Source organism: Prochlorococcus marinus str. MIT 9312 (assembly GCF_000012645.1).
Lineage (GTDB): Bacteria > Cyanobacteriota > Cyanobacteriia > PCC-6307 > Cyanobiaceae > Prochlorococcus_A > Prochlorococcus_A marinus_L.
Map to the genome: position 1 here is coordinate 678,074 of NC_007577.1, position 56,555 is coordinate 734,628.

The 56,555-nt window shown below is 30.9% G+C and carries 64 protein-coding genes (1 of these 64 cut by a window edge); 40 read left to right on the forward strand and 24 right to left on the reverse strand.

From position 1 onward, the window contains the following. Positions 1–31: 31 nt before the first annotated feature. The 4 genes from pstC to PMT9312_RS09725 all read left to right on the forward strand — a co-directional run bounded on the left by pstC (position 32) and on the right by PMT9312_RS09725 (position 3,208). On the forward strand, positions 32–979 hold the full coding sequence (gene pstC / locus PMT9312_RS03740; RefSeq protein WP_011376282.1) for a phosphate ABC transporter permease subunit PstC: 948 nt from the start codon (positions 32–34) through the stop codon (positions 977–979). A 6-nt stretch (positions 980–985) separates the two neighbouring features. Further along, entirely contained in the window at positions 986–1,879 is an 894-nt protein-coding gene (gene pstA, locus PMT9312_RS03745) for a phosphate ABC transporter permease PstA (RefSeq protein WP_011376283.1), read from the forward strand. Beyond that, complete coding sequence (pstB, locus tag PMT9312_RS03750) at positions 1,880–2,689, forward strand: phosphate ABC transporter ATP-binding protein PstB (RefSeq protein WP_011376284.1); 810 nt, start codon at positions 1,880–1,882, stop codon at positions 2,687–2,689. A 372-nt stretch (positions 2,690–3,061) separates the two neighbouring features. Next, complete coding sequence (locus PMT9312_RS09725) at positions 3,062–3,208, forward strand: hypothetical protein (RefSeq protein ID WP_002808068.1); 147 nt, start codon at positions 3,062–3,064, stop codon at positions 3,206–3,208. A gap of 182 nt (positions 3,209–3,390) precedes the next feature. Here the strand turns inward: PMT9312_RS09725 and PMT9312_RS03755 are convergent, their stop codons facing one another. From PMT9312_RS03755 to PMT9312_RS03795, 9 genes are all read right to left on the reverse strand, one after another. Continuing rightward, entirely contained in the window at positions 3,391–3,693 is a 303-nt protein-coding gene (locus PMT9312_RS03755) for a hypothetical protein (protein WP_011376285.1), read from the reverse strand. 210 nt (positions 3,694–3,903) lie between these two features. Continuing rightward, positions 3,904–4,554, reverse strand: a complete 651-nt coding sequence (gene pdeM / locus PMT9312_RS03760) for a ligase-associated DNA damage response endonuclease PdeM (protein ID WP_011376286.1) — start codon at positions 4,552–4,554, stop codon at positions 3,904–3,906. Beyond that, positions 4,555–7,041 (reverse strand): ligase-associated DNA damage response DEXH box helicase, encoded by a 2,487-nt coding sequence (locus PMT9312_RS03765; protein ID WP_011376287.1) that lies wholly within the window; start codon positions 7,039–7,041, stop codon positions 4,555–4,557. After that, positions 7,038–8,678, reverse strand: a complete 1,641-nt coding sequence (locus PMT9312_RS03770) for an ATP-dependent DNA ligase (RefSeq protein ID WP_011376288.1) — start codon at positions 8,676–8,678, stop codon at positions 7,038–7,040. The genes PMT9312_RS03765 and PMT9312_RS03770 overlap by 4 nt, the downstream gene beginning before the upstream one ends. A 2-nt stretch (positions 8,679–8,680) precedes the next feature. Then, positions 8,681–9,667: a ligase-associated DNA damage response exonuclease gene (locus tag PMT9312_RS03775; RefSeq protein WP_011376289.1), complete on the reverse strand. Its 987-nt coding sequence runs from the start codon at positions 9,665–9,667 to the stop codon at positions 8,681–8,683. 35 nt (positions 9,668–9,702) lie between these two features. After that, positions 9,703–10,116, reverse strand: a complete 414-nt coding sequence (locus PMT9312_RS03780; protein WP_011376290.1) for a hypothetical protein — start codon at positions 10,114–10,116, stop codon at positions 9,703–9,705. An 84-nt stretch (positions 10,117–10,200) separates the two neighbouring features. Continuing rightward, a complete protein-coding gene (locus tag PMT9312_RS03785) occupies positions 10,201–10,488 on the reverse strand; it encodes a translation initiation factor IF-2 N-terminal domain-containing protein (RefSeq protein WP_011376291.1) in 288 nt (95 codons plus the stop codon). Between the two features lie 98 nt (positions 10,489–10,586). Then, entirely contained in the window at positions 10,587–11,906 is a 1,320-nt protein-coding gene (locus PMT9312_RS03790; RefSeq protein WP_011376292.1) for a DUF2130 domain-containing protein, read from the reverse strand. A gap of 132 nt (positions 11,907–12,038) precedes the next feature. Next, positions 12,039–12,407 carry a hypothetical protein gene (locus tag PMT9312_RS03795; protein WP_011376293.1) on the reverse strand — a complete coding sequence of 123 codons (369 nt, stop codon included), beginning with the start codon at positions 12,405–12,407 and terminating at the stop codon, positions 12,039–12,041. 220 nt (positions 12,408–12,627) lie between these two features. On the opposite strand from PMT9312_RS03795, the gene PMT9312_RS03800 reads away from it, so the two are divergent. Then, complete coding sequence (locus PMT9312_RS03800) at positions 12,628–12,831, forward strand: hypothetical protein (RefSeq protein WP_011376294.1); 204 nt, start codon at positions 12,628–12,630, stop codon at positions 12,829–12,831. A gap of 360 nt (positions 12,832–13,191) precedes the next feature. After that, positions 13,192–13,389, forward strand: a complete 198-nt coding sequence (locus tag PMT9312_RS03805; RefSeq protein ID WP_011376295.1) for a hypothetical protein — start codon at positions 13,192–13,194, stop codon at positions 13,387–13,389. Between the two features lie 23 nt (positions 13,390–13,412). Here PMT9312_RS03805 and PMT9312_RS03810 read toward each other — a convergent pair whose 3' ends face one another. Further along, positions 13,413–13,607, reverse strand: a complete 195-nt coding sequence (locus PMT9312_RS03810) for a hypothetical protein (protein ID WP_011376296.1) — start codon at positions 13,605–13,607, stop codon at positions 13,413–13,415. Between the two features lie 141 nt (positions 13,608–13,748). On the opposite strand from PMT9312_RS03810, the gene PMT9312_RS03815 reads away from it, so the two are divergent. Continuing rightward, a complete protein-coding gene (locus PMT9312_RS03815) occupies positions 13,749–13,931 on the forward strand; it encodes a hypothetical protein (protein ID WP_036924563.1) in 183 nt (60 codons plus the stop codon). Positions 13,932–14,243: 312 nt separating this feature from the next. Here the strand turns inward: PMT9312_RS03815 and PMT9312_RS03820 are convergent, their stop codons facing one another. From PMT9312_RS03820 to PMT9312_RS03825, 3 genes are all read right to left on the reverse strand, one after another. Further along, on the reverse strand, positions 14,244–14,594 hold the full coding sequence (locus tag PMT9312_RS03820) for a hypothetical protein (RefSeq protein ID WP_011376298.1): 351 nt from the start codon (positions 14,592–14,594) through the stop codon (positions 14,244–14,246). Positions 14,595–14,636: 42 nt separating this feature from the next. Further along, on the reverse strand, positions 14,637–14,813 hold the full coding sequence (locus tag PMT9312_RS09730) for a hypothetical protein (protein ID WP_011376299.1): 177 nt from the start codon (positions 14,811–14,813) through the stop codon (positions 14,637–14,639). An 88-nt stretch (positions 14,814–14,901) separates the two neighbouring features. Then, complete coding sequence (locus PMT9312_RS03825) at positions 14,902–15,333, reverse strand: hypothetical protein (RefSeq protein WP_011376300.1); 432 nt, start codon at positions 15,331–15,333, stop codon at positions 14,902–14,904. A 129-nt stretch (positions 15,334–15,462) separates the two neighbouring features. Here PMT9312_RS03825 and PMT9312_RS03830 point away from each other — a divergent pair, with 129 nt between their 5' ends. Then, positions 15,463–15,732, forward strand: a complete 270-nt coding sequence (locus tag PMT9312_RS03830; protein ID WP_011376301.1) for a hypothetical protein — start codon at positions 15,463–15,465, stop codon at positions 15,730–15,732. Between the two features lie 253 nt (positions 15,733–15,985). Here PMT9312_RS03830 and PMT9312_RS03840 read toward each other — a convergent pair whose 3' ends face one another. Then, entirely contained in the window at positions 15,986–16,264 is a 279-nt protein-coding gene (locus tag PMT9312_RS03840) for a DUF2103 domain-containing protein (protein ID WP_036924638.1), read from the reverse strand. Between the two features lie 116 nt (positions 16,265–16,380). Here PMT9312_RS03840 and petN point away from each other — a divergent pair, with 116 nt between their 5' ends. Continuing rightward, a complete protein-coding gene (gene petN / locus PMT9312_RS03845) occupies positions 16,381–16,482 on the forward strand; it encodes a cytochrome b6-f complex subunit PetN (protein WP_011376303.1) in 102 nt (33 codons plus the stop codon). Positions 16,483–16,628: 146 nt separating this feature from the next. Here petN and psb29 read toward each other — a convergent pair whose 3' ends face one another. After that, complete coding sequence (gene psb29 / locus PMT9312_RS03850) at positions 16,629–17,279, reverse strand: photosystem II biogenesis protein Psp29 (RefSeq protein WP_011376304.1); 651 nt, start codon at positions 17,277–17,279, stop codon at positions 16,629–16,631. A gap of 32 nt (positions 17,280–17,311) precedes the next feature. On the opposite strand from psb29, the gene clpP reads away from it, so the two are divergent. Continuing rightward, positions 17,312–17,902: an ATP-dependent Clp endopeptidase proteolytic subunit ClpP gene (gene clpP / locus PMT9312_RS03855; RefSeq protein WP_263891553.1), complete on the forward strand. Its 591-nt coding sequence runs from the start codon at positions 17,312–17,314 to the stop codon at positions 17,900–17,902. Here clpP and ftsH read toward each other — a convergent pair. Then, a complete protein-coding gene (ftsH, locus tag PMT9312_RS03860) occupies positions 17,899–19,812 on the reverse strand; it encodes an ATP-dependent zinc metalloprotease FtsH (RefSeq protein WP_011376306.1) in 1,914 nt (637 codons plus the stop codon). The two genes, clpP and ftsH, sit on opposite strands and share 4 nt — an antisense overlap. Positions 19,813–19,919: 107 nt before the next feature. On the opposite strand from ftsH, the gene PMT9312_RS03865 reads away from it, so the two are divergent. Continuing rightward, positions 19,920–20,129 (forward strand): NAD(P)H dehydrogenase assembly family protein, encoded by a 210-nt coding sequence (locus tag PMT9312_RS03865; RefSeq protein WP_011376307.1) that lies wholly within the window; start codon positions 19,920–19,922, stop codon positions 20,127–20,129. Between the two features lies 1 nt (position 20,130). Here PMT9312_RS03865 and PMT9312_RS03870 read toward each other — a convergent pair whose 3' ends face one another. Both PMT9312_RS03870 and PMT9312_RS03875 read right to left on the reverse strand, forming a co-directional pair. Continuing rightward, a complete protein-coding gene (locus PMT9312_RS03870) occupies positions 20,131–21,348 on the reverse strand; it encodes a M16 family metallopeptidase (protein WP_011376308.1) in 1,218 nt (405 codons plus the stop codon). After that, entirely contained in the window at positions 21,342–22,607 is a 1,266-nt protein-coding gene (locus tag PMT9312_RS03875; RefSeq protein ID WP_011376309.1) for a M16 family metallopeptidase, read from the reverse strand. Before PMT9312_RS03875 ends, PMT9312_RS03870 begins: the two co-directional genes overlap by 7 nt. 41 nt (positions 22,608–22,648) lie before the next feature. Here PMT9312_RS03875 and PMT9312_RS03880 point away from each other — a divergent pair, with 41 nt between their 5' ends. From PMT9312_RS03880 to PMT9312_RS03925, 11 genes are all read left to right on the forward strand, one after another. Then, positions 22,649–23,374: a phycocyanobilin:ferredoxin oxidoreductase gene (locus PMT9312_RS03880; protein WP_011376310.1), complete on the forward strand. Its 726-nt coding sequence runs from the start codon at positions 22,649–22,651 to the stop codon at positions 23,372–23,374. Further along, positions 23,374–24,288: an HlyD family efflux transporter periplasmic adaptor subunit gene (locus PMT9312_RS03885; protein WP_011376311.1), complete on the forward strand. Its 915-nt coding sequence runs from the start codon at positions 23,374–23,376 to the stop codon at positions 24,286–24,288. Before PMT9312_RS03880 ends, PMT9312_RS03885 begins: the two co-directional genes overlap by 1 nt. Further along, entirely contained in the window at positions 24,288–25,460 is a 1,173-nt protein-coding gene (gene devC, locus PMT9312_RS03890) for an ABC transporter permease DevC (RefSeq protein WP_011376312.1), read from the forward strand. The genes PMT9312_RS03885 and devC overlap by 1 nt, the downstream gene beginning before the upstream one ends. 6 nt (positions 25,461–25,466) lie before the next feature. Further along, positions 25,467–26,195: a DevA family ABC transporter ATP-binding protein gene (locus tag PMT9312_RS03895; RefSeq protein ID WP_011376313.1), complete on the forward strand. Its 729-nt coding sequence runs from the start codon at positions 25,467–25,469 to the stop codon at positions 26,193–26,195. A gap of 18 nt (positions 26,196–26,213) precedes the next feature. Beyond that, entirely contained in the window at positions 26,214–26,363 is a 150-nt protein-coding gene (locus PMT9312_RS09575; RefSeq protein WP_011376314.1) for a hypothetical protein, read from the forward strand. Between the two features lie 63 nt (positions 26,364–26,426). Further along, positions 26,427–27,338, forward strand: coding sequence for a glycosyltransferase family 2 protein (locus PMT9312_RS03900; RefSeq protein WP_011376315.1), 912 nt, complete (start codon positions 26,427–26,429; stop codon positions 27,336–27,338). Between the two features lie 127 nt (positions 27,339–27,465). Continuing rightward, positions 27,466–28,167, forward strand: a complete 702-nt coding sequence (gene rpsB, locus PMT9312_RS03905) for a 30S ribosomal protein S2 (protein ID WP_011376316.1) — start codon at positions 27,466–27,468, stop codon at positions 28,165–28,167. Between the two features lie 44 nt (positions 28,168–28,211). After that, positions 28,212–28,868 carry a translation elongation factor Ts gene (gene tsf / locus PMT9312_RS03910; protein WP_011376317.1) on the forward strand — a complete coding sequence of 219 codons (657 nt, stop codon included), beginning with the start codon at positions 28,212–28,214 and terminating at the stop codon, positions 28,866–28,868. A 4-nt stretch (positions 28,869–28,872) separates the two neighbouring features. Further along, on the forward strand, positions 28,873–29,949 hold the full coding sequence (locus PMT9312_RS03915; protein WP_011376318.1) for a hypothetical protein: 1,077 nt from the start codon (positions 28,873–28,875) through the stop codon (positions 29,947–29,949). A 22-nt stretch (positions 29,950–29,971) separates the two neighbouring features. Continuing rightward, complete coding sequence (gene recG / locus PMT9312_RS03920) at positions 29,972–32,428, forward strand: ATP-dependent DNA helicase RecG (protein ID WP_011376319.1); 2,457 nt, start codon at positions 29,972–29,974, stop codon at positions 32,426–32,428. Positions 32,429–32,485: 57 nt separating this feature from the next. Then, complete coding sequence (locus PMT9312_RS03925) at positions 32,486–33,169, forward strand: M15 family metallopeptidase (protein ID WP_011376320.1); 684 nt, start codon at positions 32,486–32,488, stop codon at positions 33,167–33,169. A gap of 3 nt (positions 33,170–33,172) precedes the next feature. Here PMT9312_RS03925 and PMT9312_RS03930 read toward each other — a convergent pair whose 3' ends face one another. Further along, on the reverse strand, positions 33,173–34,960 hold the full coding sequence (locus PMT9312_RS03930) for an NADPH-dependent assimilatory sulfite reductase hemoprotein subunit (protein WP_011376321.1): 1,788 nt from the start codon (positions 34,958–34,960) through the stop codon (positions 33,173–33,175). An 87-nt stretch (positions 34,961–35,047) separates the two neighbouring features. On the opposite strand from PMT9312_RS03930, the gene glyS reads away from it, so the two are divergent. Next, entirely contained in the window at positions 35,048–37,210 is a 2,163-nt protein-coding gene (glyS, locus tag PMT9312_RS03935; protein WP_011376322.1) for a glycine--tRNA ligase subunit beta, read from the forward strand. On the opposite strand, the gene chlP is transcribed toward glyS, so the two are convergent. Beyond that, entirely contained in the window at positions 37,191–38,531 is a 1,341-nt protein-coding gene (gene chlP, locus PMT9312_RS03940; RefSeq protein WP_011376323.1) for a geranylgeranyl reductase, read from the reverse strand. The two genes, glyS and chlP, sit on opposite strands and share 20 nt — an antisense overlap. Before the next feature lie 114 nt (positions 38,532–38,645). Between chlP and PMT9312_RS03945 the strand changes: the two genes are divergently transcribed. The 5 genes from PMT9312_RS03945 to ccsB all read left to right on the forward strand — a co-directional run bounded on the left by PMT9312_RS03945 (position 38,646) and on the right by ccsB (position 43,521). Then, positions 38,646–39,359, forward strand: coding sequence for a M15 family metallopeptidase (locus tag PMT9312_RS03945; protein ID WP_011376324.1), 714 nt, complete (start codon positions 38,646–38,648; stop codon positions 39,357–39,359). Between the two features lie 128 nt (positions 39,360–39,487). After that, positions 39,488–41,284, forward strand: coding sequence for a translational GTPase TypA (gene typA / locus PMT9312_RS03950; RefSeq protein WP_011376325.1), 1,797 nt, complete (start codon positions 39,488–39,490; stop codon positions 41,282–41,284). An 11-nt stretch (positions 41,285–41,295) separates the two neighbouring features. Further along, positions 41,296–41,664: a DUF309 domain-containing protein gene (locus tag PMT9312_RS03955; RefSeq protein WP_011376326.1), complete on the forward strand. Its 369-nt coding sequence runs from the start codon at positions 41,296–41,298 to the stop codon at positions 41,662–41,664. Positions 41,665–41,748: 84 nt separating this feature from the next. Beyond that, positions 41,749–42,477 (forward strand): LPS export ABC transporter ATP-binding protein, encoded by a 729-nt coding sequence (gene lptB / locus PMT9312_RS03960; RefSeq protein ID WP_193741854.1) that lies wholly within the window; start codon positions 41,749–41,751, stop codon positions 42,475–42,477. A gap of 114 nt (positions 42,478–42,591) precedes the next feature. Then, positions 42,592–43,521, forward strand: coding sequence for a c-type cytochrome biogenesis protein CcsB (gene ccsB / locus PMT9312_RS03965; RefSeq protein WP_011376328.1), 930 nt, complete (start codon positions 42,592–42,594; stop codon positions 43,519–43,521). A gap of 22 nt (positions 43,522–43,543) precedes the next feature. Here ccsB and rpe read toward each other — a convergent pair whose 3' ends face one another. Next, positions 43,544–44,302, reverse strand: coding sequence for a ribulose-phosphate 3-epimerase (rpe, locus tag PMT9312_RS03970; RefSeq protein ID WP_011376329.1), 759 nt, complete (start codon positions 44,300–44,302; stop codon positions 43,544–43,546). Positions 44,303–44,491: 189 nt separating this feature from the next. On the opposite strand from rpe, the gene glpX reads away from it, so the two are divergent. From glpX to PMT9312_RS04005, 7 genes are all read left to right on the forward strand, one after another. Beyond that, entirely contained in the window at positions 44,492–45,493 is a 1,002-nt protein-coding gene (glpX, locus tag PMT9312_RS03975) for a class II fructose-bisphosphatase (RefSeq protein ID WP_025926367.1), read from the forward strand. An 18-nt stretch (positions 45,494–45,511) separates the two neighbouring features. Then, the gene (locus PMT9312_RS03980) at positions 45,512–46,822 is read left to right on the forward strand and encodes a glutamyl-tRNA reductase (protein ID WP_011376331.1); all 1,311 of its coding nucleotides are present in this window, start codon (positions 45,512–45,514) and stop codon (positions 46,820–46,822) included. Between the two features lie 130 nt (positions 46,823–46,952). Then, on the forward strand, positions 46,953–48,248 hold the full coding sequence (locus tag PMT9312_RS03985) for a glucose-1-phosphate adenylyltransferase (protein ID WP_011376332.1): 1,296 nt from the start codon (positions 46,953–46,955) through the stop codon (positions 48,246–48,248). Between the two features lie 94 nt (positions 48,249–48,342). Further along, positions 48,343–49,761, forward strand: coding sequence for an NADP-dependent phosphogluconate dehydrogenase (gene gndA / locus PMT9312_RS03990; RefSeq protein ID WP_011376333.1), 1,419 nt, complete (start codon positions 48,343–48,345; stop codon positions 49,759–49,761). After that, complete coding sequence (gene pgl, locus PMT9312_RS03995; RefSeq protein WP_011376334.1) at positions 49,749–50,486, forward strand: 6-phosphogluconolactonase; 738 nt, start codon at positions 49,749–49,751, stop codon at positions 50,484–50,486. Before gndA ends, pgl begins: the two co-directional genes overlap by 13 nt. Positions 50,487–50,516: 30 nt before the next feature. After that, a complete protein-coding gene (locus PMT9312_RS04000; RefSeq protein WP_011376335.1) occupies positions 50,517–51,065 on the forward strand; it encodes a CIA30 family protein in 549 nt (182 codons plus the stop codon). Further along, positions 51,055–51,441 (forward strand): hypothetical protein, encoded by a 387-nt coding sequence (locus tag PMT9312_RS04005; RefSeq protein WP_011376336.1) that lies wholly within the window; start codon positions 51,055–51,057, stop codon positions 51,439–51,441. Before PMT9312_RS04000 ends, PMT9312_RS04005 begins: the two co-directional genes overlap by 11 nt. Positions 51,442–51,462: 21 nt before the next feature. Here PMT9312_RS04005 and ilvD read toward each other — a convergent pair whose 3' ends face one another. Genes ilvD through PMT9312_RS04020 form a run of 3 tightly spaced genes read right to left on the reverse strand, consistent with a single transcriptional unit; the run spans position 51,463 to position 54,097 of the window. Next, on the reverse strand, positions 51,463–53,136 hold the full coding sequence (ilvD, locus tag PMT9312_RS04010) for a dihydroxy-acid dehydratase (protein ID WP_011376337.1): 1,674 nt from the start codon (positions 53,134–53,136) through the stop codon (positions 51,463–51,465). A 23-nt stretch (positions 53,137–53,159) separates the two neighbouring features. Next, positions 53,160–53,450, reverse strand: a complete 291-nt coding sequence (locus tag PMT9312_RS04015; protein ID WP_011376338.1) for a hypothetical protein — start codon at positions 53,448–53,450, stop codon at positions 53,160–53,162. Between the two features lie 29 nt (positions 53,451–53,479). Beyond that, complete coding sequence (locus PMT9312_RS04020; protein WP_011376339.1) at positions 53,480–54,097, reverse strand: uracil phosphoribosyltransferase; 618 nt, start codon at positions 54,095–54,097, stop codon at positions 53,480–53,482. Positions 54,098–54,160: 63 nt separating this feature from the next. On the opposite strand from PMT9312_RS04020, the gene PMT9312_RS04025 reads away from it, so the two are divergent. The 5 genes from PMT9312_RS04025 to purQ form a co-directional block, all read left to right on the forward strand. Beyond that, positions 54,161–54,673, forward strand: coding sequence for a pentapeptide repeat-containing protein (locus tag PMT9312_RS04025; RefSeq protein WP_011376340.1), 513 nt, complete (start codon positions 54,161–54,163; stop codon positions 54,671–54,673). A 9-nt stretch (positions 54,674–54,682) separates the two neighbouring features. Further along, on the forward strand, positions 54,683–55,747 hold the full coding sequence (locus tag PMT9312_RS04030) for a GTP-binding protein (RefSeq protein ID WP_011376341.1): 1,065 nt from the start codon (positions 54,683–54,685) through the stop codon (positions 55,745–55,747). A gap of 46 nt (positions 55,748–55,793) precedes the next feature. Beyond that, positions 55,794–55,958 carry a hypothetical protein gene (locus tag PMT9312_RS09735; protein WP_193741853.1) on the forward strand — a complete coding sequence of 55 codons (165 nt, stop codon included), beginning with the start codon at positions 55,794–55,796 and terminating at the stop codon, positions 55,956–55,958. A gap of 97 nt (positions 55,959–56,055) precedes the next feature. Then, complete coding sequence (purS, locus tag PMT9312_RS04035; protein ID WP_011376342.1) at positions 56,056–56,310, forward strand: phosphoribosylformylglycinamidine synthase subunit PurS; 255 nt, start codon at positions 56,056–56,058, stop codon at positions 56,308–56,310. A gap of 1 nt (position 56,311) precedes the next feature. Beyond that, positions 56,312–56,555 carry the start of a phosphoribosylformylglycinamidine synthase subunit PurQ gene (gene purQ / locus PMT9312_RS04040; protein ID WP_011376343.1) on the forward strand. It continues 422 nt past the right edge of the window, so the window shows 244 of its 666 coding nt (coding positions 1–244); its start codon is at positions 56,312–56,314; its stop codon lies beyond the right edge, outside the window.

The following is a 56,555-nucleotide window of genomic DNA, read 5'->3' on the forward strand; positions in this document are numbered from 1 at the left end:
GTAGTAGATTTATAGAGATATTCTTTTTTTAATGGAAGAGAAATTAACTCTTTTCAAGAATCGTAAAAGATTCGGTATCGAAAAAAATATAGATATTATCTTCAAGAATACTGCTCTAGTCTTGTCTAGTTTCGTAGCAATAATACTTTTAGGAATTATTTTAGTAGTCTTTTTTCAGTCATTTGAATCCTTTTCAAGGTATGGCTTGAAGTTTTTAGTAACCTCTGAATGGAATCCTGTAAAAGATGAATACGGAGCTTTTACTGCAATTTATGGCACATTGGTAACTTCATTTCTTTCGTTATTAATAACTATCCCTCTAGGAGTTGGAACTGCAATATTTATTACTGAAGACTTTGTCCCGAAAGTTGTCAGAGAAATAATAGGTTCATTTGTTGAATTATTAGCAGCTATTCCATCAGTTGTATTGGGACTTTGGGCAATATTTGTAATGGAACCTTTTTTTAGAGCCTTTTTTGTCTTTTTACATAATTTCTTTGGTTGGATACCTTTATTCAGTACAGAACCTACAGGAAGAAATTCCTTGTTAGCAATATTGATTTTAGTAGTTATGCTTTTGCCTATAGTGACATCCATTGCAAGAGATTCTCTTAATCAGGTTCCTAAAAAGTTAAGAAATGCAGCATATGGAATTGGAGCAAGCAGATGGAAAACAATATTTTCAGTAATTTTGCCGGCAGCGTTATCAGGAATTATGGCAGGAGTTCTATTGGCTTTAGGTAGGGCAATGGGAGAAACAATGGCTGTGACAATGATTATTGGTAATTCAAATGCATTTAGTTGGTCTCTATTATCTCCTGGATATACCATTTCCTCCATGCTCGCAAACCAGTTTGGTGAAGCTGATGGAAGTCAGGTTTCATCACTGTTTTATGCGGCTTTTGTACTAATGATTCTTTCTTTGGTAGTAAATATCTTTGCGCAATGGTTAGTTAAGAAATTTAGTCTCAAATATTAGATAATTATGAATTCACTTTATTACCAGAAAAGATTATCAAGAAATATAGGAGATAAACTCTTTACTTCTTTATCAGTAATTTGTGCATTGATAGCGATACTGCCTTTAATTTTTCTGGTTACATATATTCTTATTAAAGGTGGATCTCAAATCACACCAGAACTATTTACTTTAGAACCAAACCCTCCTGGAGATGACTTAGATGCAGGAGGCATTAATCCTGCATTAATAGGAACACTGATAATTACCTCCATTGCTTCAATTATTGCCATACCAGTAGGTGTTGGCGGTGGAATATATCTGGCGGAATATTCTAAAGGCGGTGCTTTTTCAAGGTTTATTAGATTTGGGGTAAATGTTTTAGCGGGAGTCCCCTCAATAATTGCCGGTGTATTTATTTATGCCTTAATTGTTTCAACAAAGATCTTATTTGGAAGTATGTACAGTGGCTTGGCGGGAGGTATGGCACTTTCAATATTGATGTTGCCTACTGTTATTAAGACTACTGACGAAGGTTTAAAGTTAGTTCCTAACGAATTAAGATATGCGTCTCTTGGTGTTGGAGCAAGTATGTATACAACCATATTGAAAGTTACTTTGCCCTCTGCCTTTAGATCTATTGCTACTGGAGTTGTACTTGGAATCGCAAGAGCTGCAGGCGAAACAGCTCCTTTGATCTTTACTGCTTTATTTTCTTACTATTACATAACTGGTTTTGGGGATTTGTTTTATGAGATGGGCTCTCTGGCCGTTCTGATATACAACTTTGCCCTTGAACCTTACGATGCACAGAATAAACTAGCTTGGGCAGCTTCCTTTATTCTTGTTTTATCGATATTATCAGTAAATATACTTTCAAGGATATTAGCCGCTTTTACTGAGAAAACTAAGAGGGTATAAATGATTAAAACTAATAAAAAAACTCCAAAAAATATCATTTTATCCCTTGAGAATGTCTCTATTAGCTATGGAACTTTTGAAGCCGTAAGAAATGTTTTTTGTAACTTTAAAAAAGGGAATATTACCTCCCTTATTGGACCTTCAGGTTGCGGAAAATCAACGGTTCTTAGATCTTTAAATAGGATGAACGATCTGATTCCTAATTGTTCCTTGAAAGGAACAGTCCTGTTTGACGGAACTAATATTTACGATAAAAGAGTAGATCCAGTTGAAGTAAGAAGAAGAATTGGGATGGTTTTTCAACAACCTAATCCTTTTCCTAAATCTATTTACGAAAATATTGCATTTGGGGCAAGAATTAATGGTTTTACGGGAGATATGGATGAATTAGTAGAAAGTTCACTAAGAAAGGCTGCTTTATGGGACGAATGTAAGGATAAATTGAATGATAGTGGTTACTCTTTATCAGGTGGACAACAACAAAGATTATGTATCGCTAGAACCATTGCGATTGAGCCTGAAATAATTCTCATGGATGAGCCATGCTCAGCTTTAGATCCAATCTCTACTTTGAAAATAGAAGAGACGATGCACGAACTTAAGATGAATTACACAATAATAATCGTTACCCATAATATGCAGCAGGCTTTAAGAGTCAGCGATATGACTGCTTTCTTTAATGCAGTTGAATACGAAGACGGTGATGGAGGAAAGGTTGGTTACCTTGCGGAATTTAATTCCACTAAGAAAATTTTTAACTCTCCAAAAGAAAAAACCACTCAGGAATATATATCTGGTAAATTTGGTTGATGTTGAATTTTTACCTTTAATACCTCCTAGGGGTAGACAAACAGTATAAATACCTATATAGTAAACTCGCATTAGCAAGTTAATCCTTGAAAAACTTTCCATTTCTACCTTTCTTGATTTTTGCAGGAGCTCTAATAACAACTGCAACAATAGGCTTACCTGTATTTACTTCATAATTTAAAAGTAATTCTATTTAAGGTAATCTTTTGGTTTCAATAACAAATAAACTATTGATTGGAAGTCCTCATAAAACTTTAACAAAGGGAAATTTATTTGACTTTATAAAAAAAAGAGTGAATATGAATCTGTGTGGGAGTGAAAAATCTGTATTAAAACCATTTTTAAAAGTGGTTAATTTCTAATTTATTTATCATGGATAAAACTAAAGAACAGTTAGAAAAATTGAGAGAAGTAGCAGAAGCATCTCTTACAAAAACGGATGAACTTCAAAAAGTTCTTGCTCAAATTGAAGCTTTAATGTCTAGAGAAGAATCACAAACTCTATCAAAGAAGAAATAATTATTAAAAATAATTTTAGTTTTTGTACTTTTAATTACACCTCTAAAATTCCATTGTAGTTATTAATTGTATATGCAGAACCCGTTCCAAAGTTTTCTGTTAGGTCTCTAGGTCTTACCTTCTTTAAGTAAAAGACCTCTTTAATTTCTTTGTCTTTATTATATTTTTTATAGCCTGATTATTTAGTTGATTACTTTATAGATTTTTTTCAAACAGACATTTACATCGAAAGATTCAGTATTTACAACCTCTATGCCTGTTTTTTCTGTAACTTCAACAATAGCATTGCATTCGTCTTGTTTAAGAGCCATGTAACTTGGCTTTTTATCTTCTATATCTAATTCAATACTAGATTCATTATCTTCTTTATATTGCTCCATTACAAGTGTAAGAGCCTCTATCTCTACCGAAAAATTCTCATTTGCTTTTGCCTCAAATGGAATGATAAGAAATGGAAATAAAATCAAGGCTATTAATTTTTTCATTTCTATAAAATGTGTTTATTTTTTTTATAACGTGGATTGTCTGCTAAAGGAAGGGGCATTATTCATTTTATTTTTTTAGTTGTTTATTCTTTATTAATAAATAATTATTCAATATTTATAAATTAATTGATGAAATTATTTAATGAGAGTTTTAAGTATAAATTAGTATATCTAAATGAAAAATTTAATTCACTTCAATAGGATTTTTACTTAAGAATTTATTTCGATAATTTCTTCTTCAGAAACAATTGCCCATTTTCTAAAGGACTTTTTGCAAGGATATCCTCCTGTTAAGTCTCCAAATGCGGGCAAGAATAAAGTATTTTTATTCTTATCCATTGCAAAACACCTGAAAGACAATTTATCTCCTTTGTTTTTTAAATAGATTTTTGGATGATAATGTCCACAAATATTCAAAGTTTTATTATCGCCTAAATCAACTGGTTCATGGCTAAAAGTAATATTTTTAGTTTTTCTAATATCAAAAATTTTTATGTTTTTAATATCACAACCTACATCGTGATTTCCGAGGACTAGTTCAACATTAGTTTGTAGTAGTTCAGGAAGATCCTCAACTTTTTTTTGAAGAGTTTTATCTATTGAATATTTGCTGTGGAATAAATCTCCCAATATTATTAACTTTTCAGGACTATATTTTTTTACTATTTTTTTTATTCTTGCGAAATTGTTTTTATCTGAATTATTAGTAAGAGGTATACCATTTTGCTGAAAATACTCAGCTTTCCCAAGATGAATATCGCATATTAACAACTCTTTTGTTATCGGTAGAAATAACGCTCTTAAAGGAAGCATCTCTAACAATGTATCTTCCCAACAAAATTTAAAAGTACTTTTTTTCATTTAATCACTATATTTTTTTATAAGTTTTTCTACTCTTCTTTCTATTGGTTCATTGCTTAAGGTATTTTTAAGTCTTTCAACTAATAAAGGGAAAGCAAAAGGAGTTGGAGTTTTTATCTCGTTTAATAGCATTTTTAAATTCTTTAATCTTTCTAATGATCTAGATATTCTTTTATTTTCTAATTGATATTCTTTAACTTCTTGATGCGATTGTTTTATCAAAAGATGGCCTTCTTCATATTTAGTAAAGACATCGTAGAAAAGACTTGAACTTATTTGAAGTTGAGAAGAAGTTTTTGTTTTGGTTGGATTATTTTGATTTACTAGTCCACTTATCTGGGCAATATGTTTAAATCTACGTTTTGTCAATTCTGAAAAATTTATTGCATTTTCTAGATCTTCCTCTAATTTTTTGTTATCAAAAAAATAATCAGCTTCTTTTTTAATTATGGAAAAATCATAATCTTCTGAGCTAGTTAAGCTGAATCCAAAATCATTAGCAGTAATACTAAATGTAGATTGTTTTAATTTTGCTAATCTTAAAGCCCATAGAAATGCAATTCCTTCATTTACAAATTTGCCATCAAGTGTAAAAACAAAAATAGTTGATAAATCCTTGGTTTTATATATTTCTATAAGGAATTCATCTTTCTTTGGAATATTTGAAAGAACCTTTTGTTTCTTCAATATTGGGCGTAATGAATTTAGTTCAGGATTCGAGCAATCATAATTTTCTGGTTCATTGCATATATCTATTTCTTTTCTCAAACTTTCACAAAGTAGATCAGAAATTGCCATTTGACCTCCAACCCATGCAGGAATTAGAGAACTTTTTTTTGTAGATTTTTTAACGTATAAAATCATATCTCTGATTCTTACAAATTGAAGCATTTTACCGGCAAAGTAAAAGGTATCTCCAGGATTTAATTTTGAGGCAAAATTCTCTTCTAAATTTCCCAAGGATTTACCTTTCATATATTTTACATTCACAAATTTGTCGCTCGTAATTGTCCCAATATTGAACTTATGCATTCTTATTAAAGATTTGTCTTTTACAAAATATTTAAAGTTTACATTATTATTTTGTGATTCTTCTTTAATTATCTTTTTATATTTTGGGTATGCTTTAAGACATTTTCCTCCATATTCTAAAAAGTCAAGACACCAATCCCAATCTTGATCTTTTAAGTTTCTATAACTCCAACAACTTTTAATTCTTTCTTTCTCAATTTTCGGATCAAAGCCATTTCCGCATGCCAAACTTATTAGATGTTGAAGAAGTACATCATAAGATAATTCAGGAAGTCTAATTTCCTCAGATATACCACTTTTTATTATTCTTCTCATTGCACTAATCTCAAATAACTCCAAAGAATTGGTAGGCATAAAAATTATTTTTGATTTCCCGCCTGGTCTATGAGCACTTCTTCCCGCTCTTTGGATAAGTCTAGCTAAATTCTTTGCACTACCAATTTGAACTATTTGATCTACAGGTTGGAAGTCAACTCCCAAATCTAGCGAGCTGGTGCAGACTACCCATTTTATTAATCCGTCTTTAACCCCTTCTTCAACTTTTTTTCTATCTTCTTTATCGAGGGAGCCGTGATGAAGTGCGATTTTGTCTTCCATCTCTGGCAGAAAAAATTTAAGACATTGATACCATCTTTCAGATTGATTTCTTGTATTGGTGAATAATAGGGTGCTTTTATTTTTATCTAGGATTTTTAAAAGTGAAGAATGACTTCTTATTCCTAGATGGCCACTCCATGGAAAGGTCGTTTCCTCCTCTGGTAAAACGCTTATAATTTCTATCTCTTTTTGAATATTTGTACTTATAATTTTGGGTTTTATAGCGCTCATACCAACTATTGCTCTTGCTGCTTCTTCAATATTTCCAATAGTTGCAGACATTGCCCAAATTTGTAAATTTTTAATATTACCTCTTAGCCAACTTAAAGATAACTCGCACTGGTTTCCTCTTTTACTACCCATCAATTCATGCCATTCGTCAATAATTATTGATGACAACTCCTTAAACAGATTATTAGATCCTTTATTAGAAAGTAAAAGAGATAAAGACTCTGGAGTCGTGATAAGAATATTAGGTGGTTTAGCTAGTTGCTTTTTCTTTTCATATGGGGTTGTATCCCCATTCCTGATTTCAACAGTGATTTCTTTATTAAAATGTAAAGCTGCTAATTGGACGGAATTTTTTAGATCTCTACTTAGTGCTTTTAAAGGCGTTATTAATAATATTTGCACACTTTTATTATTTTTGGGATCTTCTAACTGTGATAAAGGTCCCATTAATGAAGCGTAAGTTTTGCCGCATCCAGTAGGAACTTGTATTAGTCCGTTTTCCCCATTTAAAAATGCTTTCCAAGATTCTTCTTGGTAGGTTAATGGCTCCCATCCATTTGAGAAGAAAAACTGTTTAATTTTAGAAATAGAATTACTTTGCCTACTATTTTGTTTAATATTATTCATGATATTTTTTTCATCAGTGCATAAGCATTCTCTAGACTATCTGCATCATTAATTTTTTTATCTTTTCTCCATTTCGTTATTCTTGGAAATCTTACTGCTATGCCTGACTTATGACGTTTTGAAATTTGTATTTTCTCAAAAGATATTTCAAATACCATTTCTGGTTTTAACGATCGAACAGGACCAAATTTTTCTATTGTATTGTTCCTTATCCATTTATCTAGCTCTTTGATCTCAATATTTGTTAAACCAGAATATGCACTTGCAAATTTAATTAATTCTTGGTCTTTCCATAATGCAAAACTGTAATCTGTATAAAGACCAGCTCTTCTACCGCTACCGCCCTTTGCGTAAATTAGAACAGCATCCAGTTGCATAGGATCAACTTTATATTTCCACCAAATGCCTTTTTTTCGACCAGGGGAGTATATAGAAGTCTTTTTCTTAATTATTAATCCTTCAGTATTATTTTCTCGAGATTTCTCTCTATAAGTTAAAGCATCAGGCCAATCTTTAGGAAAGATTAAATCACATATTTTGAAAATATCAGAGATATCATTCTCAGTTTTATTTTGCCATTTTGAAAAATATTTTTCTAACTCAATTCTTCTATTCTCTAATTTAATTTCTCTTATATCTCTTCCATTAATCTCTAAAAGATCATAAGCAATAAAAATAATTGGATATTTTAATTGGATTGATCTAGTAGGAGATTTTCTATTTATTCTTTTTTGAAGAAAAGAAAAATCAAACGCAATTTGTTCTTTAAAATTCCAAACTAATAATTCACCATCAAGAACAAAATCATCTTTTATATGCGACATTTTCTCTACTAATTCTGGGAATGATTCATTGACTAATTCTTGCCCTCTTGTCCATAACGAAACATTTCCTGATCTTTTAATTAATTGCATCCTTATACCGTCGTATTTCCATTCAAATTGAAAATCATTTATTGAATGTTTGAAGATTTTATCTTCAATAGTATTCGCTAGAAGAAATGGAAATGGTTTGGAATTTAACTCTTGAAGATTGATATTCTTGTTAATTAAAAATTCATATGAATCAATTGAAGGCTCAAAATTCCCCATCAACCTATGGGAAATAATCTCTTCATCAATATTAATTAGTTTTGATATTGATTTTGTGATTAATCCGATAGAGACCCCTACTCTAAAAGTTCCTGTAAGAATCTTATTGAAAATTAGATGGTTATCTTCAGGTAATGTTTCCCACATATTTTTAATTTTAAAATTTTTCTCCTCCTCATTAAGTTTTGATAAATCAGGTATGGTTTTGCTTAGTAATTCATTGAGACTTATATTTGATAATTTCTTTTTTTTGGAAGTACTTTTATTTTTAAGTAATAACGTTATTACCTCAGCAGAATCACCAACTTTTAAATAGCATGTATCAATTAACCATTCAGGATATTCATATATTTGAGAAAAAAGATTTTTTAAATATCTTCCGCTAATAAATCTCTTATTACTTTTTCCAGTCAGTAAATTTATTGCCCATGAATTATCTATTGGATCATTAGATAAAAAATAATTCTTTAAAACTTCAATTTTATTATTTGTGCTGTTACTTGAATCTAAATCTAGAAATAATTCTGAAAAATTTTTTAAGCTCATATTTATTTACCGAAGAAAAGAACATTTATTGATTCCTTCTCAACTAAAAATTTACTTAAAGCTTCACTATCTCCATGATGAAAAAATACATTTTTTGCTTCAGACTTTTTTACTACTTCCAGTATTCCATCCCAATCTGCATGATCAGAGATTGGGAAGCCTTTGTCATATCCAGATCTTTTTCTTAGAGCTCTTATTGACATCCATCCACTCGCAAAAGCTGTTTGAATATGTTTGAAATTTTTTAGATAAGAGCCCTTACTTAAAGATGGCGGTAATAATATTAGACTTCCTTTAAGTTCATCAATCTTTTTTTTATTTTCGATTTTTATAGTATCTTTAATATCAATTCCAAGTTTTTTATAACTATTGTTCATTTTATGAATACTGTCATGGGAATAAATATTGCCTTTAAAATTTGTTTGACTAATTTCGTTTAACAATCTCTGAGCTTTTCCAAGTGAATAGCAGAAAAGTAAGGAAGTTTTTTCTGGTGAATTAGTTATCCACTTTGAAATATCATTTACTATTTTATTTGTTTCGTCCCACTTAAAGATTGGTAAACCAAAAGTACATTCACTTATTAAATAATCAGTTTTTACTATTTCATATTGTTTGCAAGTCTCATCTTTTTGAAGCTTAAAGTCACCTGAAATAAGCCATTTTTCTTCAGCAAAAATAAATCTTATTTGACTAGATCCAAGGATGTGTCCTGAAGGATGAAAAGAAATATTAATACCATTTATCTTGAATTCTTCTCCATATTCAAAAGTCTTAATTTTGATATTATCTCTAACTCTTTCTTTAAGAAGTATCGCAGTTTCCTTAGTAGAAATGTATTCTTCACAGCCAAATGTAAAGTGATCAAAATGAGCATGGGTTATTAATGCCTTTTTTACTGGCTTGCTTGGATCAATCCAAATATCAGCAAGTTCACAATAAAGATTTCCATCTTTATATTTTATTAAATATTCTTGTTTAGTTCTCAAAACTACATCTATCTCAATGTAGTTAATTTAGCTAATTATGCCCATGCTTGTTTTGATAAAGCTATGGCTGAAATTGTTAGTAAAGCAAAAACTACAAATTTGTTGCTCCAATTAATCATGAATGAACTAATTTTGTTATGAGGAACTCTATTAAATGGCGAAATGTTTTTTTGATTTATTGTGTGATGATTTTCATTATTTGTTGAGTAATTTAAATTATTAATCTTATTTATTAATTTAGATTCGCATTCTGATAATTGTCCTACTTGATTTAATAAATCAATATCTTCTGGTCTTAATAATGAATTAAATTCTTTAATTTTTACTTGGTTGTTTGCAAGAAATTCATTTACTATTTCTTCTGTACTTAAACCTTTCTTTATTTTCAAAAGAACATCATCTCTTTCCCAGGATTTTTCTAGGGAGGTTAAAATTTTGCTTATGCTCATATTAAGTATTTTTACTTATGATAAAATATTTTATTTTTCTTCTGTGGGTTATTTTTTTAAGTAATTAAAAAAAATTAGTTTTATTTAAGATTTTCGAATAAGTCTGTTTGCAAAATAATTAATCTTATCTTTTTCTGTAATTTTCTTTGTTGTGTTTTTTTCTTTGACTTTATTTTTGTTTATAGTGACTATTTCATCTGATACGTTTTTACCTGTTTCAAAATAACTTTTAATTTTTTCTAATTCTTCTTTATTTAATCTTTTTGTCGAACCTTTTGCGTTGATTCCAAGTTTCTTACAGGCTAATATTATTCTATTACTTTCGACATTAAGATCTTTGGCTATAGTGAAAATTGGAGTGTTGATAGACATTATTTTCTTTACTATGGAATTTATTATTAATAGTATATTTATAAATTAGAAATAAAATATTTTTTTAACTATTATTAATTTCAAAAAATTTTTGTTAATTAGGCCACTTCATCTTTGAAATTATTTAAATCATTAAACTTTTCTTTCATAGTGGGGTTATTTCTAGTTAATTTCTTTACCGTTAAATCCTGGGATTTGCTGTCAGCAGATAAAAGATGTTTTTTTGAGAGAATTAAAGCCTCTTTCGTTTTTTGTAAATGGGTTATTGATTTATCAATTTCTGTAATGGCATCATTAAATCTATCTTGGGCAAGTGATACATTTTTACCAACGGCATTCTTGAATTGCTCAAGAGTACTTTCAAAATTAGTTATGTCGTAATTCTCGCGTTTCATTAAATCAATTTGTGATTTGTACTTTAAGGTTTCCATCGATGCATTTCTTAGTAGAGAAATAATCGGCAAGAAAAATTGTGGTCTTATGACATACATCTTTGGAAATCTATGTGAAACATCTACTATTCCTGCATTGTATAATTCACTTTCTGACTCTAGAAGCGAAACGAGTACAGCGTACTCACAAGATTTTTGTCTTCTATCTTTATCTAATTCTTTGAAAAAATCTTCGTTTTTTCTTTTATTAGTTCCATTTAAACTTTCGTTCTTCATTTCAAACATTATTGATACGACTTCAGTATTGTTTTCATCAAATTCTCTAAATATATAGTCACCTTTACTTCCAGAAGTAGCATCATTATCCTTTTCAAAATATGAATTTTTAAATGCGGTAGCACGATTAAGATTAAATTGTGTTTCGCAATGGATTTCTAAGGTTTCGCCTACCATCTTTGTAGATAATTTAGATTTCATTTCTCTTAGCTCCTGAATAGTCAGGTCCCTTTCACTAATTTTGCTTTTAAACTTTTCTTCAATTAATTTTTCATTAATTGAATGTTCAAGTTTTATCTTTTCAATAGAATTTGTTAATGTTGAGTTTTCTTTTTCTAAATTAGTAACTGCTTCATTAACTTTGTTTTTTAAAGATAATTCTGCAATTAAAGACTGGTTTTTAATTTCATCCTTTAAATTGTTTAATTCATTATTGAGTGAATTGATTTTATTTGTTGCTTGATTTTTTAAATCATTAAGAGCATTTTCTTTCTTTTCTTCAGCTATGTTTAATTTAGATTCAAGAGCTTGAATCTCAGTATCTTTAATGCTGTTTTGCTCTATTAACTGTATTCTTAATTCTCGTTTTAAAATTTCCAAAGCTTTTTTATTATCTTCTTCAGCTAAAAGAAGTCTTTCTTTTATTTGCTTGTTAAATTCCTCGTCTTTTATTTGAAGAAGGATTTCTTCAAAGCTGCTGGGATCAATTCGGAAGGTTTTGCCACATGAGGGACATTTAATATCTTTCATTTTTTAATTACAAAACTAATATTAGAAAGGATTTAATATTCGAACTATATAAAAAGGAATATTATTCTTGACTAAGAATAAACAATGATCCAATGTTATGCATTAAAAAATAAAATAAATACTAAATGGAAGTTATATTAATCCAGATTCCTTAAGTATATTAATTTTATTTGCTAATTCAATATCTGCAGAGGATATTGAGCGATCTAATGTTTTGTTAGAAGAAACTGTATAACCACTATCATCAACAAATTCATCTTCAGTTTCTTTTAAGTGAACGTTATCATTTTGGAGATCTTTGTAATTATCAGATCTGTATATTTTTGAATTGCTGATATTGCTATATCCAAAATTTGCAATTCCTCTGGAATCTAATGCTTCCTCAACTAATATTCCAACTACTTTAGATCTACTTATAGATTCGCTTTTGGATATTTCATCAATAATTTCAAGTACCCTTTTTCTAGGGAGGTAACCTATCCTTTTAACTTTATTTTCCATAAATCTTTATATATGTCGTTATTGTAACACTTCTGTCAAATTTAGTCAGATTTTGATTGCTAGTGCTAACTGTAAAATTAAGTAATAAAAGAAAGTATAATTTAAACAACCTTCAAAGAAGGTTATTTCTTAATTAATAATTTGGATAGTTTTATATGCTTCTCTAATTGCTTTTTAAGATTATTTCAAAACTTTAAAATCTTTTTAAATTACAATTCTTATGAAAGATAAACTTTATGACAATGCTGACAGCTTTGCGATGTCATTTGATGAGGAATGGAAAAATATTGATTGTGAGGACTCACTATTAAAGATAGATAAAGTATTGGAACTTTTATCAGAACACCCTTTTTTAGTTTCTGATCCAGAAAATGCAAGAAAAATAGCACAATTTAGAATATTTTCATTAAAAAAATTTCAATAACTATTTTTAGAATTTTTTTGAAAATTCTAGTTTAATCTTCAATACTTGAGATTTACATATTTGGCGAATTAAAGAAACCCTTACTATATAAAAATATTGTTATACATATTATTGGACCTATTCCAAAGATAAAAAGTATTAATTTTGCAGAATTTTTTGTTTGACCTAATTCTTGATTTTTTATATTTGTTTTAGTTTGAATTTTTTTTGATTTTTTCTTTTTCATAAAAATATATTACTACATAGCAATTTCAAAAGATTTTGATGTGTTATTGATTCTCAAATAATTTTTTTATTTAGCTTCTTTATTTAAGAATCATAAAAGACAATATTGTATAATGAAATGAATAATAAGCAAATATGAGTGCGACTAAGAGAGAGGAAGTATGTTCTCACCTTAGATATATAAGGTTAGAGCTTAGAGAAATGCATCAGATGCTTATCAAAGATGATTTGTTGCCAGATGTGAACGATGCGAAGGAAGTGCATGCACAACTCGATGCTTTATTGGATTTATTATCAGAAAAAAAAGTAAGGAAGATAAAAAGCCAATTTTGAGACTTTTAATTCATTTGAATAAATTATAAATAATTAGTAGCTGATTCTATTTTTTTGCGATTATCGTGCATCTGCTCTAATTTTTTGTAAATTTCTTTGATTTGGATTTGTATTAGGTCGGTTGAATTTATATTGCTTAAAGCATCCATTGCTGATAGAAGACTTTCCTTAGCTTCTATCAAATGTCTACATTCTTTGCTACCTGCTTCGTATGACATGAGATCATAAAAAATATAATTATCACAAATATATAAAAAATTGTTCCGTATTGCTTGATACTCTTATCAAATGAAAGCTTATTATTGTTACTTAAAATACAGATTAGGATATTTTTTTTACTAATATTAAAAAAAAAAGTAATGCAAGAAAATTCTAAAGATTATGAATACTGTATTAAATACGCTTTAGATAATGCAAGAAAAAGAATGAATCTACTAGATAATTCCGATAAGAAGTGCATTTTGGAAGAATACAAGGAATGGATTAATGATGGTTTAAACAAGCATACAGTGTTACTAATTAGAGAAGACCCTATTATCTAAAATGATTTTAAAAATATCTTTTAGTTATGGGTATTAGAAGTAACCTTAAATAAAAAATAAAGGCTCATAATAAATGCAATTATTAAAAAAATAGTTAACGAAGAAAAATCATACATAAGTATAACTAAAACTTAATTTCAACTATAACAGTTTTCATTAAATTACCTTTTTAATTCAGTATTCTTTTAAAAGTGAAGAAATAAATTTATTCAATTCTTCTTTTTCTAAAAATATTTCTTTAGCTTTGTATTTTTTAAATTTCTTAAAAATTAAATTAACTAAATATTCTGATTTTGGAAACATAAAATAAAGTTACTTTTCTAATAAATATATTTTCTCGGCACCAATTTTATCTGGCTTTGTAATTTTGCAACCCTTATCTTTTTCCATATCGCAATCTCTTGTGGCAGGAACTGATTTCCAGGTACAAATTTTTTCTTGAGAATCTTCTTTTAAGATAATCCATCCATCATCTAAGTATTCTGAAATTCCATCCTCTCCGCAGGAAAACTTTATTTCCATTCTTTTCTTTTCTGAATTGCTAATGTCATTTATATTTTCTTGCAAATTATTTATGGGATATTCTTTATTGATTGATGACCTACAAGAACTTAAGAAAATTGTAATTAGAAGTATTTGTGAAAATTGTTTTATTCTTTTCATTTTTCAAGTCTTTTTATGATTCCAAAGTATTAATATTATAGTTTATTTTGATTCTATTAATTTTAAAAGTTCATCCATTTTAGTCATCAAATTTTTTACATCATCTGGACGCGGTAATATTAATTCTTCAGTAACTTCTAAATGCATTTTTTTTAAGTTTTGCCTTAGATTTTTTAAATGCATTTTTACATTTTCTTTCTTTTCTCTTATATCAGTCATGGGAATAAATTTTAAACTTAATAAAACTTTAAATTACTATCATAATATTTTGAAGGTTATTTCATAGAGAATAATTGAAAATTTAATTTTATAAATTTTCAATTTCATAGATTTCTTCACCACCATAACAAAAATTTGTAGATAACATTTTTATTTCCTTTTTATTAAATCCGATGATTTTTTTATTATTAATAATATAATTTTTGGCAATTGCTTCACAATCTAATTTGTTTTTTGCATGTTTAATAACTGGATAAAAATATGACAATGTACTAATAACAAACAAAAATGTTATTAATGTCTTTTTATCATTTTTAAATAATTCTTTAGCCTTTTTTTGGGTTTTTAATATTTTTATTAGTAATTTATCTGGCAAACCTATTTGAACAAATAACAACTCTACCCACCATGGAAGATCTTTATTTCTCTTTTTCTTTGAGTTTTCGGAAGTATTCATTTTCTTGGCTTCATAATTTGGTTTTCTAGGTTCTTTTGGATTACTTGTTTCTTTTTTATTCATATCATCGAATAATTTATATGGAATATAGAGGTTTTATTTTGATTTGGAAACTATATTTTTATTTTATAAGTTTTAATTTAATTTATCTATGAATTTGAGTATTGTTAATTTGTATTTAAAAAAATTTTAATGGCAAAAAAAAGAAGGAAGTTAAATAAAGATTTTGAGAAGAAAATATATTCATCAAAAAAAAATGTCGAATTAGTTTTGGCCAAAATCTATGATATAGATGATGAAGATATTCAAAAGGAATATATGAGTGCTTTTAAAGGAGTTGTGTATTTATATGATGAATTAAAACAAGATTATGAACTACAAGGTTTTCATGATAACTCAGAAGAACTTTTCACAAACTATAAAAATGCTTTTAATATTTTCGAATCAGAATTCGAAATTTAATTACTAATTACCTTTTATAAGGTATAACTGGTATTTCAATTAGATTGCCTTTTTGGAGATTGTATCTTTTCTTTTGCAAATTTTTTCTACAAGTTGATACTCTTTTTCCCTTTTTGCAAATTTGATTTATCTGGTAATTAGTTAGTGAGAATGATTTATTATTAAATATTAATAATGCAAATAATACTAAAGATAAATTTAAGGCTAATTTCATTGTCTTTCTTTCTCTTAAATTCTAATTCTCTTTATTAAATTACTCAATATTATAGGTATCTATAATTTTTTTTAATTCATCTTTACTTAAGTCTGTAGAAATAAAAACTTCTTGGGCTGTTTTACCCTTTCTTGCGATCGCTTTATATCCGTTTATAGTTTTCACAGACAATCTAATTATCAATTTAGAAGATCTTCCTCTTACTCTTGATATAACAGCAGGAGTTATTGTTTTGATATTTATGTTAAGGGCTAACTTTTGCAGTATGGGAATTAGACCTTCGATATTTGTACTATGATTTAATACTAACCTTCCCAATTTCAATTTTTCTATATTCTATTTAGAAAATTTTGTTTCTGAGAAATTAACTTTATCTTAGAAATGATTAAAAATTTTTGAAGTTCTGTTATATTTAGAAAAGTAATTTAAATCAAATGATCTTTCAAATAGGATGGGCTGCATTAGCTGCAATTTTTACTTTTTCCATTGCAATGGTTGTTTGGGGAAGAAATGGTGACGGCTCCATTGACATATGATTTCATTTTTAACTTATGAAATCTATTTAAATAAATTTCTTATTTTAACATCGTTTGTTTTACTTATATTCATAACATTCGCCGTAATTTATATCTCTTATGTCTCTTGGAAAGATAAAAAAAGAATGAAAAAATAGTTACTAATTTTATAGCGTTTTTTTCTTATCCTTTATTCTTTGTTCTTGAATTAACTCTTTTGCTTGTTCCATTTTTGATATGCTGCTTTTGTAAATTCCAATATCTTTTTCTGCTTTATTGCGAGATAAGCTTAACTTCTCAAAAATATCAGAAATCATTTTATTTTTTTCAATATCATTGTTTTCTTTGAAATCTTGAGAATTTGAAATTAATATATATATCCCTAAGTTCAATATCCTTGAAGGATAAAGTTTGGAATTGCTTTTTTCTTTTAATAATTTCAATATATCTTTTGAAGACTTATCACTAAATTCTTTTTGAGATATTTTGGAGATTTCCTTAATTTCTTTCGCTTCAAAATTTGTAGAAATGCATAAAGATTCAAAAAGTAGATCCAAATGTTTTTCAGGCTTGTATCCTTTCGTTAATTCTTTGAATGTTTCGGTGAGACCTATACAAAAGAGATAATCTTGTTTAAATTCATTTTGATGATTTAAAAGATTTAGTTCGACAAGAATTTCATCAACTATTCTTTTATATAAGCCTGGAATAACGTATGGAAATTCTTCATGAAATAACTTTTTGCTATCTGAAACAGTCAATTTTGCTTTCAATTTTTTATATGTAAACCTTAATAAGGTTAGCGTATGTTGACTCAATATCGTTAATATCTAATAAACAAATAAATATTATTATGATCCCATTAGTTTTAGAAGAATCTGGCGGTAGTGAAAGAGTCTTTGATATCTATTCAAGATTATTAAGAGAGAGAATAATCTTTTTGGGAGAACAAGTTACTAGTGAAACTGCTAATAGAATTGTTGCTCAATTATTATTCCTTGAAGCAGAGGATCCAGACAAAGATATCTATATGTATATAAATTCCCCAGGAGGATCCGTCTATGATGGGCTAGGCATCTTTGACACAATGCAACATGTTAAGCCAGATATTCACACAGTTTGCGTGGGGTTGGCGGCTAGTATGGGTGCTTTTTTGTTGGCGGCAGGTACTAAAGGCAAAAGAAGCAGCCTTAGACATTCAAGAATAATGATTCATCAACCACTTGGAGGGGCCAGAGGCCAAGCCAGTGACATAAGAATTCAGGCAGATGAAATTCTGTTTTTAAAGGAACGTCTTAATACTGAATTATCAGAAAGAACTGGTAAAGATTATGAAACTATTAAAGAGGATACTGATAGAGATTTTTATATGTCTCCGAGTGAGGCTGTGGAGTATGGGTTAATAGATCTAGTATTAGATAAGAAACCTGTTAAAGTTTAATTTAATAATTGAGGTGTTCTCTCTTTCTCAGGAATGGTAGTGAATTCAGATAGAATTCTAGTAAATTCCTCACCATCTAACGTTTCTTTCTCTATTAGTAAATCTACAATTCTATCCATAGCTTCTCTATTTTTACTGACTATAGAATAAGTTTCTTTATAACATTCTTTAACCATTACTCTTACACTTTCATCAATTTGTTTGGAGATAGAATCTGAAACTTCACTTCTAGTCATTAGATCTCTACCAACAAAAACTTCTTGGTTGCCACCCTCCAAAGCTATTGGGCCTAAATTACTCATTCCAAATCTAGTTACCATTTGTCGTGCCATAGAAGCAACCTGTTGAAAATCACCTCCTGCACCTGTTGTAATTTCACCTTTTCCAAAAACAACATCCTCGGCGGCTCTTCCACCTAGTGCGCCCATTATTCTTGCTTTTAGCTGAGCTCTGCTGACAAGGGTTTGTTCATCATCAGGAGTGAACCAAGTTAATCCCTTGGCTTGACCCCTTGGAATGACAGTTACTTTTTGAACAGGATCATGAGCTTTTACTAGTGAGCCAATAAGAGCATGACCAACTTCATGGTAGGCAATTAATCTTTTACTCCTTCCATCTGTTAAAGGAGAACCCTCCATACCTGCAACAATTCTATCTACAGAGTCATCGATTTCTGAAATACTTATAGAATCTTTCCTTCTCCTTGCAGTTAGGATTGCTGCCTCATTTAGTAGATTTGCTAGATCAGCTCCAGTAAAACCTGGAGTCCTTCTTGCTATGCTTTCTAGTGTTAAATCTTCTTGAAGTTTCTTATTCCTCGCATGAACTTCAAGAATTGATAATCTTCCTTTAATATCAGGCGCGTCTACAGTCACCTGTCTATCAAATCTACCTGGTCTCATTAGAGCTGAATCTAAAACATCAGGTCTGTTAGTAGCTGCAATTATTATTATTCCACTATTCCCTTCGAATCCGTCCATTTCAGTGAGCAATTGATTGAGAGTTTGTTCCCTCTCATCGTTACCTCCTCCAATACCAGCACCTCTTTGTCTTCCTACAGCATCAATTTCATCAATAAAAATTAAACAAGGACTATTTTCTTTAGCTCTTTTAAAAAGGTCTCTTACTCTACTTGCGCCGACACCAACAAACATCTCAACAAATTCAGAACCTGATAATGAGAAGAATGGCACTCCTGCTTCTCCGGCAATCGCTTTTGCTAAAAGGGTTTTTCCTGTTCCAGGTGGGCCCACCAATAAAACTCCTTTAGGGATTCTTGCTCCAACAGAAGTAAATTTCTCTGGTTTTTTTAGAAAAGTTACAACTTCTTGTAAATCCTGTTTAGCTTCATTAACTCCTGCTACATCGTCAAAAACAACTCCTGTTTCAGCTTCCATTGCAAACCTGGCCTTTGTCTTTCCAAATTGCATTGCTTGGCCAGGACCCCCTGGCATACCATTTGATCTCCGGGCTAATAAAATTAAACCTCCAATTAAGATGGCTGGGAAAAGCAAATTACCCAAAATTCCTAATGCAGGTGGGGCAGTTTTTACAGGATGTACATCAAAACTAATTCCTTCATTTTTTAAATTGTTTATAAGTTCTGGTGTTAAGCCAGGAAGATCTACACGCAACCTTTGAACTTTATTATCTAAATCCGAATCGATTGTCTCTATAACTGCATTTCTACCACCTTCAAAAATATCAACTGATGTAACCTTTCCTGAATTTATATAGTCTAAGAATCTACCATAACTAACTCTTGCTACTGCAGAGTTTCTTGGCGCAATAGTGGTCCCATTTGATTTGAGTGAATCAACATTGCTAGAGGATAAAAATTGATAAGAAAGAGCAATTATTAAAAGTATAGGTAAGGCCCATAAAATTATTGTTTTAAGTTTCTGATTCATTAATTTGATTGGGGTTGATTCTTAGATTCTAGAATGAATCAGGACATTTCGTTGATATTTTCTCTAACTTTATGCTTATATTATTCTTGACTATATCCGTTTAATAGATGAAATTTGAGATTAAAGATAAGGTTAAGTTGATTGCACCAGTATCCTACTTAAAGACGTCAGATAATATGCCAATGCTAAGACCTCCTGATTTAGTCGCAATTGAAGAAATTGGAGAAATCATATCAATAAAATCTCTAGATACTGTGGAAGTAAAGTTTAGAAGAGGATCCTTTCTGATAGAAATTGATAGGATTGAGAGAGTCTAAACTAAAAGTTTTTGATCCAACTAGTTTTAATTTCTAAACAAATTTTTTTATTCCCAGATAGACTTAAGAAAGGTTTCGAAAAATATTTATTAGTCAATTTAATAATATCTAATGAAGATATTTCGTCTATTTTTGAATTTAAATCAATTTCTGAAATAGGTGAAATTCCATAACTAATTAACTGAATCTTTCTTTGTAAAATTTCATCTAGAGATTGATTTCCCAAAAGAAAAGAACCTTTTAATTTTTCTTTAGCTAAAAATATTTCATCATCAATCAACCGGTCTAAAAGTAAATTTTTCCATAGTGATGATAAAAGTTCAAAAGCAAAAACGGCATTTTTATTTGATACTGATAAGTAAATTAAAAATGGTGCATTGCCATTCCTAACAGGATAATAAACACCTAGATCATAAGTGATTCCATTTTTTTCTCTAAAAAGTTTAAATAAAGCAGCGCTCATTCCATAAGATAAATATGATTCCAAAACTTTAAGTGGCAAGTATTCATTACTTCTACGCGAACAAGTTTGGTTCCCTATCATTATGATTGTTTGATTTGAATCATTATTTTTGTAATCAAATCTATTTATAGGATTTACATCGTAATTTAAATGTACTGATTTTTCTTTTAGAATTTTTTTTTCTAATGTTGGTAAGTTTTCTCCAATTATTTCTGAATTATTTGAAATTAAATATTTTTCTCTACTTTTGAAATTTTTAAACTCAAATAGAACATCTTTATAGGTAATTTTTGAGATATCATTTGCATTGCCAATTGTATTGAAGGCGTAAGGATGACTTTTGTAAACTAGTTTTCTCCATTTTTCAAAACAAATATTGAATGGATTCTCTTTATCTTTTTTAATGAGATCAATAGAGGACTTTTTTACTTTTTGAAATTCAATTTCTGAGAGAATTGGCTTATTAATAATTAAATCTAATAAAGGAAATAATTTACTGAAATGTTCATTTAGGGATTTAATGCTTATTGAAATTCCATCTTCAAATACTTCTTGACTTAATTCTGCTCCATAGGATTCAATATACTCAGATAGAAAGTAATTATCAAAACCTTCACATCCGCGGGTAAGTAATGAACAAAGGATCTTGTTAATACCTTTTTTGCTAACACTATCCATATCACTACCCCCTTTAATCCAAATTGAAGCAGTAGAAAAATTTCTTTGTTTATGATTTAAAAAATATCTTTTTAACATTTACTAGGGGATACTATTAAGGTGAATTTATCTCCATGAATATAATTTATGATCTCTTTAAAATTCCCCAAATCCTTCCAATACTTTAAATGACCTTTTAAATTATTGATCGAAGATTTTCTCCCCCAAAGAAGTTCATTCCCAAAGAATGCAGAAAGCTGTGAAGATGTCTCTAGATTAAAAACATAATTGCTTTTGACTATATTTATGGCTTTTTTTATTTCATCCAAAGTCAAAGCTTTAGAATCTGAGATTTCATCTATTATTTTAAGAATCTCGTTTTCTACTAAATAAATATCTTTGGGTTCACAAGTTGCTTCCAAGATAAATAATCCACCTAATTCACCAGCATTTACATCTACATATACTGATTCAACAAGATTATTGTCCTCTTTTAAAAATTTTACTAACCTGCTGTTTCTTCCTACAGAGAGTACTGATGCTAATATCTCTAATCCAATAATCGTTTTTTGATCATTGAGGTTTGGGATAAACCATGCCATAAATATTCTTGAAAACTCTAAATTATCAAAATTAATTAACTCTCTACCATTCCTAATTTTTAAAAAAGGTTTATTTTCAAGATTTAGTAAATTTGGATCTTTATTCTTTGGATTTTTCTTTATCCCAGATAGATCACTGTTTTCAAAAATTTTATATATTTCTCCAGAGAGATTCCCGGCAATTGCCATGCAAATTTTTTCGGATGTATAATGTTTTCTATGAAATTTTTCAAGGTCATTTATCTCCAATTTTCTAATACTATTTTCAGTTCCGAGAATAGAATTGGCATAATCAGAACTTATCCAAACCCTTTTCAAAAAGTAATTAAATAATTTTTCTTCGGGCTGATCATTCTGTTGTTTGATTTCATCAATGACCACCCCTTTTTCTTTTATAAACTCATCAGGATTAAAATTTGGAGAAACGACAATATTTGTCAAAAGAGCAAGTGATTCTCTAAAGTTATTTGGTGGAATGAGGACATGGTAATGTACATCATCATAACCTGTTGAGGCATTGCTTAATCCGCCAAGTGATTCAATTTTATGATCAAATTCACCTGGCATTATGTTGTTAGATCCTTTAAAAATCATATGCTCTAGAAAATGAGCAGTGCCATTTTTATCAACTTCCTCAAATGAAGAACCTGCTTTGCACCAAATATCAATGCTTACAAGCGGTAATTCTTTATTATCCACAAATACACATCTAGTTTTGCTTGAATGGGTATAGTAGTTAACCTCTCCTACATTCATTTAAATTCTCTCTTTAAACTCTATTTTGGTACTTTTTACTCTTGTTGTCTGAATCTTTAACTAAAACTAAATTAACAGACCCTCTAATTTTGGAATTGTTGCAAAATATTAGAGAGCATAGATCTATGCTTGAGGACCTTAAGAGTATTAAAGTTGATCCAGAACTTTCTAATATAATATCCAACGAAATAGGCAGAGAACTTTATATAGAAAACGAATTTCATAAAGCAAGAGGATTTAGAAAACTGCATATTGAAGTTGCAGAATTTTCAAAGAATCTTAAAATTTTGCATTGCGTTTTTTTCCCTGATCCAAAGTTTGATATCCCAATTTTCGGAATGGATTTAGTAAAAATAAATGATATCGTTTCGGCTGCCATTGTTGATTTATCGCCGGCATCTCAAAATCAAGGTGTGAAATATGAAAAATTTCTTTCTAAAGTTGATAAAAGTTCCTTCACCTCATTGAGAGAGATTCCTAAATGGGGTGAGATTTTTTCTGAAAATGTATTTTTTGCTTCTTTAAAAAGTAAATCTGAGGAAAATGATTTTTGCAAAGTTGTGGATGAATACCTCTCTATTTTGATCAAATTAAGTAAAGAAGCTAAACCAGAGTTTAAGGAGGAAATTATTAAAGAGAGAAAAAATTATCAAAAGAATTATTGCGTGCAACAAATGAAAAATGAAAAGACTAGTATGGTTCTTTTAAAATATTTTGATGAAAAATGGGTCAATAATTATATAAAAACAGTACTCTTTGATTTTTAATGAAATTAAAAACATTTAAAAATTTTTTTATTTATTTTTTGTTATTCACACCATTATCTCTTGGAGTTATTTCCTGCTCTAGCAATAATAAATCTAATTCCAAATTAAAAGAGGAAATAACTGCAGAATTTATACAACCTATTACAGCTGTTGCAGCATTAGGTCAACTTTCTCCTTCGGGAGAGATTAGACAATTAGCAGCTCCGATAAGTCAGTTTGGCTCGTCCCCTCGAATAATTGAAATCTTAGTAAAAGAGGGAGATTTTGTAAAAAAAGGTGATATACTCGCTATTTTTGAAAACAGAGAAAAGTTAATTTCTGATCTTGAAAGGAATAAAAATCTGATTAATACTGTTAACGACGAAATTGTCTTAAAGAAAGATCAAATTCAAAGGTATGAGTTGGCTTTGAGCAAAGATGCATATTCTTTTGTACAGTTGTCGCAGAGAAAAGATGAATTATTAAAGTTGCAAAAACAAAAAATAAATTTAATCGGAGATAAAAAAAATATCAAGATAGATTTGTTTAATTCAAAACTAAGGAGCCCAATTGATGGATTTATACTTGGTATAAATACCAGAGTTGGTGAGAGACCTAAAAATGAAGGGATCTTAGATATTGGTTCTAGTCAAAAGATGGAAGCTTTAATAGAGGTTTATGAATCTGATATCGATAGAGTCTTTATCTCTCAGAATGTTGAATTGAGTAGTGAGAATGGAGGCTTCCAAAAGAATCTTAAAGGTAAGGTAATTAGGATAAGCCCTCAGGTAAAACAAAGAAAAGTTTTATCTACCGATCCAACAGGAGATGCTGATTCGCGAATTATCGAGGTACTCGTCAAACTAGATCAAGATTCTATAGATATTGTGCAAAATTATGCAGGAATGAAAGTGATTGCAAAATTTATTCCCTAATGAGTTTTTCTATTTTTAAATATAGAAAAATTCCATTAGCTTGGTTGTTATTAACTAGGCAACCATTAAGGTTGGTAGTTGCTATTGCAGGAATAAGTTTTGCAGGAATTTTGATGTTTATGCAATTAGGTTTCAGAGATGGCTTATTTGATACGAGCGTAACTATTCATAAACTTTTAGATGCTGATTTAGTTTTAATAAGTCCCAGATCAAAAAGTTCTATAAGTATGAGTGGCTTCCCAAAAAGAAGGTTGATTCAAACTCTTGCTGTAGAAGATGTTGAAAAAACTGCTCCTGTAAATCTAAATTATTTACTTTGGAGAAATCCTGAAAATCTAAAAACTAGATCGATACTCGCATTAGGTTTCAATCCCACTGATTCACTTCTTTTAGATGATGGATTCTCAAGGAAAGCTTATAAATTGAGAAATCCATCGAGAGTTCTTTTTGACAAACTTTCTAGACCTGAATTTGGACCAATTGAAGAATGGTTTTTATCAGATCAAAAAGTTGAAACTGAAGTTGCAGGGAAAAGAGTAATTGTTGAAGGTCTTGTGGAGTTGGGACCATCTTTCGGTGCAGACGGTAATTTGATAACTAGCCGAGAAACATTTTTAAGACTTTTTCCTGCAAATCCTCCTGGAAGTATAGAAATTGGTTTAGTAAAGCTTAAAAAAGGTTCTGATCCTAAATTGATTTCAAAAATTCTAAACAACTCACTACCTAATGATGTTAAAGTTCTGACAAAAAATGAATTTATAGAATTTGAGAAGAATTATTGGAAAAATAGTACTGCAATAGGTTTTATATTTAGTTTGGGAGCTTTGATGGGTTTCGTTGTAGGATGCGTTGTTGTTTATCAAATCCTTTATAGTGACGTTACAGACCACCTCCCAGAGTACGCCACTTTATTGGCTATGGGGTATAGACTTAAGTCTCTCTTCTTTGTAGTAGCTAGAGAGGGTTTTTTGTTGGCATTGTTTGGTTATTTACCAGCTTATTTCTCTGGTAAAATCCTTTACTTAGTTATAAGGAACTCCACTAAACTGCCAATAATAATGGATGCAGATAAAACGATTTTAATTTTTGTATTAGTTTTAGTTATGTGTATGGGGTCTGCTGGTATTGCTATGCGTAAATTAGTTGATGCCGATCCTGCCGAAATTTTCTAATATTAAATGTCTAAAGCTAATAAATTAAAAAAAAATATAGACAACTTAAAAACAGTTTCAATAAATAATTTGAGTCACTTTTATGGGAAAAATGAAAATAAAAAACAAGTTCTTAATGATGTTAATTTAAATATTGATAAAGGAGAGTTAGTCCTTTTAAAAGGACCTTCCGGATGTGGTAAAACGACTCTCTTAACCTTAATTGGTGCTTTAAGAACCTGTCAAAGTGGGGATTTAACTGTATTAAATAATCAGTTAAATGGAGCATCAAGAAAGACCTGTGAGATTCTCAGAAGAAGTATTGGCATGATTTTTCAAGGTCATAATCTGCTGAGATGTTTAACAGCTGAACAAAATGTTCAAATGGGTGCCGATTTAATAAAAGGTTTAACATATTTGCAAAGACGTGAAATAGCACGAAATTGGTTGTCAGCAGTAGGATTAGAAGATCATCATAAAAAGTTTCCCAATGACTTATCAGGTGGTCAGAAACAGAGAGTAGCAATTGCCCGAGCTTTATCTGCTAACCCAAAACTTTTACTAGCTGATGAGCCGACTTCTGCTTTAGATAGCGTCACAGGAAGGGAAATAGTAACCCTATTAAGAAAATTAGCGAAAGAGCAAAATTGTTCTGTACTTATGGTGACTCACGATCCAAGAATTTCTGATATGGCGGATAGGATATTAAATATGGAAGATGGTAAAATATTTAGTGCTCATAGTGAGCTAATATAGTTAAAAGTTAAAAATTTCATGTCAAAGAGAAGGAATCTTAAAAAAGAAAAGCAGGAACGTAACCGTGCATATGCTAGAAAGTTCAAAAAAAGGAAATTAAGAACTGACGGAAGACCTGATGGTGGAAACGTTACAGGTACAGCAAATAATGGTGGGGCAGCTGATTAGGAAACATCTCTTATTTTTATTTTCTTGGGTTCCTTAATTAAAATGTATATTTGAAGAGTGATTATGAATGTAAGTATTGTTATACCGACTTACAATAGAAAACCTATACTAGAGAAATGTCTTGTTGCACTTGAGAATCAGAAATTAAATGCAAATATTAGTAATTATGAAATTATAGTAGTTGATGATGGATCTACTGACGGAACAAGCTCTTGGATAAATAACAATAAAGCTTATCTCCCACACGTGGTTCTATTTCAACAAGAACATGGTGGACCAGCACTTGGAAGAAATCTTGGCATAATTAAATCGAAATATGAAATTATTATATTTATTGATAGTGATCTTATTGTTTTAGAAAATTTTATAACTTGTCATGTAAATAAATTACTTGTCTCTTGGAGAAAAAATAATAAAAAATGTTTTACCTATGGCTCGGTGGTCAATACATCTAATTTTCTAAATCCTCAGAGTGAAAAATATAAAATAATGGATACTTCTTTTGCTTACTTCGCAACTGGGAATGTTGCGATATCAAAAGAATTGATTTTAAGCGTTGGCTTATTTGATACTTCTTTTAGTCTTTACGGTTGGGAAGATTTAGAACTAGGAGAAAGATTAAAAAAAATAGGAACAAAGTTAATTAAATGTCCAAATGCTGTAGGTTTTCATTGGCACCCACCATTTAATTGCGAACAAATAGAATCATTAATAGCTCAGGAAAAAGAAAGGGCAAAAATGGCTTTAGTCTTTTATAAAAAACATCCAAATTTAAGGGTTAGATTTATGATTCAATTAACTCCCCTTCATAATTTACTTTGGCAGATTCTTTGCTTGGGAGGACTAATCAATGTTGATAGAATCCTTCCTTTATTAAGATTTCTTGTAAATGTAAGAAGAAATAGACTCGCACTTGAGATACTTAGGATCCCTCTAAATATGATTTATATAAAACAGTTAACTAAATCAAAATAAAAAACTTTTAGAAATACACATCACTTGCTACAATTATTAAAATTAAAACCACACATCTGATAGTTTCGGGTGATTTATTAATATAAATTCCCAGTCAGATGGAGGCTAACCCGAAACCTTTTAAATTATGGCTGTTGTATCACTATCTGAAATGATGGAAGCTGGTGCTCATTTTGGGCATCAAACTAGACGTTGGAATCCCAAAATGTCTAAGTACATATATTGTGCGAGAAATGGAGTACATATTATTGATCTTGTGAAAACAGCATTATGTATGAACAATGCATATAAATGGACAAGGAACGCAGCGAAAGGTGGTAAACGTTTTCTATTTGTTGGGACAAAAAAACAAGCATCAGATGTGGTTGCCCAGGAAGCTACTCGATGCGGTGCTGCATATGTAAATCAGAGATGGCTTGGAGGTATGTTGACTAATTGGACAACTATGAAAGCTAGGATTGAAAGATTGAAGGATCTAGAAAGAATGGAAAGTAGTGGTTCAATAGCAATGAGGCCTAAAAAAGAAGCTGCAGTTTTAAGGAGAGAACTTGAAAGATTACAAAAATACTTGGGTGGACTAAAGGGCATGAGAAGATTGCCAGATGTTGTGGTTTTGGTGGATCAGAGAAGAGAAACTAATGCAGTTCTAGAAGCTAGAAAATTAGATATTTCACTAGTCTCAATGTTGGATACAAACTGTGATCCAGATTTGTGTGAAGTTCCCATTCCATGTAACGATGATGCAGTTAGATCTGTTCAACTTATTTTAGGAAGGCTTGCAGATGCTATTAATGAAGGCAGGAAGGCTTCTAATAACGAAAAAAATTAAATTCTAATTTAAAACTTACTAATTACTCTTTTTTTATTACTTCAATGGGAAACATTACAGCAAAACTTGTAAAAGATCTTAGAGATAAGACTGGCGCAGGAATGATGGATTGCAAGAAAGCACTTAACGAAACTGACGGAAATGTAGATAAAGCTTTGGAATGGTTAAGAAAGAAAGGCATAGCTAGTGCAGAAAAGAAATCAGGAAGAATAGCAGCTGAAGGATCTATTGGTAGTTATATTCACACAGGATCAAGAGTCGGAGTTCTGCTAGAGTTAAATTGTGAAACTGATTTTGTTGCTAGAGGTGATATATTTCAATCTCTATTAAAGGATGTTTCAATGCAAGTAGCAGCCTGCCCGAATGTCGAGTATGTATCAATTGATGAAATTCCAGAAGATGTTGTTGAGAAAGAAAAGCAGATTGAAATGGGTAGAGATGATTTGTCAGGGAAACCAGAACAAATTAAAGAAAAAATAGTTGAAGGGAGAATAGCGAAAAGACTTAATGAGTTGGTTTTGCTTTCACAACCTTATATCAAAGATAGTTCACTTACTGTTGAGGATCTTGTTAAACAAGCAGCCGCAAAAATTGGAGAAAATATCAAAGTAAGACGCTTTACAAGATATACATTGGGTGAAGGTATAGAAAAAAATCAGATGGACTTTGCTGAAGAAGTAGCATCAATGAAATCAAACTAGTTACTTGAATAATTTAACAAATTGCGTAGAAAAAAATAAAATTACTTCTCAATTAGAGAGAGCAGATAGAAAAAAAAGCAAATTAGTTTGCTATATCTACAGGGAATATGAACTTTATCTTAAGCTTGTAAGAAATCTACTATACAGTTCTGTAGAAAAAGGTATTAACGAATTATATAGTTATTCATCAATTAAACATAATATCTTAAATGCAAATGAACTTGTTTGTCTTTTTGAAGAAAAAATCAGTAAACTCATTTATACGAAATTACCCTTAATAACAATAGAACAATTAAAAATAAATAAAATTGAAAGAAACATAAATAAAGAAATTAATTTTAATAGTTTGGAAAGGCTCCCCAAAACAAATTATGACCAAAAGGAAAAATTACAATATGAAGATGGTTTTCAATTCGAAGAACCTATGCAGTTCGAGATTAGTGAAGATATTTCTAATACTTCTGAATATTATCAAGTTGAAAATCATGAGAAATACGAATCAATTGATTTAGATCAGACTGAACATATTAATTATTTATCTAATAATAATATTTTTGAAAATATAGGATTAGAAAAAAAATTTATTTCCTCCCTACTCGAATTAATAGAAGAAGTTAAGGGTGAAAACCCAAGACATTGTGAAAACTACCATATCAATCAAATGGATATTTATCCCAAACACCAGAGTCTTAAAAACTTCGATTTAATTGACAAGTCATTGGGAAATTTACTATTGAATCTTTCATACAAGATTAATCTAGAGTTATTTAAGGCCAATTTAATAAAAAAGATTATATCTCAAGATTCCTTTGAGTACTTAGTAGGCAAAAGATTGATGATAAAAAATCCACACCCTTTTGTTATTAATTTCGAATTCAATATAAATCAGTCATCATTAAAAGGCGAGAATCTTCCAAATATTATTTTCTTTAATATATCTACTGTAGAGTTGGAATTTAAAAATTTAAATCTTTCTATCCAAAGGAATAAAATAAATGAGCTAAAAAATCAATTACAGCGTTTGATTAAAAAAGAGACATACTGGAGGCAAAAAGAAATAACTTTGAATAAGATACGTTGAAAAAATAACTCTTTTTTCAGATGTGACTAGTAGCGGGAATAATATTAAATTAATTAAGGATTGGATAAGACCTCTTCAGAAGTCTCTTACTATTGAAACGGAAGGTAAATATATCAATATTTTAGGAAGAAAAAAATATTTTAATGATTATTTGTATGAATCGTTGACAAGACTAGATAATCTAAATCTCTCAGAAGAATATTTGAGAATATTTAATGAATTTTCTAAAAAATATAATGAATATAATCAATTAGATATTAATCAAAGGAAAAGACTAATTATAGATACAAGAAAAAGTCTTTATAAACTTGGTAAAAGTCTAGAAATAGAAAGTTCTAATAATATTTCTAATACGGTTATTTTGAAAAAAACCGATTCAAGTTTGTCTCTTGATTCAGATATTTCATTAATAAAAAGTGTTGGCAAAGTTTATAAAAATAAGCTTAATGAATTAGGTATTTTTCATATAAAAGATCTAATTAATTATTTCCCTCGAACATATTTAGACTATACGAATAGAGTCAAAATTATAAATTTAAAACCAGATAATTTATATACTTGCATAGTAAATATTAAAAGATTTTATATTCATAAGAGTACAAAGAATAGTAATTTATCAATAATGAACTTTGTGGTTTCTGATGAAACGTCTTCAATAAAAGTTACAAAATTTCTTTTAGGAAGAAGATTTAGATCTTATTCCTTCTTCTCATCTCAAAAATCTTTGTATACTACTGGGACTAAATTGGCAATTTCCGGTAAGGTTAAATTAACAGAATATGGCAAAACTTTTGTAGATCCGCAGATAGAAATTCTTAAGGATAATAATGATAATTTTAATTTCTCAGGAAAAATATTACCCTTATATTCATTAGCTGAAGCGTTATCAAATATTAGTTTTATAAAACTCATGAAAAGTGTACTAATCTATGCAAAGCAATATCCAGAAATTTTAAACCAAAAGCAACTTGATTCATTATCTTTATTATCTAAGGGTGAATCTTTGATTAATATTCATTTACCGCCAACTCAACAGGCACTTATTGAGTCAAAAAAACGTTTGGTTTTTGATGAGTTGTTCCTATTGCAAATAAAGTTCTTACTTAGAAAAAGACAGACGAATAAACATGTAATTGCCAAACAATTGCCTCAAAAGAAATCTTTACTAAAAGATTTTTTAAATAATTTCCCTTTTGAATTAACAAAATCTCAGGTCAATGTTTTAAATGAAATTAAGAAAGATTTATCTAATCCCGTACCAATGTCTAGATTACTTCAGGGAGATGTGGGAAGCGGTAAAACTATAATTGCAATAGCATCTCTTTTAATTGTCATTGAAAAAAACCTGCAAGGTGCTTTTATGGTTCCAACAGAGGTATTAGCAGAACAACATTATAAAAATTTATTAAAATATTTGAACCCACTTTTAGTCTCTGTTGAACTTCTTACTGGGAATACTCCTCAAAAAAGGAGAAAGGAAATTCTCTCGAATTTGAAGAATGGATTAGTTGATATATTAGTAGGTACTCATGCATTATTTGAAGATAAAGTCATCTTTAATTCATTAGCGATGGTAGTAATTGATGAACAGCATAGGTTTGGAGTTACTCAAAGAAATAGATTACTTAATAAAGGAGAAAATACTAACTTGTTATCAATGACAGCAACCCCAATTCCAAGAACTCTTGCATTATCCATTTATGGTGATTTAGATGTTAGTCAAATTACAGAACTTCCTCCTGGGAGAGTTCCTATAACTACAAAAATAATTTCAGAAGATGATTTAACTAACTTGTTTAAGATTGTTGAGGATGAGATCAATAAGGGAAGGCAAGCTTATGTGATTTTGCCATTAATAGAAGATTCAGAAAAAATGAATTTAAGTTCTGCAAGGAAAACATTTAAACATTTATCAGAAGAGGTTTTCTTTAATAATAGAGTTGGTTTATTGCATGGCAAATTAAATTCACAAGAAAAGAATGAAGTGATAAATTCTTTTTTAAAAAATGAAATAAATATATTGGTTTCAACTACTGTGATTGAGGTTGGAATTGATGTGCCTAATGCCACAATTATGATTATTTATAATTCTGAAAGATTTGGATTGTCTCAGCTACATCAATTAAGGGGGAGAGTTGGTAGGGGATCAACTAAATCTTTTTGTTATCTGGTAACTTCCGACAAAAATGGATTAGAAAACAAGCGATTATGTGTTTTGCAAAAATCTAATGATGGCTTTTATATTGCCGAAAAAGATTTGGAGCTTAGAGGCCCAGGCCAGATTTTAGGATACAAACAATCTGGATTGCCTGATTTTGTCTTGGACAATTTACCAAACAATAAATTTCTTATTGAAAAAGCTCGTGAAGAGGCTATTAAGGTTGTTAGTAATGATCCTGATTTAAATGAAAATATTGTTTTAAGAAATATACTAATTGATAATTCTGATAATAAATTCATTCATGATTTCTTGAATTGAATACTATCATTGTAATTTCTTATATATATGCCAATATAAATCAATTGCAAATTTCAATTGAAAATTTGGAATAAAATACCAATTAAAGATAATGGAGATAAATTAATAGCTATACCTAGCTACTTAAAATTTTTAGATCCACACCCTTACTTTAATTTAGGAGCACCTTACAAAGATAAAACATCTATTTGGAAATTAAGAGAGGAGGTTGTAAATAGATTAGTAAAAGTAAATGATTATTTGATATCAAAGAATAGAGTTTATATTTTAATTTATGACAGTTGGCGACCTTTAGAAGTCCAAGAATTCATGTTTAAAAGAGCATTTTTATTAGAGTGTAAAAATTCGGATATTGAGGCTTCCTTACAAAATATGAAATCTTATCCATCTATTTTAAAAAGAGTTGAAAAATTTTGGGCATATCCTTCTTATGACTCTAGGTTCCCTCCACCTCATTCAACTGGTGGAGCATTGGATGTTTGTTTATCTGATGAAGACGGAAATCTTGTAGAAATGGGAAGCAAAGTTGATCAAATGGATGAGACTTCAAAGCCTGATTTTTATGAAAACATAAAGAATGAAGATGCAATTATTTGGAATAGTAGAAGAAATTTATTAAGGGAAATTATGACTAAATTTGGATTTGCTCAACATCCTAATGAATGGTGGCATTTTAGTTATGGTGATCAATTATGGGCTTGGAAAAATAAAAAAGCAAATGCCCTTTATGGAAAAATATAAATTCTAATGAATTTCATTTATTAAATTCAAAATAGAACTTTCTTCTTGCTTATTTATAAAATCTCCGAAATCCAAATCCGAACTACTTTTCCAATGATCAAATAATGGTTGAAGAGTTTTTTCTAAATCATTTAATTCCATTCTTTGTAAGAATGGTTTTGCCAGCCTCTGTAGATTTTTACTTCCCCCCAACCATAATTGGTATTTGTTTTGCCCACTACCTACAAGTGCTAATTCTGCCATGTAAGGCCTTGTACATCCATTCGGGCAGCCTGTCATCCTAAATAATATCGTCTTCTCTATTTTTAGATCTAAGAGTAATTTCTCAATCCTTTTAAGTACATCAGGTAAGATTCTTTCTGCCTCAGTCATTGCAAGACCACAAAGTGGTAAAGCTGGACATGCTAACGCATGTCTTTGTATTTCATTAATGTCTTCTAAATTATCGTATCCAATTTTTGAAAGAGCTTTTTTAATTTCACTTTTGTTTTTATTAGCGATATTGCAAAGTAATATATCTTGATTAGGCGTAAGTCTTAAATCAAGATTATATTTTTTTACAATACTAGTAATTGTATTCTTCTTTTCTCCGGATAATCTCCCTGATAATAAAGGTAAACCTACGAAATAAGAGGTCTTATTTTGTTTATGCCAACCTAGATAGTCAATAAGAACTTGATTTGGTTCTTTTCTGATTTTTTTAATTTCTTTTTTGAAATACTTTCCTAGAAGTAACTTTTTGAACCATTTAATACCTTTTCTGTGAATAAGGTATTTCATTCTTGAATTTTTTCTTGACTTTCTATCACCATAATCTCTTTGAATAGCAACAATACATTGTATTAATTCATAAATATCTTGTTCTTCAACATATCCAAGCGGATCTGCAATTCTGGCGAAAGTTTCTTCATTATTATGTGTGCGTCCCATACCTCCTCCGACATAGAAGTTGCACCCCTCTAATTTCCCTTCTTCTGAAGTAAAAGCAACTATTCCAATGTCATTAGTAAGAAGATCAACAGAATTATCTCCGGGAACTGTAACAGCGCATTTGAATTTTCTCGGTAAATAAGTGGAACCATAGAGAGGCTCATCTTTAATTCCACTAAAAACATTGTCTTTAAATTGAAGCCTCCTTATTGCTTCAATATCTTTGTCGGGCTTTATGGTATATTCTAAATCCCCGTCAGCCCAAAGCTCCAAAAAAGTACCTTGTCCAGCTAATGGGGTGAGAAGGTCCGCAACTTTTTTAGCTAATGCTCTTGCAATATTGTATTCCGGTGAATCAATTGGTGCTGCTGGGGCCATTACGTTTCTATTTATGTCTCCACATGCAGCTAATGTTGAGCCCATTGAATTTACAATTGTTTGAATAACTTCTTTTAGATTCTCCTTTCTAATTCCATGCATTTGAAAGGCTTGCCTTGTAGTTGCCCGAAGTGATCCATTGCCTAGTTTGTCAGATAATTCATTTAACGCTAAAAATAATTTCCCTGGAATTTCCCCTCCTGGACTTCTTAACCTAAGCATCATTTGCCAATCTTTACTTTTTCCTGGTTTTCTATTCTCCCTATTATCTTGTTGATAGCTACCATGAAATTTCAATAACTGAACTGCATCATTAGTAAAATGGTCACTTTCATTGACTAATTCCGTGGCAAGTGGTTCCTTGAGAAATTGACTGCTTTTTTTAAAATTTTCAAATTTAGAGACTTCTAATCCATTTGCCAAACAAACAGTTTCTTCTTTGGCAGAGTCTTTTTTCTTTTTTACTTTCTCAACCTTGATCAAAGGACCAAAACATATCTCTTTTTATACATTAGCGGAAAGCTTATTTAACTGGTAGTAAATTATAGTAATAGAAGTTATATTTTTTTCTTGTCTAAATATTTACTTGAGATAGGAACAGAGGAGTTGCCCGCAAAATTTTCTCATTCTGTTCTAGAGCAATTTAAATCTCTAATAGAATTTGAATTGGATAAAAAGTTAATCAAATTCAATAATATTGTTGTTACCTCTACGCCCAGGAGAATAGTTCTACTTCTTGAAGGTTTAGTCGATTATGGAGAAGATAAGACGATAGTTAGAAAAGGACCTAAGGCAAATTCAGCTTTTTTAAATGGATCTCCTACTAATGCTGCTTTAGGATTCGCTAATAGTTTAGGTATAGATGTAGATGATCTAGAAATAAAAAATACGGAAAAGGGTGAATTTGTTTTTGGAAAAAAAATTGAGAAGGGACAATCAACAAGAATTTCTTTGTCTTCAATTATTCCTAAAGTAGTGAAGAGTCTCCAAGGCACTCGATTTATGAAATGGGGGGCTGGGAACATTAAGTTTTCAAGACCTATTAGGTGGATTACCTCTATCTATAATGATGATATTCTTGATTTCGCATTTAATGAATGTGATCCAAATATTCAAATAAGTAATAAATCAAAAAGTCATAGACTAATCAATGAAGTTTTTGAAGTTCAGAATCCTGATAATTTTTTTGAATTATTGAAACAAAATAGAGTATTAGTTAAGCGGCACGAGAGACAAGAACAAATTGAAACTCTAATACATCAGGCTTCTAAATTACTAAATCTGAAACCTGACCTTTCTAAAGAATTGCTTAATGAACTAACTGATTTAGTTGAATGGCCAGACTTAGTTATTGGTAAATTTAGTGAAGAATTTCTTGATCTTCCTGTTGAAGTTCTCTCAACAGTAATGAAAAGTCATCAGAGATATGTGCCTCTTTTGTTAAAAAATAATACTTTCTCAAAACTAGATTTAAGCTCTGAAAAAAACATTAGTACAAATTTTTTCGTTATTTCAAATGGTCTTGAAGAATCAAATAATAATATTGCCAAGGGTAATGAGAAAGTATTGAGAGCAAGGTTCTCAGATGCAAAGTTTTTTGTAGAAAGTGATAAAAAAGTTTCTTCAATTGAAAGAAATGAAAAACTTAAATCTGTTTCTTATTTGAAGGGATTGGGAAATATTTTCCAGAGAGTAGAGAGAATACAGGAAGTTACTAAAAAAATCCTTACATTTTTAAATGATAAGTCTTTAGAAGATAAAAAAATAATAGAAGCTGCCAGATATTGTAAAAATGACTTATGTAGCGAAATTGTTTTCGAATTCCCAGAGTTGCAAGGAATAATGGGTGGTAAATATCTCAAAAATGAAGGATTTAGTGAGGATGTTTGTTTAGCTGTAGCTGAACATTATTTACCTTCTTTTTATAAAGATGCTTTGCCATCTTCAAAATATGGTGCAATAGTTTCTATTGCAGATAAGGTTGAAACTTTAATAAGTATATTTATTTCCGGTAAGCGTCCAAGTGGATCATCTGATCCTTATGCTTTGAGAAGAAATTTAAATGGAGTGATTAAAATAATTTGGGATTATGAACTTGATTTACCTTTAGATAATTTATTCAAGGAACTTTTTGATTTTTGGAAAATCTCATTCCCTAATTTGGACTTCTCAAAAGATAAAGTTTTAAATGATTTAAATGAATTTTTAGTTCAAAGAATTGTTAGTCATCTCGAAGAAATATCGCTAAGTAAAGAATTAATAAAGGCTATTTGCTCTTCTGATGAACTTTATCAAAAAAGAATATTGAATATTGTTGATCTAAAAAATAGGATTAAATCTATTGTCAACTTTAAAGAGAAAGAAACTTTTGTTGAAATCCAGAAGGTCATTACTAGGGTTAGCAAATTAGCTAATAGCAGTAATCTTTCAACAGATGTTTTCTTAACAGGAGATTATGTAAACACAAAAATTTTTGAAAAAGAATGTGAATTGAAAGTTTTTGAATTTATTAGAGAATTAGAAAAACTCTTTTCAACTGGTTATTGCAATTATTTGAAACTTCTAAATTTGTTCGAGATTAATAAAAATACTATTGAGGATTTGTTTGATAATGAAAAGGGTGTTCTGGTAATGTCAGAAGATATAAAAATAAGAAATAATAGACTTAACTTATTGAGCCTAATTAGAAATTATTCTCTACTGATCGCTGACTTTACACTTTTGAACTCTTAACCTTAATACCACCTTTAATTGAATACTTTTTAAGCATTGTTTCAACTTCTTTCTCTTCTCTCACAGCACTATCAACAGGTTTGTACTTTAATGGAGCAAGTGCTTTTCCTCTTAAAATTGAACCAAGAGTAAGCAACGTAAGTTTAATTTGTTGTATTGGTTTCATCGCAACAACTTTTTTATATAAATAACTATCAAAAGTGAGTCTTTGAACATCCATATCATCACACATTTCTACAAAAGCTTCTCTAGCAGAATCGTTCCTATAAAAAATATTTTGTAGAATTTCTAGTACCTTATATGTCGCTCCATACTTTTTATCCCATTTTTTTAAGTAATTTTTTAAATCATTTTCTGAAGGTATAACTTCTCCATTTTTAGATGCTTCAACGATTTCTTCTGCACACATTCTACCGCTCTTTGCAGCAAAATATATTCCCTCTCCAGAACTCTTCGTAACATAACCAGCAGCATCTCCTACTAAAGCCATTCTCCCAACAACTCTTCTTGGCCTGGGATGCTCAGGAATAGGATGTGCTTCTACTTTGATAACCTCCCCATTTACAAGTCTTTTTTTTGCTCTATTCCTAACTCCTTCCTGTAGTCCCTTTATTAATAATTGATTCTTTTGCATTGTCCCTGTTCCTACGGCAACATGATCATATTTAGGAAATACCCACCCATAGAAATCAGGAGATACGTCAGTTCCTACATACATTTCAGCAAGATCTTCATAGTAACTCATTTCTTCTTTAGGTAACTTTATTCTCTCTTGAAATGCAATAGCTACTTTATAATCTCCTGCATCCATAGCTTTAGCGACTCTACTATTGGCTCCGTCTGCCCCAATTAAAAGGTCAACTGTAAGTTCTTTCAACTCTCCTTTTTTATCTCCAGAAGAATAATCAGAATATACAAGTTTATATGGACCTTGGTTATTATTCCCTGTATCAATCGAAGTAACTAATCCATTTATTAATGTAGCTCCTAGATCAGAAGCCCTGTTTCTCATGAAAGCATCCATTACTTCTCTTCTGCACATTCCTATAAATTCATTATCACTTTTGCCATAAACCTTATCCAAACTAATATCTACCTCTCTATTTGATGGAGATATCATTCTCATATGTCTTACTTTCCTGTCAATAATCGACTCAGGTAAATCAAATTCCTCTACCATGCAAAGAGGAATAGCTCCTCCACATGGTTTCGCATTATCTAATTTTCTCTCGAAGAGCCAAGTTTTTATTCCTGCTTTGGCAAGTATTTCTGCAGCACATGATCCACTTGGACCTCCTCCAATAACAGCTACCCTCAACATACGAAAAAAAAATAATACTGTATATAAAAGCTACATCTTTTTTGCTTATAAAAGTGCATTTCTTAAAATAATAGTTAATATCGAAATATGTTTTCCAAATTCACCCTCTAAATATTGGAACAAAAAAAGGATATAAATCAATTTGATATACCGCTTGCCAAAAGAACTTATTTAACTAATTCTAACTCAATATTATTAAAAAAAATATTAATATTTTCTCCATTTCTTTTAATTCTTTTATCTATCGCTGCATTACGATTGATTAGAAATATAGAATTAGGACCTCTTAGCAATCTTAATTTTCAGGCTGAGAGAAATCACGACCATAGAATTTTGGGGCATCTACCCTATTCTGAAATTCCTACGGAGAAACTAGTTTTAATTGAGCCCAATGTTGAAGTTCACATTGATATGCGTGATTCCTTATTAAAGATGAGAGAAGAAGCGAAAAAAGATGGGATATTTTTGGTCTTCTTAAGTGGTTTTAGATCAATAAATTTGCAAAACGATATCTTTTATTCTTTAAAGTCTATTAGAAATCAAGAAGCGGCAGAAAGAGCTAGAGTTTCAGCACCTCCAGGTTATTCTGAACATAGCACTGGTTTCGCAATTGATATTGGTGATGCTACTCAAAGAGAAACAGACTTTGAGACAGAATTCGAAAATACTGACGCCTTTAGATGGTTAAAAAAGAATGCAGCTAAGTTTCACTTTAGGTTATCATTTGACAAAAATAATAAATATATAGATTATGAACCCTGGCATTGGAGATATGAAGGCTCAATTGAAGCTTTAAAAGTTTTTGAAATTTCTAATAGAGGATTATAAATCTAATTGATTCAAAAAATATTCAATATGATTATGTTTTTCAAAGTCTTAAAGAGAAAATTCTCATAATAAGCATTCTTTGAGTTAGCCTTAATTAAGTCAATCTACTATTCATATAAATTTTATAAATGTCATCTTCGATAAAAGAAATTAGGAATGTTGCAATTATTGCCCACGTAGATCATGGAAAGACAACTCTTGTGGATGCATTATTATCTCAATCAGGAATATTTAGAGACAATGAAGTTATTCCTACATGTGTAATGGATTCGAATGATCTTGAAAGAGAAAGAGGAATAACAATACTCTCAAAAAATACTGCAGTTAATTATAAAGATACCAGAATTAATATTATAGATACTCCGGGACATGCTGATTTTGGAGGAGAAGTCGAGAGGGTTTTGGGAATGGTTGATGGTTGTTTGCTTATTGTTGATGCAAATGAGGGACCGATGCCACAAACCAGATTTGTTTTAAAAAAAGCATTAGAAAAAGGACTTAGGCCTATAGTTTTTGTAAATAAAATTGATAGACCAAGAGTAGTACCAGAAATAGCAATTGATAAGGTCCTTGATTTGTTTTTAGAATTAGGAGCAGATGATGATCAATGTGATTTTCCTTATCTTTTTGGTAGCGGCCTATCTGGTTTTGCAAAAGAAGAGATGGAATCTAATAGTGACAATATGATGCCTCTTTTTGAAGCTATAATCAGACATGTTCCACCTCCAGTAGGTGACTCAAATAAGCCTCTTCAACTACAAATAACTACTTTGGATTATTCTGATTTCTTAGGCAGAATTGTAATTGGAAAAATTCATAATGGAACTATAAGAAATGGTCAACAAGCTAGCTTAATTAAAGAAAATGGAAAAACTATTAAAGGCAAGGTTAGTAAACTACTAGGCTTCGAGGGATTACAAAGAATTGATATAAATGAAGCATTCGCAGGCGATATTGTTGCTGTTTCTGGTTTCGATGACGTCAATATTGGTGAGACCATAGCATGTCCCGATTCTCCTCATCCTCTTCCATTAATCAAAGTTGATGAACCTACCTTAAATATGACTTTTGTTGTCAATGATTCCCCATTTGCGGGTAAGGAAGGGAAATTTGTTACTAGTAGACAATTAAAAAATAGATTGGAGAGGGAACTTCTAACAAATGTTGCCCTAAGGGTCGAAGAAACTGATTCGCCTGACAGGTTCTCAGTTTCAGGAAGAGGAGAATTACATTTAGGGATTTTGATTGAAACTATGAGAAGAGAGGGTTTTGAGTTTCAAATCTCACAACCTCAAGTAATTTTTAGAGAAATTGATAATGTTGAATGTGAGCCTATAGAGACTTTGGTTTTAGATGTGCCTGAAGTCTCTGTTGGTTCATGTATAGAGAAACTTGGATCTAGAAAGGCAGAGATGAAAAACATGCAGACAAGTTCAGATGGAAGAACTCAATTAGAATTTCTTGTGCCATCAAGAGGATTAATTGGATTTCGTGGTGAATTTGTTCGGATGACGAGAGGTGAAGGTATCATGAGTCACTCTTTTTATGAATATAAACCTAAAACAGGAGATTTTGAAACTAGGAGAAATGGAGTTCTTATAGCTTTTGAGGAAGGTGTGGCAACATTTTATGCTCTAAAGAATGCAGAAGATAGGGGCGTTTATTTTATTAAACCAGGAGTTAAAGTTTATAAGGGAATGATCATTGGAGAGAATAATCGACCTCAGGATCTTGAGTTAAATATATGTAAAACTAAGCAGTTGACTAATATGAGGTCTGCAGGTGCAGAAGAACTTGATACTTTGCAGTCACCTGTTGATATTACTCTTGAAAGAGCACTTGAATATATTGGCCCAGATGAAATGCTGGAGGTAACACCCGAATCAATAAGAATGAGAAAAATAAATAAGAAGAAAAAATATTAATAATTAATTTTATGAATGAAGAAAGTACAAAAAGTTTTAAAGATTCCCTTTTTAATGCTTTAAATCTTTTTAATAATCATGAATGGTATGAGGCTCATGATGCTTTTGAAGAGATTTGGAATTCTGTTGATGGTGACGAAAGACAAGTTATCCAGGGAATCTTACAAGTATCTGTCTCGCAGTTTCACTTAAGTAAGGGTAATTTAAATGGAGCAACCATTTTGCTGGGCGAGGGTTTAGGTAGAATAAAAACTAGAACCCAGATTAATTTAGGTATTGATCTAGAATCCTTCTGCCTATGTTTAGAAGATTTATTAAGGAAATTGCAATACAAAGAGATATTAAATGAGAATGATAAGCCTTTTTTGAAAGTTCTTTGAAGAATATGAATATATCTTTCTCTTTAATTAATCTATTATTAATTTTTTTCAAGAAAATAAGATAACTTATCGATCTCAATGAAGATGAACTTAGAAATTCAAAATGTATCCCTTTCAATTAAGGGAAGATTAATTGTAAAGGATGTTTCCATAACTGTAAATCCAGGAGAGGTTGTAGGTTTGATGGGACCTAATGGTGCAGGGAAAACTACCACTTTTAATCTTGCAGTTGGGAATATAAAACCTGATAAAGGTAGAGTTTTAATGAATGGTAAAAATATAACTAATCTTCCACTCTCAAATAGATCAAGACTTGGGTTGGGTTATTTAACTCAGGAGGCGAGTATATTTAGAGACCTAACTGTTAAAGATAATATAGATTTGGCTTTGCAGAATTCATCTTATAGTAAAGCGGCAATTAGAAATAGAAGAGAACAATTAATTAATGAATTTAATTTGAATAACTTTGTAGATAATTATGGTTATCAACTTTCAGGAGGAGAAAGAAGGAGGTGTGAGATAGCGAGAGCTCTCACTGTAGGAAGAAAAGGGCCTAAGTATTTATTACTCGACGAACCCTTCGCTGGAATCGATCCTCTGGCTGTTAATGATTTAAAGAAACTAATTCTTAAATTAAGTTCTAATGGGGTAGGGATTCTTATTACAGACCATAATGTGAGGGAAACCCTTTTAATTACAAACAAGTCATATGTATTAAGTGAAGGAAAAATTTTAGCTTACGGATCATCAAGTGAATTAGCATATAATCCAATAGTCAAGAAGTATTATCTAGGGGAAAATTTCAAACTCTGATATCCTTTTTCAAAAAAAATTTAAAACTTTATTATTAAAAAGTTACTCATATAAGGATGATTTAAATTATTATTTGGGTGTCATTGATTATTAAAACTGGATAAATTTCTAGAAATGATACTAGATAACCTTTTTAAAAATTTAATATATGACCCAGTTTCAGCGTTAGGTATTTTAGTCTTTTATATTTTATTAGTTAATTTACCAATATCTTTAGGTGCAGTTTTCAAAAAGAAGTCTTTTTTTATTGTAAAACTACTTACGATTTTAGTGAATTTATTAATAACATTACAATTACTTTTTAGGTGGTCAATTTCTGGACATTTCCCAGTTAGCAACTTGTATGAATCTCTTTATTTCCTTGCTTGGGGAATCTCAATGGGGCAACTATATATTGAGAGGGAATACTCATCTCCAATAATTCCGTCAATAGCAATACCCATTGAGTTGCTGACCGTGGCCTTTGCTTGTTTTGTATTGCCTGACGATTTGAAATTATCATCTAACTTGGTCCCAGCTTTAAGATCTAGTTGGCTAGTAATGCATGTTAGTGTCGTAATGCTTAGTTATGCGGCACTAATAATAGGGTCTCTACTGTCAGCTTCTGTTTTGTTTATTAATAGGAATAAACCGCTTCAAATTAGAAGTAGTTCTACAGGTATAGGAGGGTTCAAATTTTTTAATAACAATTATTTAAATGATTTAGCTGACCCTGTTGAATTTTCTCATTCAGAAGAATTAGATACATTAAGTTATCGTTCTATATTAATAGGTTTTGTACTTTTAACTCTCGGTTTAATTTCAGGCGCGGTTTGGGCTAATGAGGCATGGGGAACATGGTGGAGTTGGGATCCAAAGGAAACATGGGCATTTATCACATGGTTATTTTATGCAGCATATTTGCATATGAGAATAAGTAAGGGTTGGCAAGGAAGAAGACCAGCTTTATTAGCAACTTCAGGTTTCTTAGTTGTTATAGTATGTTATTTAGGTGTTAATTTTTTAGGAATAGGTTTACATAGTTATGGATGGATATTTGGATGATTAGCTAATCTCCCAGAATTATTTATTGAGGTTCTGAAACCACTTTGCCATTTTGTGCTTCTTTCGCAACTTTTCTCAAGTCATCACATCCCTCTTTTAATGTTGGGTAGGCAAACATTCCACTGCCTGCAATAAAACAATTGGCACCAGCATCGGCACACTGTGAAATAGTCCAATTTGCTTTTATACCTCCATCAACTTCAATGTCGACATCTAAGTTTTTTTCAATAACAAAGTTTCTTATTTTTCTGATTTTATTAAGCATTGTTGGTATATAAGCTTGTCCGCCAAAACCTGGATTAACTGTCATAACCAAAACATGATCAACCATATCCATAATGTTTTCAATCATTTCAAATGGAGTATGAGGATTTAATGCAACAGAAGGAGAACCTCCTAGGTCTCTTATTCTTCCGAGAACTCTATGCAAATGAATATTTGCTTCGGCATGAGCTATTACTACACCTGGTTCACCATTTGCTCCTTTTGTAGCGTTTACATACGATTCCAGCATGGTTTCACAATTGTATTGGCTCACCATTAATTGAGTTTCAAATGGGACATTGCAATATTTCCTGCATGCAGCAATCATCTCAGGACCGAATGTAAGATTTGGTACGAAATTTCCATCCATTACATCAAATTGAATTCTATCTACCCCAGCTTCCTCGAGTTCTTTCACACATGCTCCCATATTTGCCCAATCTGCTGGTAAAACGGAAGGAATTATTTGAATTGGTCTATTGACACCAGCTAATTTTGTTTGATTTGACTCAGTCATTTAATTTTTAAAATATTTAATAAAGATACTATATTTAGTTGTTTATTCCTAATTTCAAGTCACGGCCTGATAAAGTAACAGCTGTAAAGAGTTAAAAAAAGCTTACTAGCGTAATAATTCTCATAAAAAATGACATTTTTTGTGAGATCATACTCTAAACCTTTTAGAAAAACCCTCAAAAATTTAATTGTGAATCAAACTTTAATTCAAGAAATTCTCGAAGTAGTCGAGCAAGCAGCAATTGCCTCAGCAAAACTAACAGGACTTGGTCAAAAAGATGAAGCGGATGCTGCAGCTGTAGAAGCAATGAGATTGCGAATGGGCAAAATTGAGATGAAAGGGAAAATTGTTATTGGAGAAGGTGAAAGAGATGAAGCACCTATGCTTTATATAGGTGAAGAGGTAGGAAGTGGAAGTGGTCCAGGAGTTGACTTTGCAGTAGATCCTTGTGAAGGAACAAATCTTTGTGCGAATAATCAAAGAGGTTCTATGGCGGTTTTGGCAGCCTCTGATACCGGCGGTCTTTTTAATGCTCCTGATTTTTACATGAACAAATTAGCAGCTCCTCCAGCTGCGAAAGGGAAAGTAGATATTAGAAATTCGGCTACTGAAAACTTGAAGATTCTTAGTGATTGCTTGGATCTTTCTATTGATGAACTTACTGTTGTTGTAATGGATAGAACTAGGCATAAAGATTTAATTAAAGAGATTCGAGGATGTGGTGCTAAAGTACAACCGATTTCTGATGGTGATGTTCAAGCTGCTATTGCATGTGGCTTCGCAGGTACTGGAACTCATTGCTTAATGGGTATAGGTGCAGCTCCAGAAGGTGTTATTTCGGCTGCCGCAATGAGAGCTCTAGGAGGACACTTTCAAGGACAACTAGTTTATGATCCAGCAATCGCTCAAACTTCTGAATGGGCTGACTATACAAAAGAGGGAAATATAAAACGACTAAATGAAATGGGTATAACGGATATAGATAAAATCTATGAAGCTAATGAATTGGCATCGGGAGAAAATGTTGTGTTCGCTGGAAGTGGTATAACTGATGGATTATTATTTGACGGAGTTAAATTCGAAAGGGATTGTGTGAGAACAAGCAGTCTAGTAATTAGCACATTAGATAGTACTGCAAGATTCACAAATACTGTCCATATAAAAGATGGTGCAAAGAGTATCAGCCTTTAAAAATTCACTTTTGATTTTATGCATATTGTTGTCGTCGGACTAAGTCATCGCACGGCACCTGTCGAAGTGCGTGAGAAGTTAAGTATTCCTGACCAATCCATAACAAAATCATTGAAAGCATTAAAGGCTTTCTCTGAGGTATTAGAGGTGTCAATTTTAAGTACTTGTAATAGGCTAGAAATATATGCCCTGGTAAAGGATAAAAATACTGGAATTTCATCTATTAAAGAATTTATATCAGATTATTCCGGAATTATTTTTGAAGATTTAAATCCACATCTTTTTTGCTTTAGACAAGAAGATGCGGTTTTGCATTTGATGAAAGTTTCGGCAGGACTTGATAGCCTCGTATTAGGAGAAGGACAAATCCTTTCGCAGGTAAAAAAAATGATGAGATTAGGTCAAGAGAATCAATCTACTGGGCCTATTCTTAATAGATTATTAACTCAATCAGTTAGTACAGGTAAAAAAGTTAGATCCGAAACAAATTTAGGAACTGGAGCTGTATCAATAAGTTCAGCTGCGGTAGAACTTGCTCAATTAAAAATTGGACAAGAAAAGGGGTTTGATACTCTTGTAAGTTTGGAATCAGAAAAGGTTCTTGTAGTTGGAGCTGGTCGGATGAGTAGACTTTTAATAACTCATTTAAAAGCAAAAGGATGTCATAAACTGATTCTTGTCAATAGAAATATTGATAGAGCATTAAATCTTGCTATAGATTTCCCCGATATAGAGATTGTTTGTAAAGGGTTAAACGAATTAGATGAAAATATATCAATATCTTCTCTTGTTTTCACAAGTACAGCTTCCGAAGAGCCAATAATTGATCTCGCTAAAATTGAAAAATTAAATTTGAATAATAAACTTAAATTTATTGATATTGGTGTGCCGAGAAATATTTCTAATGATGTTAAAAATCATCAATTTGTAAAATCATTTGATGTAGATGATTTACAAGAGGTCGTTTCAAGAAATCAAGAATTTAGACAGAAAATTGCAAAGGAAGCAGAATCTTTAGTAGAAGAAGAAAGAATTATTTTTCTAGAATGGTGGGCAAGTCTAGAAGCGGTTCCAGTAATTAATAAACTTAGATCAGATTTGGAGTTAATTAGAAAAGAGGAATTGCAAAAAGCACTTAGTAGGATGGGACCAGATTTTTCTGCCCGAGAAAGAAAAGTTGTAGAAGCTCTTACTAAAGGAATTATCAATAAAATACTTCATACACCTGTTACCAAATTGAGAAGTCCTCAATCAAGAGAAGAAAGACAAGCTTCTTTGAAAATTGTTGAAAAGTTGTTTTCTTTGGTAGATGAAGATAAAAATAGCTAAATTTTACTTATTTATATTAAGTTTTTCTAGTAATTTATCGAAATACCTTTGTAAACTGACCATTACTATTTCAAATTTAGCCCATAATCAGTTACTTTAAATAGTTGTATCTCTACCTCCATTAGATTGAATGAAGCGTGTGTTAGCCATCATCCTCGGAGGAGGAAAAGGTTCTAGACTTTACCCTTTAACAAAAATGAGGGCAAAACCTGCTGTTCCATTGGCAGGTAAGTATCGTTTAATAGATATCCCAATTAGTAATTGTATAAATTCAGGTATTGAAAAAATGTACGTATTGACTCAGTTCAATAGTGCATCTCTAAATAGACATATAGGAAGAACCTATAATCTAAATGGTCCTTTTGGCCAAGGATTTGTGGAGGTTCTGGCCGCACAACAGACTCCTGATAGTCCAAAGTGGTTTGAAGGTACTGCTGATGCTGTAAGAAAATACCAATGGTTATTTCAAGAATGGGATGTTGATGAGTACTTAATATTGTCAGGTGATCAACTTTACAGAATGGATTACAGTTTATTTGTTCAGCATCATAGAGATAATGGAGCGGATTTAACTGTTGCAGCTTTACCTGTTGATGAAGCACAAGCAGAAGGCTTTGGCCTTATGAGGACAGATGATTTAGGGAATATAAAAGAATTCAGTGAGAAGCCTACTGGAGAGAAATTAAAGGCAATGGCAGTGGATACTTCAAAATTTGGACTAACTAAGGAATCGGCTGCAGAAAAACCTTATCTTGCCTCTATGGGGATTTACGTTTTTAGCAGAAATACTCTTTTTGATCTTCTAAATAAATTTCCTAATTATACAGATTTTGGAAAGGACATAATTCCTGAAGCTCTTAAAAGGGGTGATACTCTTAAGAGTTATGTTTTCGACGATTATTGGGAAGATATAGGAACCATTGGGGCATTCTTTGAGTCAAATTTGGCATTAACAGAGCAACCAAAACCTCCATTTAGTTTTTATGATGAAAAATTTCCAATTTATACAAGACCTAGATTCCTTCCTCCTTCTAAGCTTGTAGATGCCCAAATTACTGATTCAATAGTCTGTGAAGGTACAATCCTAAAGTCATGTAGCATTTTACATTGTGTTTTAGGTGTAAGAAGTAGAATTGAAAGTGATTCTATTCTTGAAGATACTTTAGTAATGGGTGCAGATTTCTTTGAATCACCTGAAGAAAGAATTGAATTAAGAAAAGGTGGTGGAACACCTCTTGGAGTAGGTGAAGGAACTACTGTAAAAAGAGCAATTCTTGATAAGAACACAAGGATAGGTGATAACGTCGTTATTATTAATAAAGATCGAGTAGAAGAGGCAGATAAGCCAGAATTAGGTTTTTATATAAGAAATGGAATCGTTGTAGTAGTTAAAAATGCAACTATTGCAAACGGAACTGTTATTTAATTCGTTTCGATCATTTTTCGCTGACATAAGTATTTTTTTTGAGCAATTTTGTTGAGTTGCGGGCAAACTATATTTATTGAGTTTTTTATTTTTTATGTCCAAGGCGCATTTTGGTTTAGTAGGTCTTGGTGTTATGGGCGAAAATTTAGTTCTTAACGCAGAAAGAAATGGATTTTCAAGTGTAGTTTTTAATAGAACTTATTCAAAAACTGAAGAATTTTTACAAGGTCGAGGCCTTGGGAAGAATATAGAGGGAGCTGAAACTCTTCAAGAATTTGTCAATAAGCTAGAGAGACCCAGAAGAATTTTAATGATGGTAAAAGCTGGACCAGCAACAGATGCGGTTATAGAAAACATTTCTGGATATCTCGAGGAAGGAGATTTATTGATAGATGGCGGTAATTCTCAATTTAAAGATACAGAAAGAAGGGTGAATACTCTTGAAAGTAAAAGTTTTGGATACATTGGAATGGGAGTTTCAGGTGGTGCAAAAGGAGCTCTTGAAGGGCCAAGTATGATGCCTGGCGGTACTAAAGCTTCATATGATGCAATAGAAAGCTTATTAACAAAAATGGCTGCCAAAGTTGAAGACGGGCCATGTGTTGCATATGTTGGACCAGGAGGCTCAGGTCATTTTGTAAAAACTGTTCATAACGGAATTGAATATGGAATTGAACAAATACTTGCAGAAGCTTATGACCTTATGAAGAGAGTCAAAGGTATGAACGGTCAGCAAATGTCAGAGGTATTTGGTATTTGGAATAATACTGATGAATTAGCTTCTTATCTTGTTGAGATTACGGAGATTTGTCTAAATACAAAAGATGAGATAACTGGTGATGATGTCGTGGAGAAAATATTAGATAAAGCTGGCCAGAAAGGTACTGGTTTATGGACTGTTGTAAGTGCTTTAGAACTGGGGGTGTCAGTCCCAACTATTTATGCTTCTTTAAATGCAAGAGTAATGAGTTCTTTAAAAGAGCAACGTAGTGAGATTGAAAAAACTATTCCATCTAAAGAGATAGAGGATTTCGATTTAGGAAATATATCTGATGGAATGAAACCTTTATTTGATGCTGTAGTCCTTGCCACAATAGCTAGCTATGCTCAAGGTATGGACATTTTAAGAGAAGCATCTACAGTATATAACTATGGTTTGAATATGCCGTCAATTGCTCAAATATGGAAGGGTGGTTGCATAATTAGATCAAAATTATTAAGTAAAATTCAAGATGCTTATAACAAAGATCCTAATTTAAAAAATTTAATTTTTGATGATTGGTTCAATAATGAAATTGCGACAAGATTAGATAACTTAGCTAAAGTCGTTTCTTTATCCACAAAAGCTGGTATACCAGTCCCATGTCTATCCAGTACTTTAGATTATTTGAATAGTTATAGAACCAATAGACTTCCTCAGAATCTTGTTCAGGCAATGAGAGACTGTTTTGGCTCTCACACATATCAAAGAATTGATAAGGAAGGTAGTTTTCATACTGAATGGATGAAATGATTGAAAAGGTTAAAAATGGTTATAACCTAAACATTTACAAAGACAAGTTAGAGCTATCAACAGCTGTTTTTAAATTTATTGAAAGTCACATTATTCATACTTTAAAAAAGAAATGCAGATTCAAATTCTGTGTGAGTGGAGGTTCAACTCCTAAATCTGTTTATCAGCTTCTATCAATAAGTGATCTTAGATGGGATATGGTTGATGTCTTTTTAGGAGATGAAAGGTGTGTTGATCCAAATTCAGAATTAAGTAACTCGTTAATGTTGAAAAAATCATTATTAACTAATTTTGGATCTAAAGCTTTTTTTTATGAGATTTTTAATGATTTAAAGGCTGATGATGAAGCGACAAAAAATCAATTTATTTCTAAATTATTTGAAAAATGCGGATCAAACCCTCCAACCTTTGATTTAACATTATTAGGTCTTGGAGACGATGGTCATACAGCTTCACTATTCCCTTATCAAAAAAATAATAACGCAGATGATTTTGTGATTTTTAATGAAGGTAAAGGATTAAAAAGAATTTCATTAACTCCAAAGGTTCTTTCAGCCTCTTCGAAGATAGTATTTTTGGTTAGTGGAGCTTCTAAAAGAATTGCTCTTGAGAGGTTATTAGATGAAAAAGAGCCATCAGATAGAACACCATCAAAATTAATAAAATCTATTAATCAAATTTCAATATTTTGTGATCAGGAATCAGCAAAAGAATTAGAAATTTAGTTAAAGTCTAATAATAATTAAAAGTATTTAATGAATAAGAAAAAAATTTTATTCCAGAAAAAGGAGTTCGATGGTTGGGAAACATTAAATGATACTGTTATGGGAGGATCAAGTTCCGCTTTTTGTGAAATTTCAAATTCTGGTTTGTTATTAAAGGGTAATATTGTCGAGAAAGCAGGAGGATTTGTTAGTTGTAGATCGTCTATCTTTAAACCCTCTTTAAATGTATCTGAATATTCATCCTTTGAATTAAATATTGATGGAAAAGGAAGAACTTTTAAATTTGCGGCCGCTTGTGAAGATGATCTATTAGGACTAACCGAATTTATTCCGGGTGGACTTAGGTGGATAAAATCATTCCCAACAAAAAAATTCGGAACAACAAACGTTCAAATTCCTTTTAGTGAGCTAAAACCTTCAGTAAGAGCTAATAAAGTACGTTTCCCATTTAAATTTAAGCCATCTAAAATTAAAAGATTGCAACTACTACACTCTAAGTTCGGTGATGATGGATTACTTAATAATGAGTTTAAACAGGGTTCAATAAAAGTTTTAATTAAATCAATAAGTGTTATTTGAAAATCCACCTAAAAATATAGAGAGCTTAATCGCTAAGTCAGCAGATTTAACAAATAAACCTTTTGTTCATTCTGTCGTAAAAATAAATGGTGAATACGAATTCGAAGAAGAAGATATTGATTTAACAGTTAATATTTTATGTCGAGATAAAGAAGGTAAAAGATTAGAAATTTATGATCTTGAATTAGAACTTTTTAAATCAAATAAAGAGTTGGTTTTAGTAATCTCTAAGCTTAATTTCCCTGATGAACCAATATTATGGTGTGGAGTTAAAACATTATGGATGGATAGCAATAATGGGAAAAAATGCAACTCACCAAAATACGGCGCTAGATTGGAAAATTTAGCAAATAGGATAAAAAGTTTTTTTGAGTAAGAAAATAAACTTTAAGCTGATTTATAAATCAGTAACAGCCCCTAAACTTGATGTGCTTACGATTCTCGAATATTTTGAAAGAATTCCTCTTTTGTATTTTTGTATAGGTTTTACCCAATCTTTTTTTCTTTTTTCTAATTCTTCGTCAGATAAATCAACTTCAATTAGTTGTTTTACAGCATCCACTGTAATTAAATCACCTTGTTTTATTAGAGCAATATTTCCTCCAACAGCAGCCTCTGGAGCTATGTGACCCACAACAAGACCATAGGTACCACCGCTAAATCTGCCATCGGTAATTAAAGCTACCTTCTCTCCTAGCCCTTGACCAACAATCGCAGATGTTGGAGCTAACATTTCTCTCATGCCTGGACCTCCTACAGGACCTTCGTTTCTAATAACAACCACATCACCAGCTTTGATATCGTTATTTAATATCGATTTTAAACAATCCTCTTCACTTTCAAAAATCTTTGCTGGACCAGTTAATACAGGGTTTTTTACTCCGCTAATTTTGGCTACAGAACCTTCGCTCGCTAAGTTACCTTTTAATATCGCTAGATGTCCTTTTTTATAAAGAGGGTCATCTATGTCTCTTATGACATTTTGATTTGTTGGAGGCTTATCTGGAATATTCTGTAAGTATTCTGAGATGGTTTTGCCTTCAATGTTTTTGCAATCGCCATGAATTAATCCTGCATTTAAAAGTATTTTCATTACTTGTGGAATCCCACCTGCCTTATGAAGATCCACCGTCACATATTTACCACTCGGTTTAAGGTCACAAATAACGGGTACTTTTTGTCTGATTCTCTCAAAATCATTAATGTTGATATCTATTCCTGCAGTATTCGCAATAGCTAAGATGTGCAATACCGCATTTGTTGATCCGCCAATTGCCATAATTACTGATATTGCATTTTCAAATGCTTTCTTAGTCATTAGGTCTAGAGGTCTTATATCTTTTTCTATTGCAGAGACTAATATCTCAGCACTTTTATCTGCACTTAGTTCTTTTTCAAGATCTTCAGCAGCCATAGTGGAACTGTGAGGAAGACTTAACCCTAATACTTCAATAACCGCAGACATTGTATTAGCTGTAAACATTCCTCCACAGCTACCAGCACCAGGAATACAATTTTTCTCAACTTGGATTAGCCTTTCTTCATTAATTTTGCCGGCTGTTAATTGTCCAACAGCTTCAAATGCACTAACAACAGTAAGATCTTCTCCATGCAATTTCCCAGGCTTTATTGTCCCTCCATAAATGAAAATTGAGGGAATATTCATTCTTGCAATCGCAATCATGGCACCCGGCATATTTTTGTCACATCCACCTATAGCAAGTACTCCATCCATACTCTGAGCATTGCATGCTGTTTCAATTGAATCAGCAATAACTTCTCTTGAAACTAGGGAGTATTTCATGCCCTCTGTTCCCATAGAAATGCCATCGCTTACTGTTATGGTCCCAAACATCTGAGGCATCCCACCTGATCTTTTTATTGACTCTTCAGCTTTTAGAGCTAACTTATTTAAACCCATATTGCATGGTGTTATGGTGCTGTATCCATTTGCAACTCCAACAATAGGTTTATTAAAATCTTCATCATTAAATCCAACAGCTCTTAACATCGATCTGTTAGGGGATCTTTGCACACCTTGGGTTATTGCAGATGATCTGAGTTTATTCATATTATTTGTGAACCTTTTTTATTCTATTGCCCCAACTCTTCAAGTTGCTTCCTCACATCAGCAATTGCAGAATTAAGTTGCTCAACTTTCTTCTCCAGATTTTCTCCTTCAACTTCATTTATATTTTCATTTGAATCAATTGCTTCAGAGCCGTCTTGAATTCTGGAGGAATACATCATTGCTTTTTGTTTTTTTTCCTCCTTTCTTTTGTCTGCTTCGGATATTAACCACCAAGCTAGACCTGCTGCTCCAATAAAAGCACCGCTTATTAATGATAAAAGATTATTTGAAGACGAATCTCTGTATTCAGACATTGGTTAAATATTTACTCCTATATTCTATATTAGTTCTTATCTTGAAATATAGTACTTAATCTCGATAAAGGATTCCCAATACCCGGTACTAAAACTTGTGTTATTTCGTCTTCCTCATCTATGCAAGAAGTGTAAATTACCTGATTAGGGAATAATTTCGCAATTTCATTTAAACCTTTATTTGAGCAAATAGCAGTTATTAAAAGAATTCTATTTGAATCAACACCTAATTCCTTTAATTTAATTAAAGTTTCTAATGTTGCTGATTTTGTCGTTATTTGTTCTGAATAAAATATAACTCCTTCATTTGATTCAATAGTTTTAGGAAGTTCTCCTAATGAGAGGGTTGAATTAGGAATTACTTCTTTAGATCCAAACCAAAGAGATAACCCTTCGGGCAACGTTGCGAGCACTTTTATTGGATAATCATTATTAATAAAGAATCCATCTGAGTCCCCATTATCAGTATTTACTATTTCTTTTTTATATGGCAGCCAATTACGTAATGCTTCATATGTAAGCCATTTCCCTAATTGCTCATATCCTGTTGAGTACAAAATATTTGGAGTATTTTTTTCTCGCAATATTGAAAGCCAATGTTTTATTAATGGATGAGGAGGAACAATAACCTTTAGTGACATTGCCATATATTTTCCTTTAAGATACTCTTACAAACTTTAAATACCTAAGTTCTAAAATACAGTCTTATTATGATTAAATCAATTGTTTTCCCCTCACTAAAGAATGCATTAATTACTTTTTTATTCGTTGGGATTTTATTTTTTAATTCTGTAAATTCTGCATGGGCTAAAAGACCTCCTGAGATTAGAAACCAACAAGACCTTAATTTAGAGCCGGATATGCATGGTCAAGATTTAAGCGGTAACGAATACGTTAAGTTTGATTTGAATGGGTTTAATTTTAGTGACAGTAATTTAGAAGGCGCAGTGTTCAATAATAGTAAATTGCAAAACTCAAAGTTTACTGGAGCCAATTTAAGAGATGCACTAGCTTATGCAACAGACTTTACAGATGCAGATCTTTCGGATGTTAATTTTACAAATGCATTATTAATGGAGAGTAATTTTGAAGGAGCAAAAATAGATGGTGCAGATTTTACTGATGCTGTTCTTAGTCGTACACAACAAAAACAATTATGTGCGATTGCTAATGGCACAAATAGTTCTACAGGAGAGAGTACAGAATATAGTTTAGGTTGTTAATCATCAAAGATGAAAAAAAAAAAACCAGTTATAGTTGTTTCGGGATTTCTTGGTTCAGGTAAAACAACTTTTCTAAGATATCTATTAAAAGAGAGTAATAAAAAATTTGGTTTAATAATTAATGAATTTGGTGATGTTGGAATTGACGGTGATTTGATTAAAAGTTGTGATAAATGTGATGAATCTGAAGACGACTGCGTAATCGAATTAAATAATGGATGTTTATGTTGTACTGTTCAAGATGATTTTGTTCCATCAATAAAAGCTCTCTTAGAATTTAATCCTCCTATCGAATCAATAATTATCGAAACAAGTGGCCTGGCACTACCAATTCCCTTAATTCAAGCCCTTAACTGGCCTGAGATTAGGTCTTCCATATACCTTGATGTTGTTGTTGGTATCGTTAATGGAGAATCAATGCTTAATGGTTCACCAATTAATGATTTAAATAAAATAACAAAACAATATAATGAAACAGATAAAATTGATCACAACGCCACTATAGATGAACTTTTTGAGGAGCAACTAGAAGTTTCTGATATCGTTTTAGTCTCTAGATCAGATATCTTAAATGATGATCAGTTTGACGTTATAAAAAATAAAATTCAAGGAAGTCTAAACTCATCTACACCAGTCCTTAAATCCAAGAATGGCAAAATTGATTTAAATTATCTATTTGATTTTAATTTTAAAAAAGAGACTTATAAAGAATTTTTAACTGAAGAACATGACCATAATCATGTTGATCTTGTATCAGATTCATTTAAATTAAATTATTTCCTTGAAAAAAATGACTTTGAAAAGGAGATGTCAAAAATCTTGGATGAATTAAATATTCTTCGAATAAAAGGACGTATTTGGATCCCAAACAAATCATTGCCTTTACAAGTACAAATTGTTGGAAAGAAAATTAATACTTGGTTTGAAGAAGCTCCAGAAAATTGTTGGAGACCAAATGATAATGCTGGGCTTGAATTAGTAATAATTTCTTTTGATGAAAAATCTATAAAAACTTTCAATAGAAAAATTAAAGAGAAATTTAAGATTTTAAGTGACCCAAAAATAGCAATTTGACTTTATAGTTAGCTGTCGGGATACTTACTACAGTAGACAGTCCAAGATGGAAAATCCAAAAATTGCTTTAAAACAAATAATCTCTAACGAAGTCACATCAATTGATAAAATAAAATGTTCAAAATGTGGAGGATCGGGAAATTTCAAAACACATGAAAATTCAAGAAGAACTTGCTTAGTTTGTTTTGGTAGAGGCTACATAAACATTTAATAACTCATAAAGCCTTAAGGTAAAAATATTTGTTTATTAATCAATAGTACTTTTTATTAAAATTTAAACTAATCTTCTAGTAGAAATTAATTTTTAATTGGACCAATTTGCTGTAAAAGTTTTTGTAAGACTAAGACCCTCAGTTTTAGATCCAGCAGGGGAAGCTACCAAATCTGCTTCTATAAAACTTGGAGCCGAAGGAATAAAATCATTACGTATAGGAAAAATGATTGAGGTAAAAATAGAAGGTAATGGTGAAAACGAAGTAAGAGAAAAAATTGATTTATTGTGTGATAGGTTATTCGCAAATACTGTTATTGAAGATTATGAGTATTCACTAGAAAAATTATAAGATGGATAATTTTACTGTAGGAGTTGTTGTCTTCCCTGGTTCTAATTGTGATCGTGATGTTTCATGGGCATTGGAAGGTTGTTTAGACATAAGAACAAAATACTTGTGGCATGAGTCTTCAGATTTAAGTGATGTAGATGCAATAGTTTTACCTGGAGGATTTAGCTATGGTGATTATTTAAGATGTGGAGCAATTGCGAGATTCTCTCCATTAATAAATGCCTTGGATGAGTTTGTTAAAAGCG

What these genes read in the sequence shown, in the direction of transcription:
- pstC (WP_011376282.1), top strand. Translation starts at nt 32, where the DNA reads ATGGAAGAGAAATTAACTCTTTTCAAGAATCGTAAAAGATTCGGTATC.
- pstA (WP_011376283.1), top strand. Translation starts at nt 986, where the DNA reads ATGAATTCACTTTATTACCAGAAAAGATTATCAAGAAATATAGGAGAT.
- pstB (WP_011376284.1), top strand. Translation starts at nt 1,880, where the DNA reads ATGATTAAAACTAATAAAAAAACTCCAAAAAATATCATTTTATCCCTT.
- PMT9312_RS09725 (WP_002808068.1), top strand. Translation starts at nt 3,062, where the DNA reads ATGGATAAAACTAAAGAACAGTTAGAAAAATTGAGAGAAGTAGCAGAA.
- PMT9312_RS03755 (WP_011376285.1), bottom strand. Translation starts at nt 3,693, where the DNA reads ATGAAAAAATTAATAGCCTTGATTTTATTTCCATTTCTTATCATTCCA.
- pdeM (WP_011376286.1), bottom strand. Translation starts at nt 4,554, where the DNA reads ATGAAAAAAAGTACTTTTAAATTTTGTTGGGAAGATACATTGTTAGAG.
- PMT9312_RS03765 (WP_011376287.1), bottom strand. Translation starts at nt 7,041, where the DNA reads ATGAATAATATTAAACAAAATAGTAGGCAAAGTAATTCTATTTCTAAA.
- PMT9312_RS03770 (WP_011376288.1), bottom strand. Translation starts at nt 8,678, where the DNA reads ATGAGCTTAAAAAATTTTTCAGAATTATTTCTAGATTTAGATTCAAGT.
- PMT9312_RS03780 (WP_011376290.1), bottom strand. Translation starts at nt 10,116, where the DNA reads ATGAGCATAAGCAAAATTTTAACCTCCCTAGAAAAATCCTGGGAAAGA.
- PMT9312_RS03785 (WP_011376291.1), bottom strand. Translation starts at nt 10,488, where the DNA reads ATGTCTATCAACACTCCAATTTTCACTATAGCCAAAGATCTTAATGTC.
- PMT9312_RS03790 (WP_011376292.1), bottom strand. Translation starts at nt 11,906, where the DNA reads ATGAAAGATATTAAATGTCCCTCATGTGGCAAAACCTTCCGAATTGAT.
- PMT9312_RS03795 (WP_011376293.1), bottom strand. Translation starts at nt 12,407, where the DNA reads ATGGAAAATAAAGTTAAAAGGATAGGTTACCTCCCTAGAAAAAGGGTA.
- PMT9312_RS03800 (WP_011376294.1), top strand. Translation starts at nt 12,628, where the DNA reads ATGAAAGATAAACTTTATGACAATGCTGACAGCTTTGCGATGTCATTT.
- PMT9312_RS03805 (WP_011376295.1), top strand. Translation starts at nt 13,192, where the DNA reads ATGAGTGCGACTAAGAGAGAGGAAGTATGTTCTCACCTTAGATATATA.
- PMT9312_RS03810 (WP_011376296.1), bottom strand. Translation starts at nt 13,607, where the DNA reads ATGTCATACGAAGCAGGTAGCAAAGAATGTAGACATTTGATAGAAGCT.
- PMT9312_RS03815 (WP_036924563.1), top strand. Translation starts at nt 13,749, where the DNA reads ATGCAAGAAAATTCTAAAGATTATGAATACTGTATTAAATACGCTTTA.
- PMT9312_RS03820 (WP_011376298.1), bottom strand. Translation starts at nt 14,594, where the DNA reads ATGAAAAGAATAAAACAATTTTCACAAATACTTCTAATTACAATTTTC.
- PMT9312_RS09730 (WP_011376299.1), bottom strand. Translation starts at nt 14,813, where the DNA reads ATGACTGATATAAGAGAAAAGAAAGAAAATGTAAAAATGCATTTAAAA.
- PMT9312_RS03825 (WP_011376300.1), bottom strand. Translation starts at nt 15,333, where the DNA reads ATGAATAAAAAAGAAACAAGTAATCCAAAAGAACCTAGAAAACCAAAT.
- PMT9312_RS03830 (WP_011376301.1), top strand. Translation starts at nt 15,463, where the DNA reads ATGGCAAAAAAAAGAAGGAAGTTAAATAAAGATTTTGAGAAGAAAATA.
- petN (WP_011376303.1), top strand. Translation starts at nt 16,381, where the DNA reads ATGATCTTTCAAATAGGATGGGCTGCATTAGCTGCAATTTTTACTTTT.
- ftsH (WP_011376306.1), bottom strand. Translation starts at nt 19,812, where the DNA reads ATGAATCAGAAACTTAAAACAATAATTTTATGGGCCTTACCTATACTT.
- PMT9312_RS03865 (WP_011376307.1), top strand. Translation starts at nt 19,920, where the DNA reads ATGAAATTTGAGATTAAAGATAAGGTTAAGTTGATTGCACCAGTATCC.
- PMT9312_RS03870 (WP_011376308.1), bottom strand. Translation starts at nt 21,348, where the DNA reads ATGTTAAAAAGATATTTTTTAAATCATAAACAAAGAAATTTTTCTACT.
- PMT9312_RS03875 (WP_011376309.1), bottom strand. Translation starts at nt 22,607, where the DNA reads ATGAATGTAGGAGAGGTTAACTACTATACCCATTCAAGCAAAACTAGA.
- PMT9312_RS03885 (WP_011376311.1), top strand. Translation starts at nt 23,374, where the DNA reads ATGAAATTAAAAACATTTAAAAATTTTTTTATTTATTTTTTGTTATTC.
- devC (WP_011376312.1), top strand. Translation starts at nt 24,288, where the DNA reads ATGAGTTTTTCTATTTTTAAATATAGAAAAATTCCATTAGCTTGGTTG.
- PMT9312_RS03895 (WP_011376313.1), top strand. Translation starts at nt 25,467, where the DNA reads ATGTCTAAAGCTAATAAATTAAAAAAAAATATAGACAACTTAAAAACA.
- PMT9312_RS09575 (WP_011376314.1), top strand. Translation starts at nt 26,214, where the DNA reads ATGTCAAAGAGAAGGAATCTTAAAAAAGAAAAGCAGGAACGTAACCGT.
- PMT9312_RS03900 (WP_011376315.1), top strand. Translation starts at nt 26,427, where the DNA reads ATGAATGTAAGTATTGTTATACCGACTTACAATAGAAAACCTATACTA.
- rpsB (WP_011376316.1), top strand. Translation starts at nt 27,466, where the DNA reads ATGGCTGTTGTATCACTATCTGAAATGATGGAAGCTGGTGCTCATTTT.
- tsf (WP_011376317.1), top strand. Translation starts at nt 28,212, where the DNA reads ATGGGAAACATTACAGCAAAACTTGTAAAAGATCTTAGAGATAAGACT.
- chlP (WP_011376323.1), bottom strand. Translation starts at nt 38,531, where the DNA reads ATGTTGAGGGTAGCTGTTATTGGAGGAGGTCCAAGTGGATCATGTGCT.
- typA (WP_011376325.1), top strand. Translation starts at nt 39,488, where the DNA reads ATGTCATCTTCGATAAAAGAAATTAGGAATGTTGCAATTATTGCCCAC.
- PMT9312_RS03955 (WP_011376326.1), top strand. Translation starts at nt 41,296, where the DNA reads ATGAATGAAGAAAGTACAAAAAGTTTTAAAGATTCCCTTTTTAATGCT.
- lptB (WP_193741854.1), top strand. Translation starts at nt 41,749, where the DNA reads ATGAACTTAGAAATTCAAAATGTATCCCTTTCAATTAAGGGAAGATTA.
- ccsB (WP_011376328.1), top strand. Translation starts at nt 42,592, where the DNA reads ATGATACTAGATAACCTTTTTAAAAATTTAATATATGACCCAGTTTCA.
- rpe (WP_011376329.1), bottom strand. Translation starts at nt 44,302, where the DNA reads ATGACTGAGTCAAATCAAACAAAATTAGCTGGTGTCAATAGACCAATT.
- PMT9312_RS03980 (WP_011376331.1), top strand. Translation starts at nt 45,512, where the DNA reads ATGCATATTGTTGTCGTCGGACTAAGTCATCGCACGGCACCTGTCGAA.
- PMT9312_RS03985 (WP_011376332.1), top strand. Translation starts at nt 46,953, where the DNA reads ATGAAGCGTGTGTTAGCCATCATCCTCGGAGGAGGAAAAGGTTCTAGA.
- gndA (WP_011376333.1), top strand. Translation starts at nt 48,343, where the DNA reads ATGTCCAAGGCGCATTTTGGTTTAGTAGGTCTTGGTGTTATGGGCGAA.
- pgl (WP_011376334.1), top strand. Translation starts at nt 49,749, where the DNA reads ATGGATGAAATGATTGAAAAGGTTAAAAATGGTTATAACCTAAACATT.
- PMT9312_RS04000 (WP_011376335.1), top strand. Translation starts at nt 50,517, where the DNA reads ATGAATAAGAAAAAAATTTTATTCCAGAAAAAGGAGTTCGATGGTTGG.
- ilvD (WP_011376337.1), bottom strand. Translation starts at nt 53,136, where the DNA reads ATGAATAAACTCAGATCATCTGCAATAACCCAAGGTGTGCAAAGATCC.
- PMT9312_RS04015 (WP_011376338.1), bottom strand. Translation starts at nt 53,450, where the DNA reads ATGTCTGAATACAGAGATTCGTCTTCAAATAATCTTTTATCATTAATA.
- PMT9312_RS04020 (WP_011376339.1), bottom strand. Translation starts at nt 54,097, where the DNA reads ATGGCAATGTCACTAAAGGTTATTGTTCCTCCTCATCCATTAATAAAA.
- PMT9312_RS04025 (WP_011376340.1), top strand. Translation starts at nt 54,161, where the DNA reads ATGATTAAATCAATTGTTTTCCCCTCACTAAAGAATGCATTAATTACT.
- PMT9312_RS04030 (WP_011376341.1), top strand. Translation starts at nt 54,683, where the DNA reads ATGAAAAAAAAAAAACCAGTTATAGTTGTTTCGGGATTTCTTGGTTCA.
- PMT9312_RS09735 (WP_193741853.1), top strand. Translation starts at nt 55,794, where the DNA reads ATGGAAAATCCAAAAATTGCTTTAAAACAAATAATCTCTAACGAAGTC.